We start from the raw sequence: 57,494 nt of genomic DNA, 5'->3' as shown, positions 1-57,494 counted from the left end.
GCCTGTTGGCGGGCCGCGATCTGGGGGCCGGAAACGCCATACCGGGCACCTGGCTCGGATTCGCCCACCCGGCACACCGATTCGCCACGGTGACCAATGTCCGCGGGCCCGGTGAGGATCGCGCCGATGCCCGCTCCCGCGGCGCGCTCATGATGGACTATCTGCGCGGCGAGGCGGAGCCGGAGAAATTCGTCCGCAAGACCGCCGCCGAGCCCGACGACTACAACGGCTTCAATATCGTGGTCTCCGATCTGGAAACCCTGTGGTGGCACAGCAATCGCAGCGCGCTGGCTCCGCGCGAGCTCGCCCCGGGCTTCCACGGCGTCTCCAATGGCGCGGTGGTGGGCTCCGCCGAACCGGGCAGCCGCGAGATCCGCACCGGCACCGAACACCCGGCGTGGCCGAAGGTGCGCGGCGGCGTCCTGGACCTGCGCGCGGTGGTCGAGTCCGCGCCCGGCGATATCGAGCGCTATTTCGCGGTCCTCGCCGACCGCACCCGCGCCGCCGACGCCGAACTGCCCAGCACCGGGCTGGCCACCCGTCACGAGCGCACCGCCTCGGCTCGTTTCATCCCCAGCTATATCCACGGCACCCGGTGCAGCACGGTTTTGTTGGTGCGTGCGGACGGCTCGTTCGAGATGGCCGAGCGCACCTTCGGCCGCCTCGGCCGCCGCAAGGGCACCGAACGCTTCCGCGGTCATGTGGAGCTCCCGGCCTGAGTGTCGCAAAACACAGTCGGCGCAAGCGTTTTCGGGCGTGTCGGCCGAGGCGAACGGGCATACCCACCCCTAAACCACGAGCGGCCCGCCCCCAATGTCAGGGCGGGCCGCTACGAGGCTGCGGAAATCAGTTGCCTTGCTGCTGCTGCGCCTTGATGGCCTCATCGGTCCACTTGGTGGTGCCGGGAGCGGCCTGCAGCGTGTTCACCAGGTCGATACCGGCCGCCAGCAGCACGGGGCTGCCGAAGGCGATGGTGCCCAGGATGCCGCCGATGGCGGCGCCGGTGGGCAGGCCGACGATGCAGCCCGCGAGCACGGCGAGCAGGCCGAGCCCGCAGCCGACGATCGCGCCGATGGCGGTACCGACGAAGGTGCCGATACCGACCGCCAGGCCGAACTGGGTGGAGAAGTCGCTCATGGCCCGCTGGTTCTCCTGGGGAGAAGCGATGGGCTTGACGGCGAGTTCGGCATTGGTCGGCTGGAAGCCCTCGGGCTTCTCCGGGGTGATCTCGAGGACCTTGCCGTCCTCCTTCACCACCGGCTTGACCGGCACGTCGACGTCGGTGACGGTGTACTCCAGCGGGAAGGTGTAGAGCGTGCCGCCGGAGATGTCCTTGACGTTGACCAGGGTCTGCTTCGGCTCCTCGGGAGTCGCGCCCTCCTGCTCGGTCAGCTCGAACGTGCCGTTCTTGAGCGAGGCCACCACGGTCTTGTCGACCAGTTTGATGGAGTAGTTGATGCCCTCGTCGGCGTTGACGGGGGCGGCCGGATCCGGATTGGCGTGCGAGACAGTCGTGCCGACCGTCATCGCGCCGATCGCCAGGGCAGCCACCGCAATGGTGCCGCGAAACTTCATTCGGTTATCCAATCGATCATCAGGTATCCGCTGCCGCATCTTCCACGCGAGCTAGCTCACGCTTCCCTCGTGACACTCCGCGCCGAAGGCGAGTGTCAGCGAGAACCTCCCCGAGCAGTGTGAAGATGCGCACAGCATGCAGGACAGCGTGAGCTTAGTCGAACGCCCGGTGATATGCGAGATCCGTTTCATCCGGCCGCACTTGATGATTCGGAGTTAGCCAACCCTTGGTTGGGCTTCTGATTTGCCGGGATTTACAGTGCGGGAAAGCTCTGGACAGTTAAGTTACCGGCGGGTAACTTACTGTTCGTTAAGATACGTGCATCTCGGGGTTGATAACAGCCCATCCCCGCGCAAGGCCGTAGCCCGAAGAAAGGTCACGACATGAATGCCCTGACAGTGACGCTGGGCGCGATTGGGGCGACGCTCAGTCTTTTATGTTGGGCGTCGTTCGTCGGCGGCGTGGCGTACATCGCCCGCACCGTCATGGTCGGACAGTCCGCGCCGGATCGGTGGCGACCGTTCTTCCCGCGCTTCAATACGATGCTCGTCGAGTTCCTCGCGCACACGCGGATGAACAAATTCCGCACGGTCGGCTGGGCGCACTGGCTGGTCATGATCGGCTTCCTCGGCGGCATGATCTTGTTCTTCGAGGCGTACGGCCAGACCTTCAACCCCGAATTCCATTGGCCCATCTTCGGAGACTGGGCGATCTACCACCTGTGGGACGAGATCCTCGGCATCGGCACCGTGGTCGGCATCGTCACGCTGATCATCATTCGCCAGCTGAACCACCCGCGAATTCCGGAGCGCCTGTCGCGCTTCAGCGGTTCGAAGTTCGGTCCGGCGTACACGATCGAGGCCATCGTCCTCGTCGAGGGCCTGGGCATGATCCTCGTCAAGGCGGGCAAGATCGCCACCTACGGGCACTCCAACCCGGCCACCGACTTCTTCACCATGCGGGTCGCCGAACTGCTGCCCTCCAGCGCGGTGCTGATCTCCATCTTCGCGTTCGTGAAGCTGATGTCCGGCAGCCTGTTCCTGCTGCTGGTCGGCCGCAATCTGACGTGGGGTGTGGCGTGGCACCGGTTCGCCGCGTTCCCCAACATCTACTTCAAGCGTGAGAACGACGGCGGCGTCGCGCTGGGCGCGCTCAAGCCGATGATGTCGCAGGGCAAGCCGATCGATATGGAGACGGCCGACCCGGACAACGACACCTTCGGCGTCGGCAAATTCGAGGACCTGTCCTGGAAGGACATTCTCGACGTCACCACCTGTACCGAATGCGGCCGCTGCCAGTCGCAGTGCCCCGCCTGGAACACCGGTAAGCCGCTGTCGCCGAAGCTGCTGATCATGTCGCTGCGCGACCACGGCTACGCCAAGGCCCCGTACCTGCTGGCCGGTGGCCGCAAGGATATGGGCGGCGACGAGATCGGCCTGGTGGATGCCGAGGGCAAGCCGAACGAGGCCGCGCTGGCGAAGATCCCCGACGCCGCGAAGGCCGAGGCGGAGCGTCCGCTGGTCGGCGGCGAGGACGTCAACGGCATCATCGACCCCGAGGTGCTGTGGTCGTGCACCACCTGTGGCGCGTGCGTCGAGCAGTGCCCGGTGGATATCGAGCACGTCGACCACATCATCGATATGCGCCGCTACCAGGTGCTCATCGAATCGGAGTTCCCCTCCGAGCTGGCCGGTCTGTTCAAGAACCTGGAGAACAAGGGCAACCCCTGGGGCCAGAACGCCAAGGACCGTCTCAACTGGATCAACGAGATGGACTTCGACATTCCGGTCTTCGGCCAGGATGCCGAGAGCTTCGACGGCTACGAGTACCTGTTCTGGGTCGGCTGCGCCGGTGCCTACGAGGACCGAGCCAAGAAGACCACCAAGGCCGTGGCGGAGCTGCTCGCCACCGCGGGCGTGAAGTTCATGGTGCTCGGCCAGGAGGAGACCTGCACCGGCGACTCGGCGCGCCGCGCGGGCAACGAATTCCTGTTCCAGCAGCTGGCCATGCAGAACATCGAGGTGCTGAACTCGGTGTTCGAGGGCGTCGAGCAGTCCAAGAAGAAGATCGTCGTCACCTGCGCGCACTGCTTCAACGCGCTCAACAACGAGTACCCGCAGGTGGGTGGCACCTACGAGGTCGTGCACCACACGCAGCTGCTCAACCGCCTGGTGCGGTCCAAGCAGCTCATCCCGGTGTCGCCGGTCGCGCAGAACGTGACCTACCACGACCCCTGCTACCTGGGCCGCCACAACAAGATCTACAACGCGCCGCGTGAACTCATGGAGGCCTCGGGCTCGACCCTGGTCGAAATGCCGCGCCACGGTGAGCGTTCCATGTGCTGTGGCGCCGGTGGTGCCCGCATGTGGATGGAGGAGCAGCTCGGCAAGCGCATCAATATCGATCGCGTGGACGAGGCGCTCGACACGCTCTCCGGCGGCAACGAGCCGTCCATGATCGCCACCGGCTGCCCGTTCTGCCGCGTCATGCTCACCGACGGCGTGACCGCCCGCAAGGACGGCGGCGAGGTCGGCCAGGGCGTCGAGGTGGTGGATGTCGCGCAGCTGATGCTGCAGGCCATCGACCGCGTCGAGCCCGCCACGCTCAGTGCGAACCTGAAGGTGGTGCAGGAGCCGAAGAAGGCCGCGCCGGAACCGGTTTCGGAGCCCGAGCCCGCCGCCGCCGCGACGGCCGAGCCCGAGGCACCGGCCGCGCCGAAGGCCGCTCCGGCCGCTGGCAAGGGCCTGGGAATGAAGGGTCCGGCGAAGGCTCCGGGTGGCAAGGGCCTCGCCATGAAGGGCGGGCTCAAGGCTCCCGGTGCGAAGGCCGAGACCGCCGCTCCGGCAGCGGCTTCGGCCGCCGAGGAGGCCGCGGCTCCGGCACCCGCCAAGGGCCTCGCCATGAAGGGCCCGGCCAAGGCTCCCGGCGGCAAGGGTCTCGCCATGAAGGGCGCCGCCAAGGCTCCCGGCGCGAAGGCTCCGGCCGAGTCCGCCGCTCCCGCCGAGGCTTCCGCCGCCGCGGAGACCACCGAGGCGTCGTCGGCTCCGGCCAAGCCCGTCAAGGGTCTGGCCATGAAGGGTCCAGCGAAGGCTCCCGGTAAGGGTTTGGCCATGAAGGGCGCCGCCAAGGCCCCGGGTGCCAAGCCCGCCGCACCGGCCGCGGAGTCCGCTCCGGCGACCGACACCGCCTCGACCGAAACCGCCGCCGCACAGCCCGCTTCGGCGGCACCGGCGGAGGCCACCGAGGTCAAGCCGTCCGTCGCGCCCAAGGGTCTGGCCATGAAGTCCGGCCTCAAGCGGCCCGGCCCGAAGGCTCCGGGCGCCAAGCCCGCGGCGGCTCCGGCCGCCGAAGCGCCTGCGGCACCGGCTGATTCGGCCCCGGCCGAAGCTCGGGCCGAGAAGGCTCCGGCCGAATCGGCTCCGGCGTCCGAGCCCACCTCGGCCCCCGCCGAACCGGCGGCGACCGAGGGCAACGGCACCCCGAAGCCCCCGACCGCCAAGCCCGGCGGACTCGGCTTCAAGGGCGGCGCGAAGGCCCCCGGCCGCAAGAGCTGACCGCTCGCTGACAGTGAGCCCGGACCCCCCGAGGGGTCCGGGCTCATTGCTTTTCCTGTCCGAAATTTGCTGGCCAGCAAACATTTTCGGCCCACAGCGGACCCTTGACTGAACTGTTGCTGAGTCATATCTTTTAGAGCACGATTTTGCTTCAAAGTGGTCTAGATCAACATTCCGGATCGGTCACGGACAGCAGGCGGGCCCCCCGCTGCCCATTCGTTCTCTCACAAGGAGTTTCGCGTGTTCGGTAGCAGAGTGCTGTCCACAATCGGTGTCGCGGTGGGGATTTCGCCCATCGTGATGGTGACCGTGCCCGCCGGTACGGCCAACGCACACGGGTATGTCTCGTCCCCCGCGAGCAGACAGGCACAGTGCGCACAGGGCGTGATCGACTGCGGGGACATCGAATACGAGCCGCAGAGCGTGGAGGGACCCAAGGGCCTACGCAGCTGTAGCGCGAATATCTCGCGGTTCGCGGAGCTGGACGATGACGCCAAGCCATGGCAGGTGCATTCGGTCGGGCGCACGGTCTCGTTCTCCTGGAAGCTGACCGCCCAGCATCGAACCGCCAACTGGGAGTACTACATCGGCGGCACCCGGGTCGGCTTGGTGGAGGGCGGCAACGAGATTCCGCCGCAATCCTTCTCGCACTCCGTCGATCTCGGCGACTTCACCGGACGGCAGAAACTGCTGGCCGTCTGGAATATCGGCGATACCGCCATGGCCTTCTATTCCTGTATCGACCTGGACATCGGCGGCGGCTCGCCCACCACGAAACCCCCTGCCCCGACCACCACTAATCCACCCGGCACTACGCGGCCGCCGGTCACCACCGCACCGACAACCACCCCCTCGCACTCCCATCCCCCCACGTCCACCCACCGGCCGGACAACGGCAGCTGGCAACAGGGCGCGACCTACTCCGTCGGAGATGTTGTCTCCCACAACGGAACTCGCTATCGGTGCCTGCAAGCCCACACCGTGCACGACCCGAACTGGACGCCCCCGAATACTCCGGCGCTCTGGCAGCGCCTGTAACCGCCGCGACAGGCGACGCGGAAGCGCCGGGAGAGGTGGTGCCGTCATCCGGCGGCGCCACCGCGGGCGCGTCGTAACGCCGCCGACCAAGCGAGCGCTAACGGTGTAGCCACTCCCCAGACCTCCGGGACATGTGATGACCACTGTGTACTCCGCACCGCGAGTGACCGATGACCACCGCCGCGAACTGCTCTACCACGGCGCGGTCTGCGTCTACCCCGCCACTGACGCCTCGCTCGCGCTGACCGAGTTCGCGCGGGAACTCATCGCCGAGGCATTCGGACCGCTCGACCCGCAGACCGCCCAACACGAACTGCCGGTGCGGCGCATGGTCGAGATCCTCGCCGCGCTGAAACCGCGCTTCATCCATCACGAGCGTTCCAAGCAGCTCGTCGCGGCGGTCATGAAATCCCATGGCTGCGACGAGAATACGTACTTCGACGTGCCGCGCCTGCGCACCTCGACCTCGGACGGCTACTTGACCACCGGTATCGCCTACGCCTTCCACGCCCACCGCGACACCTGGTACTCGGCACCGTTCTGCCAGATCAACTGGTGGCTACCCATCTTCCCGGTGACCGAGCGCAATGCCATGTGCTTCCACCCGCGCTATGTCGATCGGCCGGTGCGCAACTCCTCCGACCGCTACGACTACGACGAGTGGAATCGCACCTCCCGCTTCGAGGCCGCCAGCCATATCGGCACCGATACCCGGGTGCAGCCGCGCATCGTGGACGAGGCGGCCGATCTCGAGCCGACCGTGACCGTCCTGCCCGAGCAGGGCGGCCTGATGATGTTCTCCGGCAATCAATTGCACTCGTCGCTGCCCAACGACTCCGGCGTCACCCGTTTCTCCATCGACTTCCGCACCGTGCACCTGGGTGATGTGACCGCGGTGCGCGGCGCGCGCAATCTGGATTCCGCGTGCACGGGTACCAATCTGCGCGACTTCCTGCACCCGTCCACGCTCGCGCCGATCCCCGACGACGTGGCGTCGAACTACCAGCGCGCCGTCGGCGCAGTGCCTCCGACCAGCGAACACGCGGTCCGCTAACTGGCAGCAAGCGAACCTGTCCGGGCTGGTCAATACTGGTAGACATGGCGCAGGCGCAAGCGGTTCGGGTCGAGATCGGTGTCGAGACGCTCGGGGGCGTCGGGATCGCGGACGCCGCCGGGGCCGATCGCATCGAATTGTGTACCGGACTGCTGCTGGGCGGACTCACCCCGAGCACGGCGCTGGTGGCCCAGTCGCTGGAGCTCGCGTCGCGGACCAAGGTGCAGGTCCTGATCCGCCCGCGCCCGGGCGACTTTCGCTACTCCCCCGCCGAAGTGGCGCTCATGCGCGCCGATATCGGCCAAGTCCGCAGGCTCGGCGCGGCGGGTGTGGTGTTCGGCGTGCTGGACGAGGAGGGTCAGGTCGATACCGCCGCCATGGCCACACTCATGGAGGCCGCGGGCGATATGGAGGTCACCTTCCACCGCGCCTTCGACGTCTGCGCCGAGCCGTACCGCGCCTTCGAACAGATCATGGAATTGGGCTGTGCCCGCCTGCTCACCTCCGGTCGCCAGCCCTCGGTCATCGACGGCGCGGCGCTGATCGGGAAGTTGGTGACGCGCGCCGGGGGCGCCATCGACGTGATGGCGTGCGGCGGCCTGCGCGCCGACAACGCCGCGGAGATTCTGGAGCGCACGGGTGTGCTCGATGTGCACGCGGCGCCCCGGATCGCGGTGCCCGGGTTGATCGTCGAGGGCTCGGAGGTGTCCTTCGCCGAACCCGGCGTGCCCCAGGACTTCGATCACTTCGAAGCCGATGCCGCGGGTATCACGGCTCTGTGCGAGGCGGTGGCCCGCCAGGGCTGACCATGTTGCCGAATGTCCGCTGAGCGGGCTGACGCATACGAGACAGGCTGTCCCGCAACGGCCTAGCGTCCAGGTATCTCCCGGTCAAAGCCCTCTTCGAGGCATCCAGCAACCGTTTACTCGTAGATTCGCACTATTGACCCACCCATATTTCACACTTATGGTCTGGAACACACTTTTATCGAAAAGTGACCTAGTTGGTATTGCGGATCCGAAGCGGGACAGCACGTCGACCTCTGTTCGTCCCCGAACACGCAAGGGAGAACACGTGGTACGCAGAAGTCTGTCCGTCCTCGGCGCCGCGGCGGGTATCAGCCCGTTGCTCATCGCCATCCTGCCCGCGGCCACCGCCAGCGCACACGGCTACGTCGACAGTCCGGCCAGCCGCCAGGCCCAGTGCGCCCAGGGCACCGTGTCCTGCGGCTCCATTTCCTATGAGCCGCAGAGCGTGGAAGGAGCCAAGGGGCAGCGCAACTGCCACGGAGGCAACAGCGATTACGCCGAGCTGAGCGACGACTCCAAGCCGTGGCAGGTCCAGAATGTCGGCAGCACAGCGTCTTTCACCTGGAAGTTCACCGCCAACCACCGTACCGAGAACTGGGAGTACTACATCGGTGACACCCGGGTGGGTCTGGTGGAGGGCAACAACGAGCAGCCCGCCCAATCCGTCACGCACACCATCGATCTGAGCAAGTTCAGTGGGAAGCAGAAACTGCTCGCCATCTGGAATATCGGCGACACCACCAATGCCTTCTACTCGTGCGTGGACCTGAATATCGGTGGCGGTGGCGAAACGCCCACCACCACACCGGCTCCCACGACAACGGCTCCGCCGACGACCACGGCACCGCCCACGACCACTCAGCCGCCGAGCACGTCGCAGCCCCCGGCCACCACCACCGCGCCGACCACGACGCACGAGCATCCCACCACCACCGCGCCGCCGACCTCCGGCGCACCGGCCAGCGACACCTGGCAGGTGAACGCGGAGTACGAGATCGGCGACGTGGTGACCTACGAGGGCGCGCGCTACCGCTGCCTGCAGGCCCACCAGGTGCACGATCCGAACTGGACCCCGGACGCGACTCCGGCACTGTGGCAACGCCTCTGAGCTGACCGGCCGCGGACCGGACGAAACGGCCCCATCGGAACATTTGGACAATCGACCCGATCTCCATTTAGATCAGGCTCGAAACATCGTGTCTTTCAAGGGAGAACCACATGTCCCGGTGGGGCAGGGCCGCCTTCGGCCTGCTGGCATTGATCGCGACGGTTTCGTCGCTCATGGGGGCGGGGGTCGCCAGCGCCCAACCGGACGCCGACGGATCGCTCTACGGCGCACTCGCTATTTCGGTCGACGGTAGCGGCGCGGATATCGGATCCGGTTTCAATTACCCGGATTTCGACAGCGCGGATGCGCGCGCACTCGCGGAATGCGCCACCTCGGGCAAATCGAATTGCGCGATCATCGTGCGATTCGCCAACGGCTGTGGCGCCATCGCCGAAAAGGACGGCCGCTATGTCGGGCGCGCGGGAGCCACCCGACACGAGGCGGAACAGGCCGCCATCGCCGCCTTCGGCGCGGTGTCCCCGCTCGCCTTCGGCAGCTCGCAGCCCGAGCAGGCCACCCTGGTCACCTCGGAGTGCACCGAAAACGCTTCCTGAACAACACCATCCGGGTCCGCCCCGTCGACTGCCAGAAAGGGGCGGACCCGAACAGGTCGCGAGGTCGGCTGCGTTAATCCTCGCTTCCCGTCCCCACCGCCAGAGCTGTCGTGATGATCATCGACAGGGGTGGGAGTTTGGTGTCGCGACTCGGCGGCGCCACCCAGTGACAGCCCTCGCGCGTCCACTGCCCCAACCCCGTGGGCAACATGACGGCGGAACCTATGGGCGGAATGCCTATATCGAGACGATTGAGAACTTCGAGTATTTGATCCCCTGGGCGGGAATCGGGTTCGACCAGAAAACTCCACCGAATCTGCCGTGCCAGCATGGGCCCGGCCTGGCCGTCCTGTTCCAATGCGGCACGGACCTTTTCGGCACGCCGCACCGGCAGATGCACCACACCCACCTTTCCGGTGACGGGAAGCATGACGAACCCGCCGCGTTCGCTGACGGGGAGCCCGAACTCGTGGCGGTAGAACGCCACCCAGTCCCCGACGGTCCTCAGCCTGTCCGCATTCACCCCGAACTCCTTGCCTCCGCCTCCAGGGTGGCTCCCGCGCGGGCGCTGTGAATACGCCCGCACGCCCTCCTTACGCTGCCTTTCCGCCGCCACTGCTCGCGGTGCGGAGAACGGCTGGTACCAGGTCGGTTTCGCTTGTGGCCGATGTCACCTCCGCACTCGTACCCTGGACAATGGAGTTCGTTCGGAAGGGATGGACGTCGTGGTCCGGCAGTGGTCAGGAAAAGAGGCCCGCGCCCTCCGCGATGCCAAGCGGATGAGTATCCGAGAGTTCGCGGCGCATCTCGGTGTCCACGAACGCTTGGTCTCGAAGTGGGAGGCCGGGGGGCATCGGGTACATCCGCGCCCGATCAATCAAGCTGCCCTCGATACCTCCCTGGCCAGGTCCGACGACGTTGTGCGGGCGCGGTTCGCGGCATTGATCGACCAACCTCTGATCGACCGTCCCGCGCCCGGTTTCGATGCGCGCCCGCTCAATTCGGCGCAATCAATCAATTTCAGCGACGCGGAACTACTGACACTCGTGGACACGGGTGCGATGAGGGGCGATGCGTTAGCGGCGATTTCGGAGAGGGATCTGATCATGGCGGCTGCCCATGAAGCAAGTGAGCACGCCGGGCGGGCCGAGAGCACCAATGTGGGTGCCACCACCCTGGAACAGCTCGACGCCGATGTCACGCGCATCGCGAACGATTACGTGCACGTACCGCCCGTCCCCATGATGGTGGAGATGCTACGGGTGCGCCGCCGGGTGTACCGCCTGCTCGAGGGCCATCAGCGACCCTCCGACACCTCACATCTGTATCTGCTCGCGGGCACCCTGTCCGGACTGCTCGCCAATGCCAGCACCGACCTCGGCTACTACGACGCCGCGGGCGAACAGGCCCGGGCCTCGTGGGCCTACGCGGAGCTGTGCGCCCACAACGGCCTGCGCTCCTGGACCCGCGGCATGCAGGCGCTGATCGAGTACAAATCCGAGCGGCCCCGCCGCGCGGTCCAGCTGGCGCAGGCCGGACAGCGCTACGCGGATTCGGTCACCTCCAAGGTGCGACTGTTCAATATCGAGGCGCGCATCTGGTCCAAGCTCGGCAGCACCTCCGATACCGAACGCTGCATCCACGCCGCCGACGGCGCGCGCGGCGGGGACAGCAGCGACACCCTGCACGACGAGGTGGGCGGGGTCTTCGGCTTCAACGAGCCCAAGAGCCAGTACTACGCGGGCGCGACCTACATCCATCTCGGCCAGGCCGAACCGGCGTTGGAGGCGACCCGCCGGGCCATCGAGCTCTATGCCAGCGGTCCGACCGAACAACGCTCCTACGGGGCGGAGGCCCTGGCCAGGGTGGACAGCGCCGCCGCGCATCTGATCAACGGCAGTCTCGACGGCGCGGCCGAAGCCCTGCAACCGGTGCTGCAACTGGACGAGGACAAGCGCATCGCCCAGCTGGAGGACCGGTTGACCGGCCTACGGCAGCGGCTGGCCGGACCCAGGTACCGCGATGCGGTGGCGGCGCGGAACCTGGACGAGCGAATCGAGGAATTCTGCGGGGCGACGGCCGCGAAAGGCATTCCCCCCGGTAATCAGGCGGGGTGAGGCGGGCCACCCTGCGGCATTGCGCACAGCGCGAAAAGTCGATTGCGGGCGAATGGCACCATTGGACGGGTGAGCCACCATCCCTATCGCCCGCCGCGCACGCTGGAGCAGTCCACCAAACTCCAGAACGTCCTCTATGAAATCCGGGGACCGGTGCACGAACACGCGGCACGGTTGGAGGCCGAGGGGCATCGCATCCTCAAACTCAATATCGGCAATCCCGCGCCGTTCGGGTTCGACGCGCCCGATGTGATCATGCGCGACATGATCGCGGCGCTGCCCTACGCGCAGGGGTATTCGGAGTCCAAGGGCATCATGTCCGCGCGCCGGGCCATTGTCACCCGGTACGAGTTGGAGCCGGGCTTCCCGGAGTTCGACGTCGACGACGTGTATCTGGGCAATGGCGTCTCCGAGCTCATCACCATGACCATGCAGGCGCTGCTGAACAATGGCGACGAGGTGCTCATCCCCGCGCCGGACTATCCGCTGTGGACGGCCATGACGTCGCTGTCGGGCGGGACGCCGGTGCACTACCTGTGCGATGAGGCCAATGGGTGGCAGCCCGATATCGCCGATATCGAATCCAAGATCACCGACAAGACCAAGGCGCTGCTGGTCATCAATCCGAACAATCCGACGGGTGCGGTGTACTCGGCGGAGGTGTTGCAGCAGATCGTGGATCTGGCCCGCAAGCATCAGCTGTTGCTGCTGGCCGACGAGATCTACGACCGGATCCTCTACGACGATGTGAAGCACACCTCGCTGGCCACGCTCGCCCCGGATCTGTTGTGTCTGACCTTCAACGGGCTGTCCAAGACCTACCGGGTGGCGGGTTATCGGGCCGGGTGGCTGGTGATCACCGGGCCGAAGGAGCACGCGGCCGGATTCCTGGAGGGCATCGATCTGCTCGCCTCCACCCGCCTGTGTCCGAATGTGCCCGCGCAACATGCCATTCAGGTGGCGCTGGGCGGGCATCAGAGCATCGAGGACCTGATCCTGCCCGGCGGGCGGCTGCTGGAGCAGCGCGATGTGGCGTGGGAGAAGCTGAACTCGATTCCGGGTGTGTCGTGTGTGAAGCCCAAGGGCGCGCTGTACGCGTTCCCGAGGCTGGACCCGGAAGTCCATGAGATCCACGATGATTCGAAGCTGGTGCTGGATCTGCTGTTGCAGGAGAAGATCCTCATGGTGCAGGGCACCGGCTTCAACTGGCCGCACCACGATCACCTGCGGATCGTGACGCTGCCGTGGGCGCGTGACCTGGCCGTGGCCATCGAGCGCTTCGGCAACTTCCTCGCCGGATACCGGCAGTAGTTCCAAACGAAACAGACCATGAGTACAAAAAAGCCGGGTTTTTAGAGACTTAGCTAGCGCAAAGAACTGCGTTTTGTGTACAGTGGTTTTCGGCACTTCGAGTGCCCGGCCGGACCACCTACCCCCCCTGGGTCGTCCGGCCCTGGTTCGGCAGGCCTACCCCCCCTGGGCCGCCGACCCCGGGCGGCGGAGACATCCCCCTGCTCTCCGCCGCCCTCTCCCGCCTCCCCGAAAATTCAGCGCACGGCTTGGAGCCGTCGACCGTCGTGAACGCGTGCCGCCGGTTGAGAGCCGAAACCATTCTGGGCGTACCCGGTGAGTTACCCCGAACGTCGCGAAATCAGTCGTCACCTTTGTGATCGGTGGTCGGCGTTGTGTGGGCGCGGGACGCAAGGCGGAATCGTTTTCGTTAGGCTCGCCCGGGTGAGCGACCACCACCATCATCATCACGACCATTCCGGGCCTATCGCCATTGGCGCTACGGCTGCTCGGGTGGTGATCGGATTGCTGACCGTGATCGGGGTTGCCACGCTCGCGGGGGTGTTGTGGCTGTGGCCGAGTAGTCAGTCGGTCGATATTCCGCTGCCCATGCAGAGTGCGGCGGGTGGGGCGGTGACGACCGAGGCCGGGACCGTCGTGATGCAGGATGTGGGGCCCTGTGGGAGTCCGTCGTTGGGGCGGGTGTTTCCGGACAGTCCCGCGCCGCCGCGCACGAATGCCTATGAGTGCCAACGCAGCATCATCAGCATCGACTCCGGGCCGCACGCGGGCAACAAGACCCTGTTCGAGATCGCGCCCGGACCGGGGCAGCCCGATCTGCGCGCCGGGGACGAGATCCGCATCGTGCGGCAGTCCGATCCCAGTGGCTCGCCGATGTACTCGTTCGAGGACTACGCGCGCGGGCTGCCGCTGGCGCTGATCTTCGCCGTCTTCGTCATCGTGATCGTGGTGGTGGCGCGGTGGCGCGGGCTGCGGGCCATCCTCGGGCTCGGCTTCGCCTTCGGCGTGCTGGTGGTGTTCCTGCTGCCCGCGCTGCTGGACGGCAAACCGGCCATTCCGGTGGCGCTGGTCTCGGGCTCGCTGATTCTCTACGCGGTGCTGTACCTGGCGCACGGGGTGAATCTGCGCACCAGTTCGGCGCTGCTGGGCACGCTCACCTCCATGCTGGTGGCGGCGGCGCTGTCCTGGGTGGTCATCGAACTGACCCATCTGACCGGATTGTCGGAAGAGCAGAACACCAATGTCGCCACCTACATCCAGCACGTCAGCATTACCGGATTGTTGTTGGCGGGCTTCATCATCGGCTCCCTCGGCGTACTCAACGACGTGACCATCACCCAGGCGTCGGCCGCCTTCGAATTGGCGGCGCTGGACGAGAAGTCCTCGCGCCGTGAGATTTTCGCCGCCGCCATGCGCGTCGGCCGCGACCACATCGCCAGTACCGTCTACACCCTGGTGCTCGCCTACGCCGGTGGCGCGCTGCCCCTGCTGCTGCTGTTCAGCGTGGCGGGACGGTCGATCCGCGACGTGCTGACCGGGGACGCGGTGGCCATCGAGATCACGCGCTCGGCGGTGGGCGGTATCTGTCTGGCGCTGTCGGTGCCGTTGACCACGGGTATCGCGGTGCTGCTGGCACGGCCGTTCCGCGCCGCAGCGGCGACGCCGCCCGCCCGCAAGCGGCCGGTGCGCAGCGCGAACAAGGAGGCCGCGCTGCGGCGCACCGGGGCTCTCGGGGAACAGGATTCGGCCGTGCAGCGGTCGGCCGGACAGGCCGGGGAGCAGCAGCGGGCCTCCGGCGAGCAATCCGCGACACGGCGCGGCGACTCCGGGCTGAGCGGTGAGCAACCCGCAGCGCGGCGCGGCGCTGCCGGACAGAGCGGCGAGCAACCCGCCGTTCGGCGGACCTATTCACTGCTCGGCGACGACCAGCCAGCCGTTGCGCCACAGGATGATTCGGTACCGGGCGACGACTACCCCACCGATCCGCAGCTGAAGTTGTGGCCGCAGACCGGGGAGCAGGCGTCGGTCTCCTGGCCGACGCCGCAGCCTCGCCGTGACGACGGGGACGACGAGGATCCGCCGCGCCGGGCTCGGCACGCGCGGGACTGAGACGACAACGCGCCCTTCGGATTTCCGAAGGGCGCGTTTCCTGTCATGGGGCCGGGAACAGCGGCGGGATCGTCGGCACCACGATCGGGGGCAGCCCCGGAATGACCGTGATGGTGTTCGCGCCGGGCGGCGGCGGCGCTTCGGTGGTGGTGGCGGGCGCCCAGCGCGGCGGCGGCGCGGCCACCGACTCGTTGGTCGCCTCGGTGGTGGGCGGCGTGGAGGTCGTGGTGCTCGGGCGGGCCGCGGTGGTCTCGACGGTGGTGCTGGCATCGCGACTCTGCGAATCGTGTTCCAGCGCAGGCGGACGCCAGCCCAGCGTGATGCCGATGGCGGCGACGACCACGAGCGCGCCCACCGCCACCCCGGCGACACTGACCTCGCGGCGACGACGGAACCGGTCGGCCACATCACCGCCGACCTTGCCGACCTTGCCGACCCGGCCGCCGCGCCGCGCCGGTGCGGGCTGCGCCGGTGCGGGCTGCGGCTCGTGCCGCTGGAACTGTCGGGTAGCGCCGTCGTCGAAGCGCGGCGGCTGCGCCACCGGCTGGTGGTAGGGCATGGGCCGCGCCAGCATGGTCGCGCCGCGCACCGTGACGGTATCGGGGTCCTCCGCCACCACCACCGGAACGCCCAGCCAGCGGCGCAAGACCTTCGCCACCAAGGGAATCCGGGCACAGCCGCCGATCACGGCGACGGCCTGCACCGGCTGCTCCGAGCGCTGGATGACATCGCGCGCCATGCGCGCCGACGACTCCACCGCCAGCATGATCAGCGCCTCGAAATTCTCCTGCGACAGCAGCACCAGCCCTTCGGGCGAGGGCAGCGCCACCGCGGTGCTGGTGGACAGCTGCTCCTTGGCCTGGCGGCACAGCTCGTCCATGGCGGCGAGTCCGGCCGCGTCCGGCGGGTGCGCGATCCGGCCCGAGGCGATCTGCTGTTCGCGAATGAGCGAATCCAGATAGTCGCCGCTGATATCGCTGGTGCGTTCGGTGTGGTGGATCTGGCGGCTGGCGGTATCGACCACCGTGATGGACAAACCGGACGCGCCCAGGTCGTAGACGGCGACGGTGCCGAAACCCTGGATATCGCCGGTGTATTCGAGCAATTCCAGCGCGGCGACGACATCGGGAATGAGTTCGTAATTGATGACCTGGCGGCGGGCCAGCTCGGCGCGAATGGCGCGGGCGTGTTGTTCGTCGCGGAAGGCGATGGCGGTGGCCATGGTCTGCGGGTCGGCGGCCAGCACCGCGCTCACCGCATCGGCGACCAGCACCTCGACCCTCTTGTCGCCGACGGGGATGGCCTGCACGTCGAAGGCGTCGGGCGCTTCGGGTCCGGCGGAATGCTCGGCAGCGGGCCGTGCGACGCGAACCGCGCCCGCCCCCACCGACACTCCCAGTACCGAACTCATCTGCAGCCCATCTCGTTTCACACTCCACGACGTGCGAGCGGGTACCGCCGCCTGCGGATGGTCAGCGTCGCTTCACACTTGCGGTGGGGTCACTGTACCTGTCGGTGTCACCCTACGGGCTGCCGAGTCCCACGTACACCGGCTGCGGGCAGCGAATTCGGCGTATTCGCGACAGTCCCGCGGGCGCGGATGCCCGGCCGCGCCACGGGCCGTCGTTAGCATCGGCGAATGCCGTGGAGCCGCCGTACTCGAGCAGCCGTCGTGCTGCTGTGCGCCGCAGCGGTCTTCGTCGCCGCGCTGTGGCCGGTCTATGTCCGCCCTCGGCTCGATTCGCCCCGGCCCGCGGATGCCATTCTGGTCCTCGGCGGGGCGCACGACGGCCGCGAGGAGCTCGGCCTGCGCCTGGCGCGCGAGGGCTTCGCGCCGAGGGTGATCTTCTCCGATCCGTACGAGCACAGCCCGCTGGTGAACCGCATCTGCCACGGCGGCTACAGCTTCGCGGTGGAATGCTTCGACCCCGATCCGCGCACCACCCGGGGTGAGGGCCGGTACCTGGCCGAGCGCGCGCGGTCGCAGGGGTGGCGGCGGGTGATCGTGGTGACCTTCACCCCACACGTCTCCCGTGCCCGCTACATTCTCGGAAAGTGTTGGGACGGCGAGATTCTCGTGGTCGACGCGCGCCCGCACATCGGCCCGCCGCGCTGGATCTACCAGTACGCCTATCAGACCGCGGGCTACGTGCGCGCCTTCGCCGAGGACTGCTGACGGCCCCCGACATCGCGGGCATGCGGGCGCGGTCGCGGCCGACTACCGTCGTAGGCGGTGCCAGTAGGGCGAAACACCTGCGGCACAAGCCGATTCATCCACGCGAAAAGCACCCGTCCTCCGGGGCCGGAAGGTGGAATCGTGTCCGACATCCCGCTGACGGTGCGATTGGCCGCCGCAGGCATCGCCGTCCACGCCGTCAATCACATCGTCGTGCTGCTCATCCCGCCCGTCGGGTGGAATGTCGGCACCGTCTACCACCTGATCGGCGCGCCGCTGTATGCCGTGCTGGCGCTTCAGGTCTGGCGCGGGCGCGAGTGGGCGCGCATCGTCATCACGGTGCTGCTCGGCTGCCAGTTCGCGGGCCGCTTCGTGGTGTGGGCCATCTGGCCGGAGGCGGGGGTGCACGCCATGCTGATCGCGGGCTGGACGCTGTCGCTGTGCGTGCTGGCGCTGCTGTGGATTCCGCGAGCCACCCGCGAATACTTCCGGCGGCCAGGGGTTTCCGCCCGGACCAGCTAGTCGATCGCGCTCTGGAAGTTCAGGTAGGCGCGCGACGGGGTTGGGCCGCGCTGGCCCTGGTACTTCGAGCCCGCGGCCGCCGTGCCGTACGGGTTCTCCGCCGGGCTGGTGAGGCGGAACAGGCACAGCTGGCCGATCTTCATGCCGGGCCAGAGGGTGATGGGCAGGTTGGCCACGTTCGAGAGCTCCAGGGTGATGTGCCCGTTGAAGCCCGGATCGATGAAGCCCGCCGTGGAGTGGGTGAGCAGGCCGAGGCGGCCGAGGCTGGATTTGCCCTCGAGGCGTCCGGCCAGATCGTCGGGGAGGCTGCACACCTCGAGGGTGGAGCCGAGCACGAATTCGCCCGGGTGCAGCACGAAGGGCTCCCCGGCGGTGGGCTCGACCAGGGAGGTCAGCTCGTCCTGGCGCTGGGCGGGATCGATATGGGTGTAGCGGGTGTTGTTGAACACCCGGAACAGACTGTCCAGCCGCACGTCGATACTCGACGGCTGGACGAGTTTGTCGTCGAACGGGTCGAGCCCGAGACGCCCAGCGGCGATCTCCTTGCGGATGTCGCGATCGGAAAGCAGCACGCGCAAGAGCGTAGTTGCCGCTCACCTCCGAGTTTCGCCGGGTTGGGTCGGGGGCGCGAAAGCCGCCTCAGTGCTCGGTGGCGGGTGGGTCCGGATCGTCGGCGCGCTTGGTGAGGCTCGGCGCGGTGGCGGTCGCCTCCTGGTGCACGACGCGGGGCTGTCGGCGACCGAAGGAGACGTGGGCCTCGGCCCGCATGCGCGGCACCATGTGTGGATAGTGCAGTTCGAAGGCCGGGCGTTCGGAGCGGATGCGCGGCAGGTCGAAGAAATTGTGTCGCGGCGGCGGGCAGGTGGTCGCCCACTCGAGCGAATTGCCGTAGCCCCACGGATCGTCCACGGTCACCACTTCGCCGTAGCGGTAGCTCTTGAAGACATTCCACACGAAGGTGATCATCGACGCCCCGAGCAGGAACGAGCCCACCGTCGAGATGGTGTTCAACGTCGTGAACCCGTCACTGGGCAGGTAGTCCACATACCGGCGCGGCATGCCCTCGTTGCCCAGCCAGTGCTGCACCAGGAAGGTGGCGTGGAAGCCCAGGAAGGTGCTCCAGAAGTGGATCTTGCCGATCCGCTCGTCGAGCAGGCGGCCGGTCATCTTGGGGAACCAGAAGTAGATGCCCGCGAAGGTCGCGAACACGATGGTGCCGAACAGCACGTAGTGGAAGTGCGCCACCACGAAATACGAGTCGGTGACGTGGAAGTCGAGCGGCGGGCTGGCCAGGATGATGCCGGACAGGCCGCCGAACAGGAACGTCACCAGGAAGCCGACCGACCACAGCATGGGTGTCTCGAAGGTCAGCTGGCCGCGCCACATGGTGCCGACCCAGTTGAAGAACTTCACGCCGGTGGGTACGGCGATGAGGAAGGTCATGATCGAGAAGAACGGCAGCAGCACGGCTCCGGTGGCGTACATGTGGTGCGCCCACACCGCCACCGACAGCGCGCCGATCGACAACGTGGCGTACACCAGCGTCGAATAGCCGAACAGCGGCTTGCGGCTGAACACCGGGAAGATCTCGGTCACGATGCCGAAGAACGGCAGCGCGACGATGTACACCTCGGGATGGCCGAAGAACCAGAACAGGTGCTGCCAGAGCAGGACGCCGCCATTGGACGGGTCGTAGATGTGCCCGCCCAGGTGTCGGTCCACCGCCAAGGCCATGAGCGCCGCGGTGAGAATCGGGAAGGCAAGCAGCACAAGGACACTCGTCACCAGGATGTTCCAGGTGAACAGGGGCATGCGGAACAGGGTCATACCCGGGCAGCGCAGGCAGATGACCGTGGTGATCATATTGACGCCGCCGAGAATGGTGCCCAGACCGGAGACCGCCAGGCCCATGATCCACAGGTCCGCGCCGACACCGGGCGAGTGCGTGGCGGCGCTGAGCGAGGTGTAGGCCGTCCAGCCGAAGTCGGCCGCGCCGCCCGGGGTGATGAATCCGGCGGTGGCCATGGTGGCACCGAACAGATACAGCCAGTAGCTGAGCGCGTTCAGGCGCGGGAACGCCACATCGGGCGCCCCGATCTGGAGTGGCAGCACAGCATTGGCAAATCCGAAAACAATGGGAGTCGCATAGAACAGCAACATGATGGTGCCGTGCATGGTGAACAGCTGGTTGTACTGTTCCGGCGACAGGAACTGCATCCCCGGCCGCGCCAGCTCGGCCCGCATCAACAGCGCCATGACGCCCGCGATCAGGAAGAACGACATGGCGGTGAACAGATACATGATCCCGAGCACCTTGGGATCGGTGGTCGTGATCATCTTCCAGAGGTAGGAGCCCTTGGGCCCCATGCGGCGCGGATACGGCCGCGCTGGCTCCAGCTGCGGCACTTCGCGTGCGGGCGTCGCGGTCATGCGTCCTCCTCGAGGAAGCGCGCCACGTGCGCTAGCAAACGTTCAGCGCATCCCAAAGTTCCTGTGGTGGACGGGTTTTCGACCCAGCGCACAGTCTACGACCGCCCGTAGACGATCACCCCGGGTTCAGCGAAACCTGCCGCGATCTCCCCCGCGCGCCCCCACGAACACGCTGCGAACTTGCGTCCATCAGGACCGCTTCTGATAGAGTCTCGATCGCTCGTACATACCTGGTATGCACGATCAGCCGGTGTAGTTTAGTGGTAGAACATCAGCTTCCCAAGCTGAGAGTGCGGGTTCGATTCCCGTCACCGGCTCTCTTCTCTCCCGCCCGCTAGTCGGGCTTCTTCCATTCCAGGGTGTATCTCCAGAGCAATCTGCGGCGGATTGTCGCGCCCGGGACGATCGCGGCGGCCGCCGCTCTGATCTGGCTCAGGTCTTCGTCGGGGTCGCGCATCGGTGCGCCCGGGCCGCCCTTGCCGTGCAGCAGGTCCATGGTGCGGATGATGGGCAGCAGGGGGAGGTACACGTATTCGGTGCGGACGCTCATTTTCCACAGGCCGACCACGGCCAGCGTGCCGCCGGGGGCGACGAGCCGTTGGAGGGCCTTCAGTCCGTCGTCGATTGGGACGTGGTGCAGGCTCGCCACGGCGGTCACGAGATCGAAAGTGCCTGTGAGGTCACGGAAGTCGGCCTGGTCGTAGCGCAGGTTCGCGGCCGGGGCGGCCTGCGCCAGGATCGCGGCATCCTTGTCGACCCCGAGGACGTCGGGCACGCGCGTGGCGAGCTTGCGGGCCAGCAGGCCGTCACCGCAACCGATATCGAGCGCGGTGCGCGCTCCGGCCGGGATCTGATCGAGTACCCAGCGGTGGTAGTGGGTGTTGTGATTCCAGTACGGATCGCGACTCACCCGCCCCACCCTACGTCCGGTAACACCCGGCTACCGCCCGCCGATCCATTCGGCATTGGTCCGCTTTTTCGCTTCGCAATTACCAAATCGACTATCCGGTCTCCATTTTGGGTCTTACCGACCCCTACTTCTTGCTGCCATTCGGGCGGCGCGCACGAGGAACAATGAACGCTTCACGACATCCGCACATTTCCAGAAACGCGGCCTTGATCGCCGCCGCCGCTTTCGGCGTCCTGGCCTTGTCCTTCCAAGCCTGCGACGTGGAACCGCCGCAACCACGCGGCCTGGCGACCACCCTCACACCGCCGACCGCGGACCCCGTCACCACCGCGTCCGCCCCGACGGCCACCACCCTCACCCCGCCCACGACCGCACCGATCGCGGCCCCCGCGCAATCCTCGGTCTACTACGCCAACTGCACCGCCGCCCGCGCCGCCGGAGCCGCCCCCCTCCACCGCGGCGACCCCGGCTACCGACCGCCCCTGGACCGCGACAACGACGGAATCGCCTGCGAATAACGCGGTCTCACCCCGTGTCGGACCCACCCGATACGGTCCCCACATGCCAACGCCGCACTACCGCTTCTCCGCCGAACTCTGGGAGTACGAGGGAACCGCATCCTGGCATTTCGTCAGCCTCCCCGAACCCATCGCCGACGAAATAGAGGAGCGCTACGCCGCCACAGCCGGTGGCTTCGGCTCCGTCCGAGTAGAGGTAACGGTAGGCACCACCCGTTGGTCCACTTCCCTGTTCCCCGACAAGAAGCGCGGCACCTACATCCTCCCCGTGAAGAAACCGGTCCGCCTCGCCGAAGACCTCACCCCCGGCGACCCGGTCACCGTCGCCCTGACCATCCTCTGACCGCACCGCCGACAGGCACGAAATGTCACCCGGCCGACGACGAATGTCACCGGTGGCCAACAGTTAGCTCACCTAGAGTTGCTCGGTGTCGGCCCTACAAACGCCCCTGTAACCGACAGCGTCGATGCCCCCGCTCACCCGGGGGCGTCCACGCGCACAGGAACGGCCGCCGTCAGATCGCTACTTCAGGCATTCGGTGACGATGCGGTTGGTGGCGGTGACGGCTTTGTCCTGGTCTTCCTTGGACATGCCGGATTGTTCGGGGTCGAGGGCCTGGTTGGTGGTTACTTCCTTGTCGATCATGACGCGCAGGCCGTCTTGGGAGATGCCTTCGGCTACATAGATTTTGGCGGCGCAGTCGGCTACGGCGGGGTCTTGCAGGGTGGTTTGCAGCGACTTGGCGAGGTCGGCCTCGGTGACGGGGGGTTTGCTGTCTTCGCTGCTGCCGCAGGCGGCCAGCAGCGGCAGCGCGAGCAGGGCGGCGGCGAACAGGGAAATCCTCACGGGTACCTCGAATCTCACGGGTGGGATGCCGGAGGAACTTTCTCACAGATCCATGGCGGCGCGCAGGGCCGTGTCGATTCGCTCGGCGATGTCGGTGTCCACCACGTCGATTCGCTCCGCCAACCAGTGGCGGTAGATGCGGCCGAGGTTTCCGGCGTGGATCCAGCCGTGGCCGGGAATGGAGACGGCGAGAATGTCCTGCGGATCCGATTCGAGGATCTCCGCGGCGATCAGCCAGGGGCGCGGCGACTCGTTGATGCCGTCGCTGCTGATGAGAATGATGTTGCGTCGTCGGAAGGAGCCGTGCGGGTTGTAGACCCAGACTTCACCCTTGCGCACGCATTGCCTCCTCCGCGGCGGCTAGCTCCGCCTCGTCCGCCGTAGCGAGTTCTACCGGTTCCGGGACCGGACCGCATCCCATACGCACCGCTTCCCGACGGGCCGCCCGGGAAATCCAGGCGGAGGGAGACATTCCGGCGCGGGCGGCGGCTTGTTCGGCATATGACCAGGCTGCCGCGTCGAGCGACAGCGTCACCTTACGAGTTGCCATACCTTTTATCCTACCGTGAGTTGCCCAACTCTCGGGGGCTCTCAGCGGCTTCGCCCCTGAAACCCCAACGTGGGTTGGTTTCTCGCGTACCCGGTTCGGGTCGGCCGAAAAGCTCAATTGGGGTTGGGTTCTGGGGGTTAGGGTCGGGGCAGGGTGGATCGGTTTCTTAGGAGTGGCGGCGATGATGTTGAACCACTATCGGGTGGGGCAGGGGGAACCGCTGGTTCTGGTGCACGGCGTGGGGAGCCGGTGGCAGGTGTGGGAGCCGGTCATCGAGCGGCTGTCGCAGTCGTTCGACGTGATCGCCGTCGACCTGCCCGGATTCGGGGGGAGCGCACCGCTGCCGGAGAACACCGTCGCGAATCTCGTGGACGCCCTGGCCGAGTTCCTCACCGAGCAGGGGATCGAGCGTCCGCATCTGGCGGGGAATTCGATGGGCGGGTACATCGTCCTCGAACTGGCGGCGCGGGGGCTCGCGCGCAGCGTTACGGCCTACTCCCCCATCGCTTTCTGGAATACGCCGGGGCGCGTCTGGTGTCAGCAGGCGCTGGCGCGGGCGAAGAATCTCGCGACCCTGCTGCACCCGGTCGTCCGCCCGCTCCTCGGAAATGTGGTGGGCCGCAGCGCATTCATGGGCCTGGTTCTCGGAAAGCCCTGGGCCGTCAGCGCGCAAGTGGCCGTCGACACCACCGAGGGTCTGCTCGGCGCGGCCGGATTCGACCGCGCCCTCGCCTCGTTCACCCAGGTGCGGCTGCCCGACCCCAAGCCGCTGGCCGACCTCCCGGTCACCATCGCCTGGGGCAATCGTGACATTCTGCTGACCTACGCCACGCAGAGCCGCCGCGCCCGCGACTTCCTTCCCGGGGCGCGACACGAGACGCTGCGCGGCAGCGGCCACACGCCCTTCTACGACGATCCGGAAGGCTGCGCACGGCTGCTGCTCGACCAGCTGGAACAGGAAAGACGCCGATGAGCAACAATGTCACGCTGACCGTCGAGGGCAATCGCGCCTACGTCACGCTGGACCGCCCCGACAAGCACAACGGCCTCACCATCGAGATGCTCAACGAGCTGGTGCGGGTGGCCGGAGAGATCAAGGGCCGCGACGATATTCGCGCCGTCATCCTCTCCGGCAACGGCCCGAGCTTCTCCAGCGGCCTGGATATCGCCAAGGCCATGAGCAACCCGCTCGCCATCGCGGGCAATTTCCTGCCGCTGCCGTGGCGCGGCACCAATACCTTCCAGGAGGCCTGCTGGGCCTGGCGGCGTTTGCCGCAGCCGGTGATCGCGGTGGTGCACGGACGTTGCTACGGGGGTGCGCTGCAACTCGCGCTGGCCGCCGACTTCCGTTTCGTCACACCGGATTCCGAATTCGCGGTGATGGAGGCCAAGCACGGCCTCATCCCGGATATGTCGGGCGCGGCCACGCTCTCGCGGCTCGTCGGCATCGATCAGGCGCTGCTGCTCACCATGACCGCCGACCCGGTGGACGCCAGCTACGCGCAGCGCATCGGTCTGGTCACCGAGGTGTGCGCCGATCCGCGCGCCGAGGCCGAGAAGCTGGTGGACCGCATCGCGGCGCGCTCCCCGCATGCCGTGGCCAGCGCCAAGAAGCTGTTCGATCGCTCCTGGGAGGCGGGCCTGCGCCGCACCTTCGGAATCGAGCGCGCGACGCAGTTGCCGCTCATCCTGCGACAGGCCCTGGGCCGTGATAGGAAAGACAACAAGTAAGTCAATTCACAGCAAACAAGTTGGTTTGCGCGCCCACCACCCCTGGTTCCGCTGTTAGCATCGGCACACTTTGCCAGCGAGCCGAATGACAGTGTGGCCGGTCACCGCTACCGTGTGGCACCGCATGTGTTCGGCGAGAACCGGAGGATTCACCGCGTTGACGAAGAAAACCAGAGCCTCTCTGCTGTTGTCGGCGGTCGCGGGCTCCACGGCGGTACTCCTCGCCGTCACCTCACCCGCCGCCGCCAACCCCAACGCCATCAATCCGATTCCGGTGCTCAACGGCACCAATGGCCTACCCAATCTGCCCGGCCGCACCAAGGCCGTCTTCCAGGTGACCGGTATGGCCAGCCCCAACAACACGCAGAGCTACAACGTGCTCGGCACCGACCTGGGCATCATGTGGGACAACGGGCACGGGGAAATGCTCACGGCCTTCGGCGACACCGCCGGGGTGGGCTTCCCGAATCTGCTGGTGGGCAGCACCTGGGCGTGGCGGTCCAATATTCTGGTGCGCTCGCACACCCAGGATCCTTCGCGCGGCATCTACTTCGACAGCGTGGTGCGCGACTGGTTCGGCCAGGCGCGCGATCTCATTCCCAGCCCCAAGATCCCGTTCATCGAGATCAGCCGCATTCCGACGGCGGGCATCTCGGCGGCGGGCGCGCAGTACATGAGTTTGATGTCGGTGCACAGCTGGGACGAGCCCGGCGAGTGGACCACCAACTTCTCCGGGCTCGCCGTCTCCGGCGACAACGGGGAGAACTGGGTGGAGTTGCCCGGCACCCGCAGGCCCGACGAGGGCGGCAACGGGAACTTCCAGATGAACGCCTTCCTCAAGAACGACGGCTTCGTCTACGAGTACGGGACGGCGTCCGGGCGCAACAACCCGGCGTTCCTGGCGCGCGTGCCGGAACCGGCCATCGGTGATCTGGGTGCGTACGAGTACTGGGCCGGGGACAAGTGGGTGCGCGGTGATGTGAACGCGGCGACGCCGATCATCGGCGGCGGCGTGTCCGAGATGTCGGTGATGTGGAACGACTACCTCGGGCAATACATCATGCTCACCACGGATCCGTGGAATTCGGTGGTCATGTACCGGGCTCCCAGTCCGGAGGGGCCGTGGAGCGGGCCCGAGGTGCTGATCGACACGCGCGAGCTGCCGACGGCCTACGCGCCGTCGATCTTCCCGTATCAGACCGGGCGGGATCTCTACTTCCTGACCACGGTGCACAGCCAGTACAACGTGATCCTCATGAAGACCACGCTCTAGAACTCTCGAGGGGGTCAGGGGCGGAGCCCTTGACCCCCTGCACATCAACCCCCGGTGTCGACGGTCATTGCTCCAGCTCGGCCGGTTCCTCTGGTTCGGGTGCGGGTCGGGTGGCGACTACCAAGGCGTCGATGGCGTCGCGGTCCTCGGTGGGTCGCCGAACGTGCTCGGCCGTCCGTACGCGAACGGCGTCCCCGGCGGCTGCCAGGTCCGCCACGATGTCCTCCGGGGTGAACAGGAGGCCCGGATCCTGTTCACCCCCATAGCCTTCGGTGAGATTGCGGGGGTCGTGGCCGAGCACGAGCAGGACCCCTTCCTCGGTCAGCATGTCCGCGGCGCGCAGTAGTAGTTTCCGCCGCTGCCGCGCGGGCAGCTGCACGAAGGCCATGAGCACGAGTTCGTACGGCCCGGTCAATCCGGCGGCGTCGAGATCGGTGACATCCGCGCAGAACCACCGAATCCGATTCCGCACCGACCGTGACAGCCGCGACGCCACCGTCCGCCCCTTGTCGATCGCCACCTGAGCGAAGTCGACCGCGTCTACCTGCCAGCCGTGCGTGGCCAGCCACATGGCGTTGGCCCCCTCCCCGCACCCGAGGTCGAGCACCCTCGGCAACTCCGGCTTCCCCTCCCCGCCCGGAAACCGCCGCTCCAACCCGAAGACCTGCTCCACCACCGTGCTGTTCGGCGGTGCGCCCCACACCAATTCAGTGCGGGCGTACAGCTCGTCCCAGGCGGTCGCATCCATGCCCCGAGTCTAGGAGCGCGAACGAGCCAGCCGCGAACGCCGACCTACTGATCCGCCTTCCTACTGATCCGCCTTCCGCGCGAGCCCGACCAGGAATTCACCCGCGGGCGGGGCCAGCAGGTCGATCTTGGGGTTGTGGCTGAGCTTCGCGACCTCCACATGCTTGGCGGTGGGCAGCACCTCCGCGATGGCCCGCGCGCCATTGCGCAGCAATCGCCCGCTGCTACCACCCGCCAACACCAGCGTCGGCACCGTGACACCCGCCCAATCCGCCGGGCGCAGCGACTCGCCGCGCATGAAATCCTTCATGACGGCCCAGTCGTGCGGCGTCGAGTTCGCGGTGGCCTTCAGTTCCTTCCAGAACGGCGTCAGTCGCATGACGGCGACGAAGGCCCTCGGCACACCCATGGCCTTGGTCATGTAGAAGCTCACCGTCTTGCCGCGATTCCCGGAGGCGACGAGCTGGTGCAGCTTCACCTCCAAATCCTTTGCGGGAACGAACTCTTGGCGATTCACCACGAACGGCGGCTCGAAGGCGACCACCCCGGTGATACCCGGAATCCGGCCGGAGTTGGCGGCGCGCAACGCGAGTCCCGCACCCGACGACCACCCGAACAGCGCGGCCGAGCCACCGGCGGCCGCCACCAGGGCGGCGATATCCTCGATCTCGTTCTCGACGTCGTAGACGCCCGGCGAATCGGTGCTGTCACCGCGCCCGCGACGGTCGTAGTTGATCACGGTGAGCTTGTACTCGTCGGCCAGCTTCTCGGCCAGTTCGACCATTTTCGGGAACTTGCGGTAACCGAAGGCCCCGCCGATGAGGATGACCGTTCCGGCGGCACCGCCCACAAACCGATCGAACGCGAGCGTGACTCCGGAGGGGGTGGTGATGGTCTCCATGCTGTTCCTTTCGTACCGTTCGACGCGCCCCGCCAGCGCGGTGCGCACCTTCGTTGGACGATGGGCGGCACCGGAATTCATCGCTGCCCCCGAAAATACCCGCTCGGCCTGCGGCGTCAGCGTTTGCGGACCGTGCTCCACCGCTTCAGCCAGGGCGCGACGGTATCGGCGATCTCGTCGAAACCGGAGCGGTAGGAGTGCGCCTGCCCGGCGATCACCCGCACCTCGGCGGCGTCGGCGGCATCCGGAATGCCGAAGGGATCGCGCGCACCGTTGATCACGACCACCTTGATGCGTCCGGGCGCGCGCAATTCGTCGCGCCGCGACTTCTCCGGCTTGCCCGGCGGGTGCAGCGGAAACGACAGCGCCACCACACCGCGCGCCCCGACCTCCTTGGCGGTGCGGCAGGCCACCCGGGCACCGTTGCTGCGCCCGCCCTGAACCAACGGGATCTCGCCGAACTGCCGCCGCAGCGCGGCGATCACCTCGACCCAGGCGGCATCCTGGGTGACGGCGTTGCCGGGCGCGCGGCGTCCCGCCACCCGGTACGGCTGCGTCACCAAAGCGACCGCGCCGCCCAGCGCGAGCGCCCGATCACGCACGGCGAGAAGGTCTTTCGCATCCGTGCCGCCACCCGAACCGTGCGTCAGCACCAGCAGGAACTTCGGATCCCCCGACGGCTGGGAGATCTCCAGCTCGGCCGGTCCGGCCGTCGTGTCGATGCGCATGACATGCACGGTATCCAGCACCGCCGCGCCGCCCGCGCACGCCACACCAGGGGCGCGCCCGGCCCTGCCATATCGCGGGTCTGTTCGCCAGTCGGTTACGGGCCGCGCGACGGCGCGACGCCCTCACCGCGCGCCGCCCGCCGCTGTGCGCGATTCCGCCGCCGCAACCACCAAATCCCGCCCTAGCTGGGGTAATGGGATTCCCACGGCGACAAGGGGTCTCCCCGGTCACAGCAACCCGCGTGCTTCTGGTCACATTGCGTCCAGATCATCTTGGCGGCGGCCCTACCCGTGGGTAACATGGCGCTTAAGTTACCCGCTAGTAGCCTGCCTTTACGCTGTCTAGCCGGAGGACCTGACGGGCGGGAACGGCACACACCGAACCGCACCCATCTCAATGGAGAGTGAGTACGACCATGGGTCACTACAAGAGCAATGTGCGCGACCTCGAGTTCAACCTCTTCGAGGTGCTCGGCCTGGGCAGTCTGCTGGACAGCGGCGCTTACGGCGATCTGGACGCCGACACCGTCAAGGAGATGCTGAAGGAGGTCAAGCGCCTCGCCGAGGGCCCGCTGGCCGACTCCTTCGTCGACGGTGACCGCAACCCGCCGACCTTCGACCCGGAGACCCACACCGTCACTCTCCCCGAGTCGTTCAAGAAGTCCTACCGCGCGCTCGAAGAGGGCGGCTGGTCCAAGGTGCCCGTGCGCGAGGAGCTGGGTGGCCTCGGCGCCCCGAGCGTCGTCGGCTGGGCGCTGGGCGAGATGATCCTGGGCTCGAACCCGCCCGCGCAGATGTACGCCGCGGGCGCTGGCTTCGCGCAGGTCTTCTACAACAACGGCACCGATGAGCAGAAGAAGTGGGCTCAGATCATCGCCGACCGCAACTGGGGCGCCACCATGGTGCTGACCGAGCCCGACGCGGGTTCGGATGTCGGCGCGGGCCGCACCAAGGCCGTCAAGCAGGAGGACGGCTCCTGGCACATCGAGGGCGTCAAGCGCTTCATCACCTCGGGTGACTCCGACGACCTGTTCGAGAACATCATGCACCTGGTGCTGGCCCGCCCCGAGGGCGCTGGCCCCGGCACCAAGGGTCTGTCGCTGTTCTACGTGCCGAAGTACCACTTCGACTTCGAGACCCAGACCCTCGGCGAGCGCAACGGCGTCTTCGTGACCAACGTCGAGCACAAGATGGGCATCAAGGTCTCGGCCACCTGTGAGGTCACCTTCGGCGGCCACGGCGTGCCCGCCAAGGGCTGGCTGGTCGGCGAGGTGCACAACGGCATCGCGCAGATGTTCGACGTCATCGAGAACGCTCGAATGATGGTGGGCACCAAGGCCATCGCCACCCTGTCGACCGGTTACCTGAATGCCCTCGAGTACGCCAAGACTCGTGTGCAGGGCGCCGACCTGACCCAGATGACCGACAAGACCGCGCCGCGCGTCACCATCACCCACCACCCCGACGTGCGTCGTTCGCTGGCCATGCAGAAGGCCTACGCCGAGGGCCTGCGCGCCGTGTACCTGTACACCGCCGCGCACCAGAACGAGGATGTCGCCCAGCTGGTTTCGGGTGCGGACAAGGATCTGGCCTTCCGCGTCAACGACCTGCTGCTGCCCATCGTCAAGGGTGTCGGCTCCGAGCGCGCCTACCAGTACCTGACCGATTCGCTGCAGACCTTCGGTGGCTCCGGCTTCCTGCAGGACTACCCGATCGAGCAGTACATCCGCGACGCCAAGATCGACTCGCTGTACGAGGGCACCACCGCCATCCAGGCGCAGGACTTCTTCTTCCGCAAGATCGCCCGCGACCGCGGTGTGGCGCTGGCCCACGTGGCCGGTCAGGTGCAGAAGTTCATCGAGCGTGAGGGCGGCAACGGTCGCCTCAAGGCCGAGCGCAAGCTGCTCGCCACCGCGCTGGAGGACGTTCAGGGCATGGCCGCGACCCTGACCGGGCACCTGATGGGCGCCCAGCAGGATCCGAAGGAGCTCTACAAGGTCGGCCTGGGTTCGGTGCGCTTCCTGATGGCGGTCGGTGACCTGCTCATCGGCTGGCTGCTGCTGCAGCAGGCCGAGGTCGCGATCAAGGCCCTGGACAACGGCTCGGACGAGGCGTTCTACCACGGCAAGATCGCCACCGCGCAGTTCTTCGCCCGCAACGTGCTGCCCGAGCTGACCGCCACCCGCACCATCCTGTCGAACCTCGACAACGACATCATGGAGCTGGACGAAGCGGCGTTCTGAGCCTGACGCTTCCATACCGGAAGACACACACTGCGGCCCGGCGATCCCGGGCCGCAGTGCTATGTGCGGGGGTGCTTTTTCGCGTTGTGGCGGACCGGTGGTCCAACGGCACATGACCATTCGGGGGCTGTCCGGTTACTACTCACACCGGTGATCCACAGCCCCCCAACAAGTTATCCACCGTCTGTGGATAACCAACCGAGAGCGGCTGGGGAAATCCTCACTCGCACTTGACGACCGGGATGGGGTCGTACTTGACGGTGCGGGTGTGGCGGGAGATCTCCTTGCCCGTCTTGTAATCACGGATGACGCGGGTGTCGGAGGTGGTGAAACCGGGAGCGCCCTCGGTGGCGATGCACTCCTTGCCCTTGGGTAGGGTGATGGTCTCGGGCTCGGTTTCCTTGGTGCGCGGGCCCGCGATGGACTCCACGTCAACGGTTTTGGTGCTCCACAGCCGCACCGTGATGGTCGAATCGTCGGCGATGGTCTCGATGTAGACGCCGTGCTGGGTGTTGTTGCGGAACTTCAGGTCGATCGCGCCGTCGAAGACCGTGGCCTCGCGCGCGGCCGGATAGCGCGAGATGTAGTAGCTGTGCTCGGTGTGCCCGGCGTCTTCCATGCCCGCGAAGTACGAGGCGTTGTAGAGCGTGGTGGCGAACTGGCTGATACCGCCGCCGACCGCCGTACTCGGCCGCCCCTTGTCGATGATGCCGGATTCGACGTAGCCCTGCTCCGCGGTGCGCGGGCCGGTGAAATCGTTGAGCGAGAACGTATCTCCGGGCCGCACGATCGCCCCGTCCACCTTCTTGGCGACGGTGCGGATATTCACCCCGGACGGCCCGCTGAATCCGCTGGTGGTGAAGGAGCCGACCACCTCGGTGACGCCGAGCTTTCCGGCATCCTCGGTGGTGAGCTTGGGCGCGACGGGCTCGTAGACCACCGCGACGCTGCGAGCGCCGGTGGCGCGCAACAGGTTCGGCAGCTCCGCGAGCGTCTTCTCCCAGGAGATCTTGTCGCCGACCACGGCGGGCACCAGGGTCATCCGACCGCCGCCCGGCGTGAAGGTGGCGTCCTTGGGCTCCACCTCGGTGGTCGCCAATTGCGGTGCGAGCGCGGCGATCGCGGCCGCGTTGTCGATGCCGAGCGTGAGCCCGCCGCTGCCGTCGGGGCTGAACCTCAGCACGGTCGCGATCTGCGCGGGCTCGAGAGTTCCATTGCCCCCCTTGCCGGTGAAGGTCACCGGCGTCTGCACCGCGGGCTGGGCGATGGTCCGCACCGCGGTGTCCACACCCTGCTGGGTCACGGTGGCGGGCGTCGCCACCACCGGCAGGTCCAGTACCGTGCCGTCGGCCCAGTGTTCGAGCAGAACCGTGCGGGCTCCCGGCGCGTCCAGCACCCGACCGGGTACCGGATACACCGGCACGGGTCTGGCCTCGTCGAAACGCACGGTGCCCTCTACGGGTTGGCGGTCGTAGGCGCGCAGGGCCTGCAACTGCTGATCCAGGGCCGTCTCGTCGACGGCGGCCACCGGGGTCACCGGCCGGTCCGCGAACAGCGACCACAGCCGGGTGAGGGGATTGAGCGGCTGATCGCCGATGCGGTCCCAGGTGGCGTACCAGTCCACCCCCAGTCCGGCGGCGTTCGGCACGAAGCTGGCGTTCTGATCGCCCACCCGCACGGTCACCGGCTGCGCGGCGCGGCGGTTCAGCTCGGCCTCGAGCTTGTCCTGCGCGGCGGTGCGGTCCATACCGCCGATGGCGATGCCCGCCACCTCGACGCCGCGCGGCACGGTGCCCGAGGACATGCTCCAGTCCACCGCGTAGGCGATACCGGCGGCCGCCAACAGCACACCCGCGGCGATTCCCGCGCGGCGCGCCGCCGGTGAGTTCGTGAACCGTGGCCCCGGTGGGGGCTCCGGATTGGCATGCTGCGCCCGTGTATGGCGACCGGTGCTGGATCCGCTGGTCACGAACCACCCTCCCGTTGCTGGGAAAAATAGTCACCCGCGCATGGCGAGTTCACCGCACACCATAATGGGAGACACCGACGTACGACGATTCCCTGGCCGACAGCAAACCCTGTGCAACGGGTCACCCGAAAATGAAAGAGCCCCGTGCGGTTGCCGGGTCGGGGGTCTGGCAACAGCACGGAGCCACCCCGTCTATCGAACCGCGTCGGCGGGCGTTACACACCCGCGCACAGATCCCGGAAAATTTTCCCGGCACCCGAAGGCGGACAATCGAGACGGAACACCGGGCACCGCACGCAGACGACTCGAGGAGACGAGTATGCAGCTGGGAATGATCGGGTTGGGCCGGATGGGCGCGAACATCGTGCGCCGCATAGTCCGCGACGGGCATACGGCGGTGGGATTCGAACGCCACAGCCCGCATATCGACGAACTCACCGCCGAACTCGGCGACAGCTTCGCGGGCACCACCGAACTGCCCAAATTCGTGGCCATGCTCGACACTCCGCGCGTGGTGTGGGTCATGATTCCGGCCGGTGCCACCGGCGCGGTCGTCGACCAGCTCGCCGAACACCTCGAACCCGGCGACATCGTCATCGACGGCGGCAACAGCCGCTACCACGAGGACATCGCGCGCGCGAAGGCGCTGCGGCCCAAAGGCATTCACTACCTCGACATCGGCACCTCGGGCGGGGTGTTCGGACTGGAGCGCGGCTTCTGCCTGATGATCGGCGGCGAGGCCGAGCAGGTGTCCTATATCGAACCGCTGCTGAAATCCATCGCCCCCGGCGTTGACGCCGCCCCCCGCACACCTGGCCGCACGGGTGAACCGTCCACCGCCGAACAGGGCTATCTGCACTGCGGTCCGGCCGGTGCCGGGCACTTCGTGAAGATGGTGCACAACGGCATCGAGTACGGGGCCATGGCCGCCTACGCCGAGGGCATGAACATCCTGCACAAGGCGAATATCGGCAAGCATCAGGACGGCGAGCACTCGGCCGAGGTGACACCGCTCGACAATCCCGAGTACTACCAGTACGACATCGATGTGCCCGAGGTCACCGAGGTCTGGCGGCGCGGCTCGGTGGTCGCCTCCTGGTTGCTCGATCTCACCGCCGCCGCGCTGTACGCCGATCCGGGTCTGGACTCCTTCGGCGGTCGGGTCTCCGATTCCGGTGAGGGCCGGTGGACCCTCGATGCCGCCATCGACGAGGGCGTCCCGGCGCCCGTACTGTCGTCGGCGCTGTTCCAGCGCTTCTCCTCGCGCGGTGAATCGCTCTACGCGGACAAGGTGCTCTCGGCCATGCGCCAGGCCTTCGGCGGCCACCACGAGCTACCCGGGAAGTAGACGCCGGTGGCTCCCGACCGTGAGGTCGGGAGCCACCGAATCGTCACCGGCTCAGTCGAATTGCGCGGCCATCCAGTCGATGGTCTGCATACCGAACAGGTCGGTGCCCCAGCCGTAGAGGTCGGTGAGCATCTTGACCATGCCGCAGTCGGTCGGCTGATAGGTCACCTCGGTGCCCTGGGCGCGGTAGGTGTCGGCCAGTTCGCGCGCGTCACGGGCGGGGACCAGCGACATGAAGGAATCGTCGGCCGCGCAGGAGGCGATGAGGACCTTGGATTTCGGCGTTCCGGAACGGCCCAGGCGGTTGTCCTCGAAGACGTGCTGGAACGCGGGTTCGTCGGCCGGGTTCACCCCGGAGTTGAACAGCGCTCGCAGCGGGAGGAACGGCGTCCCGAAATAAGCGGTCTGGCACTGGGTTCGGAAAGTATCGGCGATCCCACGACCGACCGGATTGAGCTTGGCGTCGAGATTCATCTCCGGATAGGCGGGTTCCAGGCCGAGCAGCGTCGCGAAGGCGAAGCCGGAGCCGACCCCGCCGTCGGCCACCCGCATGAAGTTGCGCTGATCGACGACCATGCCTTCCAGCACGGTCGACTTCACATTCAGTTCGGGTGCGTACTCGTCCTGCAACTCCGCCGAGAAGGCCGCCCCCACACCGCCTCCCGCGATACCGAACAGCGCGATCTGAGCCTGCGGGTCGAGTCCGGAGGGTGCGTGGCGCAGTGCCGCGCGCGCCCCGTCGAGTTGGGTGTGCGCCGCGTACTTGCCCGCGAACACCCCGTGCGGGCGTCGATCGGCGTCGTTACCCACATCGGAGATCATCACCGCGTAGCCCTTGCCGAACATGAGGGCCAGCGGCCCCAGCGCCGACCAGGAGGAACCGTCGGTCGGCGCGCCGCCGGTCCACTGCGTACTGGGGTGGCAGCCCCAGCCGACGCTGTCGTTGGCCTCCTGGTAGGAGATGAGCTTGCGCTCCGAGTTCGGCGTGCCGTCACGCGGAACCATGAGGATGCCGGTGCTGATCACCGGGGTGACGCCGTCGAGTCCGGTGGTCACGTACATGAGCTTCCAGGCATCGAGGTTCGCGGGCTTCATGCCGGTGAACAGCACATCCACCCGCTTCGCCTTCAGAATGTCGCCCGGCTGCTCCGATCCGGTGAGCGGCGGCTCCTGATAGAACGGGTCGTTGGCGAGCAGGCCCTCGAAGATCTCCTGCGGCGAGGCGAGGGCGCCCTCGCGCAATGTGCCCACCACGTAACCGTTGAACACCTCGTCCAAGGCCGGTGTGTGCGGCGGAACCGGTTCCGCCGCAGCGGTTCCCGCGACCGCGGCGGAGAGGGCCAGGGCCAGCGCGGTCACCGCGGCCAGGGTGCGCGTGCGCATCTCAGTTTCCTCCGTCGGCGGGCGTGATGGTGAATTCCTGGGCGGCCGAGGCGACCAGCTGCGGCAGGTTGAGCAGCGGGCGCTTGGACTCGAGCTGGATCTCGTAGGGGGTGCGCATGACGGCTTCCAGTGCGGGCCAGTTGTTCTCGACCTGGAAGCGGTACTTGGGCAGCAGTTCGGTGGTGATGTAGTCCCAGCGCGCGTCGAGCACCGACCAATTCCAGTCCGGCAGCGGCAGTGTCATCACCATGGCGCGGCCGTCGCTGCCGGTGAACGGGATTCGCACCGGATGGAATTCGCGCGGTGGCCGCACCCCGGCCACCGAGGGCGACCCCGCGGCGCCGCTGAGATAGGTGATGGCCTCGCCGACACTGCCCTTGTACGAACGGGTTTCGTCCCACTGCTGACCGATGGCCCACTGCTGTTCGCGGCGCAGCAGGGCGGCATTGCCCGCGGCGATCCGCGCTCCGTCACCGGAGGCGACATCGCGCCAGGCGTTCATGATGTCCGCGCCGAAGAGCCCCGCGGCCTGGAATTCCTCGAGCGCGGGCAGGCCGCCGGTGACGTAGGCGTCGTGCATGGGCATCAGATCCGAGAAGATGTTCTTCTGCATCACCAGGATCATCCCGATGATGTAGCGCAGATCCTCGGGGGTGATGTGCGGCCCCGCCTCGGCGATGGCGCGCAATCCGCTGGGCAGCAGGGCCACCGCCTGCGGCCCCGCCACCTGTTCCACCGTCCCGATCACCGTGTGCGCGGCCTCGGCCAGACCCGGAGCGCCGTAGACGTTTCCGGCCATTTCGAAGTCGATCAGGCCGCCGCCGAAGTCCGCGCCGACCTGGCCGCCCATTCCGGCCCACTGCAATTCGCGGTGGGCGAGCTGGAGGTCCTCGTAATAGCGGTAGGAGCGAATCAGGTTGTCCCGGTTGGCCTGTACCCCGGCGCGCGGATCCCAGGAGCGCAGGTCGATACCCGCCTGCCGGGTGGCGTCGACCAGCCAGTACTGGTACAGCAGCGCCGCGTAGCGGGTCGGTGCCACACCGCGAGCGCGGGCCTGGTCGAGCAGCCGCCCGAGTTCGGCTTGGTCATAAGGCATTTCGGGGTGCACGCCACCCGGGCCCTGTGCCGCGTTCCGATTGACCAGCGGCAGATCGAGGTAGCGGTCCACCTCGTCGGTGGCGAGGGCCGGAGCCGTCGCCACCAGGCCGAGTCCGAACAGGGCCGCGAGCGCCAGGCTCACGCCGCGCGTCAGTCTGCTGAGTCGCATGGGTTTGTGGGGGCCTTCCGCAGGGGTGATCGAGCACATGAGAATGGGCAGAGCAATTAGCTATCAGATAGCTATTTGTCCGCAACTGTCAAATTCGACGGCTCGAAACGTGTTGAAGAGGAACTTTTCAGATTGCCGCTCGATTGCCCGATATCGAATGGATGCGCCCGTCACCGTGTGAAACCGCTCGCGGACGGCACGTCGAGCACCGTGGGGCGAGTGTCGAGTAGGCGCGGCGGAAGGCGGCGGCTACCGTCGATGACCATGCGCATCGTGCCTGGGATCGTGCTCGCCGTGACCGCCGTCGTGCTGACCGCCTGCTCCGGCGGCGGTGGCGAGACCACGGCCGAGAAGACGTCCACCACCACGGGTTCCGGCGACACGTCGACGCCCGCGACCACCACGCCGGGGCAACAGGACTGCGCCGCTGGCTATCTCGCGCAGTTCACCACCCGGCAGAAGCTGGCGCAGTTGCTGACCGTGGGCGTCACCGGCGCGGCCGACGCCGAGAACGTGGTGCGCACCGAACAGGTGGGCGGCATCTTCGTGGGCGGGTGGACCGACAAGGCGCTGTTGGGGCAGCACCAGATCGACAAGGTGACCGCTGCCGCGCGCACACCGCTCATGGTCACCATCGACGAAGAGGGCGGGCGGGTTTCGCGCATCAAGGATCTCGTCGGGGTGGCCCCCTCCGCGCGGGTGATCGCGCAGACCATGAGCGCCGACGAGTACTACCGCTTCAGCCTGGAGCGCGGACAGAAGATGAAGGCCCTCGGCATCACGGTGGATTTCGCGCCCGATGTGGATGTGAGCAGCCAGCCTGATGATTCGGTGATCGGCGACCGCTCCTACTCCGACGATCCGGCCGTGGTGACCGAGTACGCGAGCGCCTTCATTCGGGCGATGCAGGAGGCGGGCGTCGGCACCGTCATGAAGCATTTCCCGGGCCACGGCTCCGGCTCGGGCGATTCGCACACCGGCGCGGTGCACACGCCGCCGCTGGACCAGCTGCGCGAGAGCGATCTGCTGCCCTACCGCGACCTCATCGGGTCGGGGGCCGCGGTCATGGTCGGACACCTCGACGTGCCGGGCCTGACCACCCCGGATGTGCCCGCCAGTATCAGCCCGGAGGTCATGACGCTCTTGCGCCAGGGCACCGGCTACGGTGCGGCACCCTTCGACGGTGTGATCTTCACCGACGATCTGAGCGGCATGGCCGCCATCACCGCGCGCATGAGCATCGCCGAAGCCGTGGAATCCGCCCTGGTCGCCGGGGCCGACAATGCCCTGTGGATCAGCACCGACGCCGTCACCGAGGTGCTCGATCGGCTCGAGCAGGCGGTCACCGCGGGCCGCCTGCCGGGTAGCCAGGTGGATGCCTCGGTACTGCGCATGGCAAAGTTCAAGGGCACCGCACCGCGCTGCTGAGTCCCACTCACCAGGATGTCGAACCCTTCCGTGAGCGAATCACCGGCAATTTGAGTTCGCGGAACTTACCATGGAGTAAGATAAGGGTTTCGACATGTCCTAGGAGAGTGGATGGCAGGCGGAACGAAACGGCTACCCAGGGCGGTTCGTGAGCAGCAGATGCTGGACGCCGCCGTAATCGTGTTCTCGCACAAGGGGTATCACGACACGTCCATGGACGCGATCGCCGCCGAGGCGAGTATCTCCAAGCCCATGCTGTACCTGTACTACGGCTCCAAGGACGAGCTCTTCCGGGCCTGTATTCACCGGGAGAGTTTACGGTTCATCGAGGCCGTGGCGGTGGCGGGCAACCCGAAACTCACGCCGCACGAACAGCTGCGGGCCGGGCTCGAGGCGTTCCTCTCCTACGTCGACAACAATCGGCGGTCCTGGCAGGTGCTCTACCGGCAGGCGCTGAACCAGCAGCCGTTCGCGCCCGATATCGCCAACAGCCGCGACCGGATCATCGAGCTCACCGCCAAACTGTTGGAATCCAGCGCCAAGTACGCCGAGCCGGGCACCAATTTCGAGATCGTGTCGGTGGCCGTGATCGGCGCGGGCGAGGCCATCGCCGACCGGGTCGCCAGCGGTGAGATCGAGGTGGCCCAGGCCGTGGACCTGCTCGACAATCTCGCCTGGCGCGGTCTGGCCGGTCGCAAACCGGAGTAGGCCCTCGGGGTTGCCACCCGCGTCAACGCCTGCCACAGTCGCGTGGATTGTGTTGTAGGACCAGCCTGCTCGGAGCGCGGCTGGGGGACGGGGAACTGGGTTGTTCGGATTGCTGAAGCCGTGTGCGCACGGCGCGGCGAAGTACGGGATCGACGCTTCGGCCTGGCAGACGCAGATGTGCGGGCTGTGCCTGGGCCTGCGCGACGGGCACGGGCAGCTGGCGCGGGCCGCCACGAACACCGACGCGATTCTGCTCGGGGTGCTCACCGAAGCCCAACAGCCGCGGGCGGCGACACGCACCGACGCGGGCCCGTGCCCGCTGCGCGGGATGCGGCGGGCGTCGGTCGCCGCCGCCGACTCCCCCGGCGTTCGGCTCGCCGCGACCGCCTCACTGTTGTTGGGAGCGGCCAAGATTCGCGACCACATCGACGACGGTGACACCGGGCCGGTGTCGCGACGGCCGATGGGGCGCGTCTCGAACCGCTGGCACAGCCGCGCCCGGGCGGCGGCGGATGAGATCGGGCTCGACATCGAACCCCTTGTCGCCGCGATCGAATCGCAGGCGCGCGTCGAGCAGGCGGTGCTCGCCGCCGCGGCGGGCGAAGCGGATGGCCTGGACTCGCTCGCGCGGCTGACCGCACCCACCCAACTGTGCGCCGCGGATCTGTTCGCACACACCGCGGTCCTGGCCGGGCGGCCCGAAAACATCGACGCGCTACGGGAAGTCGGCTGGCATTTCGGGCGGATCGCCCATCTCGCCGATGCCATCGAGGACCTCGAATCCGATGCGGCGCGCGGCAAGTTCAATCCGCTGACCGCCACCGGCACTTCGGTGGGACAGGCCGAGGCGCTGCTGCGTGAATCGCACGGACAGCTGCGCGCCGCGCTGGTGCGGGTCGGTTTGGCCAAGGTCGCGACCGTGCGCTGGATGCTGTTGGATCCGCTGCACGGCGTCGTGCGGCGGATCGGGCGGGCCACGGGCGCGGCGCGGGTGTGCGCGACCGACCACGCGACGCGTCGTCGTCCCGCAGCCGGTTCTGCCGCCGAATCCTCCGGATCGACGCTGGTGAAACCGGTTTCACACTTCGAGGTGCGCGGCGATCTGGGCGTTCGGCCGCCGCGCACCCCGCATCGGCGGCCGAGTATCTGGGAGGGGCTCGGCATCATCGGGGCGGTCTACTGCACCGGCTACGCCTGCTGCGCGGAGCACACCAATCCGTGTACGGGCCAACGACAACAGCCTTGGTACAAGCATTGTGCGGATTGCTGCGACTGCGCCGAATGCTGCTCGTCGTGCGGCGAGTGCTGTAGCTGCGACGGCTGCTGCTGCTGCTGCGACTGCTGAGCGGCCCGGAAAAGCCCCGGAAAAGCACAGAGCCGCACACCTGTTCGCGATTCGGATGTCGATACCCCTGCGAGCCGACATACGGTCGTGAACTGGTGCGCGGCTCCGGTCCCCCTGGTCCGGGGTCGAGCTTCGCATCGGGCGCTCGGCGTGAACCGAGTGCCCGACAACTCAACGCAGCGTAGCGGTCAGGTGTGGATAGCCCTTCTTCGGGTTGCGCAAGGACAGGTCCCAGCCACCGGCCACCTGGTCGGCGTAGACGTTCACCGTGGAGGGCAGGAAGATCGGCTTGCCGAACTTCACGTCGTAGGTGACCTTCTCGGGAACGCGTCCCTCGATATTGCTGAGGATATTCGCAGCCGACCACATTCCGTGGGCGATCGGCTTCGGGAATCCGAAAGCCTTGGCCCCCAGCGCCGAGGTGTGGATGGGATTGTGGTCACCCGACGCCGCGGCGTACCGGTTGATCATCTTCTGGTCCACGCGGGTGGTGCGCAGCGGCGGCGGCGGAACCTCGTCGGGCTTGGGCTCGGGCTTCGGACCACCCGACAGCGAGGTGCGCTGCTGGTGCAGGAAGGTGGTGACCTGTCGCCACACCAGTTCCCGGCCCACATTGACCTCGGTGATGGCGTCCACCAGCAGGCCCTTGGGGTGCTCGCGCAGGTTCTCGATATGGGTTTCGAAATCCAGCGGTTCGGAGACCGAGATCTCGCGGGTGCGCTCGATGAGGTTCTGCGCGTGCACCGCGCCGACCGCGACGAACGGGAAGTCGCGGGCCACCACCAGCTGCATCGCCAGCGGGAAGCTGAGGATGAACGGGTAGGTGAGCGGCAGGGCGTCGTTGAAGCGCAGTCCGGTCGCGCGGCAGTACGCCGACAGGTGATCGGGATCGACCTTCAGGCCCTGGAGCTTGACCACCCGGTCGGGCAGCGTGGAGGGGCGCGACGAAAGTCCCGGCACCGGAAGCGCACCCAGCGCCGCCTTCACGAAAAGGCTGCTGTTCTTGGGCGTTTCGGTGAGCGTGATGGTCTCGGTCATCATGCTCCGATCAGGGCCTGGCCGCAGACGCGAACGATATTGCCGCTGACGGCATTCGAGGCCGGGGAGGCGAAGTAGGCGATGGTCTCGGCGACATCCACGGTCTGACCGCCCTGCAGCAGCGAGGAGAGCAGGCGACCGGCCTCGCGGGTGCCGACCGGAATGGCGGCGGTCATGGCGGTCTCGATGAAGCCGGGGGCCACCGCGTTGATGGTGATGCCCTTCTCGGCCAGCTTCGGGGCCTCGGCGTTCACCATGCCGATGACACCGGCCTTGGACGCGCCGTAGTTGGTCTGGCCGCGGTTACCGGCGATACCGGCGATGGAGGACACGTCGATGACGCGGCCGCCCTCCTTCAGCGCGCCCTTGGCGACCAGTCCCTCGGTAATGCGGTGCGGGGCGGCCAGATTCACGTTGATGACCGAGTTCCAGCGGCCGTCGTCCATATTGGCGAGCAGCTTGTCGCGGGTGATACCGGCGTTGTGCACGATGATGTCGACGCCGCCGAAGCGCTCGGTGGCGAATTCGGCGATCTTCTCGGCGGCATCGGGCGCGGTGACGTCGAGGGCCAGCGCGGTGCCGCCGACCTTGTTGGCGGTCTCGGCGAGCGCCTCACCGGCGGCCGGGATGTCGGCGACGATGACGGTCGCGCCGTCGCGGGCGAAGACCTCGGCGATGGTCGCGCCGATACCGCGGGCGGCGCCGGTGACCACGGCGACCTTGCCCTCGAGGGGCTTGTCCCAGGAGGCCGGGGCGGTGGAGTCGTCCTTGCCGACGCGGAAGACCTGGCCGTCGACGAAGGCCGACTTGGCCGAGAGGATGAAGCGCAGGGTGGACTCCAGGCCGGTGGCGGCGGCAGCGGCCTCCGGGTGCAGGTAGACCAGGTTGGCGGTGGCGCCGCGCAGCAGTTCCTTGCCAACCGAGCGGGAGAAGCCCTCGAGCGCGCGCTGGGCGATCTGCTCGTCGACCGAGGCGGCCAGCTCGGGGGTGGTGCCGATGACCAGCACGCGGCCCGAGGGGGCGATGCTGCGCATGGCGGGCTGGAAGAACTCGAACAGCTGCTCCAGCTCCTCGATGGTCCGGATGCCGGTGGCGTCGAAGACGAGCGCGCCGAACTTCACGCCGGGGGTGACCGATTCCACGAAGGTGTAGTCCGACAGCAGGTTCCGAACGGCGTCGGCCACGCGACCCTTGCCGCCGACCAGCACCGGGCCGGGGAGGGCGGGCTCACCGGCCTTGTAGCGGCGCAGGTTCTCGGGCTGCGGGAGGCCGAGCTTGCTCGCCAGGAACGCGCCGGGAGCGGAGTGGATGAACGATCCGTACAGGTTGGGAGCGCCCTTGCTCTTGCTGGCAGCCACTGGTTCCTACCTTCTCTTCTCGTCTGTGCCCGGAAGCGATGTCGCGCACATGGGCGGGGTACGGTGTCGACAAAGAACTTACTCCAGAGTAAGTTTAATGTAAACCAGGCCCGGTTGGTCCGACCGGGCATGCCGGAACCCGACGAGACACTGGAGACTCGAGTGACCACCAAAGCCCGTTCGGCGAAGGCCGCGGCCAAGAACACCAAGCAGGCTCGTCCTGTCGCCATTCTGGGCGGCAATCGAATCCCGTTCGCCCGTTCCGACGGCAAGTACGCGCACGCCTCGAACCAGGACATGTTCACCGCCGCGCTGAACGGTCTGGTCGCCCGCTACGGCCTGCAGGGTGAGCGGCTGGGCATGGTCGTCGGCGGCGCGGTGCTCAAGCGCGTCGGCGAGCACGGCATGATTCGCGAGAGCGTGCTGGGCAGCACCCTGTCGCCGTACACCCCGGCCCACGACCTGCAGCTCGCCTGCGGCACCGGCCTGCAGTCCATCGTGACCGTCGGTGACGCGATCGCGCTGGGCCGCATCGAATCCGGTATCGGCGGCGGCACCGACACCACCTCCGACGCGCCGATCGGCGTGAGCGAGGGCATGCGCGAGTGGATGCTCGACGCCAACCGCGCCAAGAAGAACTCCGACTACGTGAAGCTCGTCGGCCGCCTGCGTCCGTCCATGGTGGGCATCGAGATCCCGCGCAATGCCGAGCCGCGCACCGGGCTGTCCATGGGTGAGCACGCCGCCATCACCGCCAAGGAATTCGGTATCGCCCGCGAGGCGCAGGACGAGCTGGCCTACCTGTCGCACAAGAACATGGCCGCCGCCTACGACCGCGGTTTCTTCGACGATCTGGTCACCCCGTTCCTGGGCCTGACCCGCGACGACAACCTGCGTCCCGGCTCGACCATCGAGAAGCTGTCGACGCTGAAGCCGGTCTTCGGCACCAAGCTCGGCGACGCCACCATGACCGCGGGCAACTCCACCCCGCTGACCGACGGTGCCTCCACCGTGCTGCTCGGCTCCGAGGAGTGGGCGGCAGCGCGCAACCTCAAGCCGCTGGCCTACCTGGTGGACTCCGAGGTCGCCGCCGTGGACTACATCCACGGTCCGGACGGCCTGCTCATGGCCCCCACCTACGCGGTGCCGCGCATGCTGGCCCGCAACGGCCTGAAGCTGCAGGACTTCGACTACTACGAGATCCACGAGGCCTTCGCCTCCGTGGTGCTCGCGACGCTGCAGGCGTGGGAGTCGGACCAGTACTGCAAGGAGCGGCTGGGACTGGACGGCGCGCTGGGCGCGATCGACCGCTCCAAGCTGAACGTGAACGGCTCCTCGCTGGCGGCGGGTCACCCGTTCGCCGCGACCGGCGGCCGCATCATCGCCCAGACCGCCAAGCTACTGGAGGAGAAGGGCGGCGGTCGTGCGCTGGTCTCCATCTGTGCCGCCGGTGGCCAGGGTGTTGTCGCGATCGTGGAGCGCTAGCAGCTCGGTCGACGTGAGCGCCGATAGGTCGGCGCGATGACAGGGGCGGTGCCCGGTTCCCGGACCAGGCACCGCCCTTGGCTCCCCCGCCTCCCCGAACCTTCAGCGCCCGGCTGAGAGCCGTCGACCGACATGCACGCGTGCCGACGGTCGAGTGCCGAGCAAATTTTGGGCGTACCCGACGAGTTACCCTCTCCTTGCGAGATCAGCCGTCCCGATATCGACCAGGCGGAGCGTACGAATAGCCAGGTTCGAGATGCGGGTGCCGTCGTAACCCGTTACGGCACTGTGCAATCGGTCCCGCAGCGGCTCCGTCCAGTGCGACGGAATGGCCGCGGCTCCGGTGAGGATTCCGGCGACCGACCCCGCGGTGGCCCCATTCGAGTCGGTGTCGCAGCCGCCCTGCACGGTGAGTGTGACGGTGCGGGTGAAATCGGCCTCGCCCCAGAGCAATCCGGCGGTGATGAGGCAGACGTTCGGAATGGCGTGCACCCAGTTGTAGTCGGCGTGACGGGAGTGGATGGCGATCACGGCCTGCTCCCAGGTCAGGGCGGCGCGGTAGTCGTCGAGGACCTGCCCGATCGCGACCGCCAGCCGGGAGCGTTCGGGGACAACGCTGTTCGCCGTGGCGATCAGATCCTCGGGGTGGGACGCCGTGAAGGCGGCCGCGATCAGCGCCGCCGACCACATGGCCGCCCAGAGGCCGTTGCCGACATGGGAGACCGCGGCGTCACGGGCCACCAGCGCGGCGGCGCGGTGTGGATCCCCGGGGCTGACGTAGCCGTGGATATCGGCGCGGATGAGCGCGCCTATCCACTCGCGGTAGGGGTTTCGATGCGTGGCGGTGTCGGGTGGGGTGAAACCGTCGATGAGATTGCGGTAGGCGACGCGTTCGGCGGTGTAGGTCTGCAAGAACGGCAGTCGCTCGAGCCACAGCGCCGCCACATCGTCGGTGGTGAAGTCGGTGCCGTGCTGTTCGAGCAGGTGCAGGCCGAGCACGGTGTAGTCGAGATCGTCGTCGCGGGGACTGCCGTCGATGTGGCCGAGGGCGGATTCGCGCCAGGTCCAATGCAATTCGAAGTCCTCGGGCATGGGGTCGCGCACCGGCACGTAGTCGCCGAGCGGGTAGCGGCCGATCGGCTCCAGATAGTCGCGAATGCGCCGGGGCGTCCACACGAACCCGTTCTCCAGGGGCTTGCCGAGGGTGCAGCCGACGCAGCGGCCCAACCAGCCGCCGTGGATCCGATCCAGCAGGTCACCCTCGGCGGCGTCGACATGCGTTGGGGCTACCGGTTTCTCCGGCTCCGAGGATGTGCCGTCCGCCCACTCCGCGTAGGGCCAGTCGGGTACGCGCTCGGCGGATTCGACCCGGTCCAGCAGCCGCCAGCACGCCGCCGGGACGGGCCGATCGGTGTGCGTCAATTCGCGCACCTCCTCCTCGAAATCCCCTACTTCCCAGCCGGATTCGCGGCGCTGCGTCCATTCGAAATACAGCAGGGCGCGCGGGTCGGCCTCGTGGTGACCGAAGAACACGGTATGGATCGGATTCACCGGAAAACAGCCCTCACCTGCGGTGATATCGACTCACAGCACCGCTTTGGCGGCGGCGACGACCTCGGACAACAGCGGCAACGACTCGTCGCGCTGAGGTGCGCGGGCCCACCAGCGGCCCTCGTGGGTATGTCGACCGAAGCCCGTCGGCAGGATGACATTGCTGCGGTGCGGTCCGATATCCACGCTGTTGCGCTCCAGAAGTTCGATGCATTCGGGGCCGGGGTAGCCGTCGAACACCGCGAGGAAGGTTCGGCGCGGCGGCTTGTCGCGGACCAGCACCGGGCCGGGGATGCCGCGACCGGTGAGTTCGCCGAGTATCAACGCGCCCAAGGGTTCCGGGGTGTTGAGGGCGCAGACGGTATCGATCAGCGGTAGCACCACGAAGCCCGGGGTGGTCACGTGGACATGCGGCAACCCGAACAGGGATCGGTACACATGTGCCCAATCCTGCGGGGTGGTCAGCTCCTCCAACCGCACAATCCACACACCTAGCTCTGGTCCGAAAAACGGCACTGCGACGGCGTTGTCGATCGTCGGCGGCAGCCGACTCATCCAGTGAAGGCGGTCCCACGCCCACCCACCACCGGTTTGGGTGAATCGTTCGCAAACAGTGTTTGATTTGCCGCTGGTTCGTACCGAGCGGTGCGGAAATGGCAACGCGTAGGTGTTGTGCGGCACCGCCCTTACGGGTAGATCGGCGTGTCGCGGGGTAATCTCTGGGTGAGACCGACGCTCCTACCAGGAGGTTCGTCATGCCGTGCGACCTGATGCTCATTGCCTACGACGGCTCCGAGAATGCCCGCCGGGCCGTCGAATACGCGGGGCGGTTCCTCACCGCCAACCGGGCCGTCGTGCTGACCGCCTGGGAGCCCATGGTGCGGCAGGCGGCGCGGCTGTCGGGCATATCGGGGGTCATGCAGCCCGAATGGGTGACCGATGACGAGATCGAGGATGTGGCCTTCGCGGATGCCAAGGCCATCAATGCCGAGGGCGTGAAACTGGCCGGGCTGGCCGGATTGAATCCCGAGGCGCGGACGGTGGAGTGCACCACCACCATCTGGAACGCCATTGTCGATGTGGCCGACGAGTTGAATGTGGACATCGTGGTCGCGGGGACGCGCGGAGCCACGGGGATACGCGCGCTGCTGCACTCCAGCGTCGCGGACGCGGTGCTCAAACACTGCCATCGACCGGTGCTGCTGGTGCCGCCGGGACGAGATCCCAAGGACGAGCGCTGACCGGTAGACCACGCTGACCCGGCGGCTCGAGACCTTCGTCGCTCCGCCGCCGCGACGCGCCGTGCGCGGACTATCGTCGGGAAGACCATGAACGGATTCCTGCTCGCCACTCCCGGTGGAGTCGTACGGACCACCGGCACCCGCGCGTCCTTCGACGAGGCCGACGCCGCCGCGGCGGCCCTGCGGGGCGGTGCCGAGATCGTGGTCGGGGCGCTGGCCTTCGATCCGGCGCGACCGGCCGCGCTGACCGTGCCCGAACAGGCCGCGCACACCGCCGGGCCGTGGCGGCCCGCCGCGCTGCCGGAGCTGCCCGGGGTCCGGGTGATCGGCGAGATGCCCAGTGCGGCAGAGCATGTGGCTCGGGTGACCAAGTTGGTGGAGCTGTTGAACGATCCCGGGCAGCCACTGCGCAAAGTGGTGGCGGCGCGGTCGCTGCTGGCCGCGGCCGATGCTCCCCTCGAGGCGGAAGTCGTTGCCGCGCACTTGATTACCCGTCATCCACAGGCGAATGTCTTCGCCGTGGACCTGACTCCGGCCGGGCGGCCCGGCGACACCCTGCTGGGCGCGACACCCGAAGTGCTGGTCACCCGGCACGGCCGGACGGTCACGCTGCGGCCACTAGCGGGGACGCTGCCCCGGCTGGCCGACCCCGAGGCAGATGCCGCGCAGGCGCGAGAACTGCTGTCCAGCACCAAGAATCGCGATGAGCACGCCTTCGTCATCGACTGGATTCGGGAGCGGCTCGCCCCGGTCTGCGCCGAACTCGCCATCCCCGACGGCCCGGAGATCATCAATACCCACGAGGTCTGGCATCTGGCCACACCCATCACCGGCCGCCTGCGCGATCCCGGCACCACCGCGCTCGACCTCGCGATCCTGCTGCATCCGACCCCGGCGGTGTGCGGCACCCCGACCGCCCTGGCCCTCGAGACGATCAGCGATCTGGAGGGTGACCGCGGGTTCTACAGCGGCGCGGTGGGCTGGTGCGACGACCGCGGCGACGGCGAATGGGTGGTGGCGATTCGCTGCGCGGAGCTCTCCGCCGACGGTCTGGCCCTGCGCGCGTTCGGCGGCGGCGGCATCGTGGCGGCCTCCGACCCCCGGGCGGAGCTGGACGAGACCAGCACCAAGCTGCGCACCTTCCTCGGCGGACTGCATTGCGAACTGCCTGCTCAGGGCTAGTGCGCGAGGCGTTCGTCCGATACCGCGCACCCGCTTTCGGCGGCGTCGGGCCGAGGCTGAGAACCGCATAACCAGGTAACCGGTACGGACGTGTCGGCCTCCGGGCCATCGACCTGCTAGGTTGGCTCGAGTTACGCATGCGTCGATGTATGGGAGTACCGCGATGAAGTTTGCCGTCCCTGGTGTAGCGAGTGCTGCTGGCGGAGCCCTGCTCGGACTGGTCGCCGTGCTGCTCGTGACGATGGCGGTGAGCCAGAACTCGCGTCCGGATATCGACCGCAGCGGCGATGCCTCGTCCTCGCTGCTCAACAACGTCGAGTACGGCGCACGCTGACCTGGCCTCCGCTGATTCCGCCGAGGCCGGTCTATCGGACCGGTCCTCGGCCACCGCACCGCTGGGTCGCCGCTGGCTGATCGGCACCGTCGTCGCGGCGTTCCTGCTGACCTTTCTGCAGGCGCCCGGCCGCACCGTCGCCGACACCAAATACGACCTCGCGCAGAACCCGCTCGGCTTTCTCGCGCGCGCCTCCCATCTGTGGAGTTCGCAAGCGCCCATGGGGCAGGTGCAGAACCAGGCCTACGGGTACTTCTTTCCGCACGGCGCGTTCTTCTCCCTCGGCCATATCCTCGGCCTGCCCGCCTGGGTGACCCAGCGCATCTGGTGGGCGCTGCTGCTGCTCGCCGGATTCTGGGGGATCATCCGACTCTGCGAAATCCTCGGCATCGGCAGCCGGGGGTCGCGGATCATCGCGGCGACCGCCTTCGCGCTGTCGCCGCGCGTGCTGACCACGCTGGGCTCCATTTCGTCGGAGACGCTGCCGATGATGCTCGCGCCGTGGGTGCTGCTGGCACCGGCGGCGCTGGGGGTGGCGGCGCAACGGCGCAGTCGTGCGACCACACCTGCCGCGAGCGCGCTGGCGCTGGCGCTCATGGGGTCGGTGAACGCCGTCGCGACGGCCGCGGCGTTCCTGCCCGCCGCACTCTGGTGGATGTCGTATCGGCCGAATCGGCGGTGGTGGCGGTTCACGCGGGCCTGGATTCCGCTGTTGGTGCTGGCCACGTTCTGGTGGGTGGTGCCGCTGCTGCTGCTCGGCAAGGTGAGCCCACCGTTCCTGGACTTCATCGAATCGTCGGGCGTGACGACGCAGTGGGCCTCGCTCGGGGAGGTGCTGCGCGGAACCGACAGTTGGACGCCGTTCGTCTCGCCGGAGCGCATCGCCGGGGCGGTGCTGGTGACGCAGCCCGCAGCGGTGCTGGCGACCGGCATGCTGGCGGCGGCCGGAATGGCCGGGCTGGCCATGCGCGCCATGCCGGGGCGCGGGCGGTTCGTCCTGATTCTCTGCGTCGGGCTGGTGGGGATCTGCGCCGGATACGTCGGCACGCTGGGTGGGCCGTTCGCGGAACAGGTGCGGATCTTCCTGGACTCGGCGGGTGCGCCGCTACGCAATGTGCACAAGCTGGAGCCGCTCATTCGGCTGCCGCTCGTGGTGGGGCTGGCGCATCTGCTGAGCCGAGTGCCGCTGCCCGCCTCGGTGCCGATGCCGGTGTGGCGCAAGGCCTTCGCCCATCCGGAACGCAATCGCATGGTGGCGGTGACCGCGCTCATCCTCACCGCGCTGGCGCTGTCCACCTCGCTGGCGTGGACCGGAAAGCTCGCGCCGCGTGGGGATTACGACCGCGTACCCCACTACTGGCAGCAGACCGCGGACTGGCTGTCGGACAACGCCTCCGATACCCGAGCGCTGGTGGTGCCGGGTGCGCCCTTCGCCAGCCAGGTGTGGGGGCTGACCCGCGACGAACCCTTGCAGGCGCTGGCGAGTACGCCCTGGGCGGTGCGAGACGCGGTGCCGCTCAACCCACCCGGTGCGATTCGAGCCATGGATTCGGTGCAGCGGCTCATTGCCGACGGGCGGCCGTCGGCGGGGCTGGCGGCGACGCTGGCCGAGCAGGGCATCGGCGTCCTGGTGCTGCGCAATGATCTCGACCCGGAGACCTCGCGGTCGACGCGGCCGATGTTGGCCCACCAGGCGATCGAGGGTTCGCCGGGGCTGACCAAGGTGGCCGAATTCGGGGAGCCGGTGGAGACCGGGAAGGCCGAGGGGCTGGTCGCGGATGCGGATCTGCGGCCGGAGTATCCGGCGGTGGAGATCTACCGGGTGGGGTCGTACCCGATCGGCGAGCCCGCGGAACTCCGCGGCGGGGTCGGCGCGCCGACGTCTTTCCCCGGCGCGTACACGGTGCCGCTGGACGGGGTGCCCGTGGTGCAGGGTGGGCCCGAAGTGCTGGAGCGATTGCAGCGCGATCCCGAAACACCCTATGGCCCAACGCTGCTCGCCGCCGACGCGGCGACCACCGGGCTGCCCGTCGAGTCCGCCACGGTCACCGATACGCCTATGGACCGGGAGACCGATTTCGGGCGGGTGGACAATCACAACTCCGCGGTACGCGCGCCGGACGATCCGCGCCGCACGCACAATCTGGTGCCCGACTACCCGGTGCCGGGTGCGGAGCTGGTCCGGGGTGAGTGGTCCGGTGCCACTGTCACCGTCTCCAGCGCGGCGGGTGATGCCACGCAGCTCGGCGGCGCGGCACCGGGGAGTTCGACCGCAGCGGTCGTGGACGGCGATCCGGCCACCTCGTGGCTCAGCAACGGCACGCAGCACGCCATCGGGCAGTGGCTGCGCCTGGATCTGGATCGGCCTATCACCACCGGGGCGCTGCGCTTGACGACCAGCGCCGCCGCCATCGGGGTGCCGGTGAAGTGGCTGGCGGTGGCGACGGCCAAGGGCACGGTCTCGGTGCGCATTCCCGAACCCGGTGTGCCGGTGAATATTTCGCTGCCACCGGGTAAGACACAGTGGATCAAGATCACCGCCGCGCAGACCGAGGACGGTAGCAAGGGCGGCCAGTTCGGTATCAGCGAGCTGACGCTCACCGATTTCGCCGATCGCGACAATCCCGCACCCGTCGATATCCGGCATCGCACGGTGCTACCGCCCACTCCGGCTGGCGCGCAGGTGCGGGGCTGGCGGCTCGGGCAGGAATTCCCCGGGCGCAGTGCGTGTTTCGATGCGCCCGACCGTATTCGGTGCAGTAAGGCCCTCGCGCTGTCGGCAGAGGAGCCGGGGCTGTTCGAACGCACCCTCTCGGTGCCCGAATCCCTGTCCGTGACACCGGATCTCATTGTCCGTACACGGCCCGGACCGGCGCTGGAGAACCTGCTCACCGACCCGGAACGCCCCATTGCCCGCGGCCGCGCCGATGTCGCCGATCCGCGCGGCTCCGCGCTCGCCGCCACCGACGGCGATCCGCGCACGGCCTGGATCGCGCCCGAGACCTCGGTCCGCAATCAGACCGGGGCCAAGCCCACGCTGACCATCGAACTGCCCGAGCCCACCCTGGTGACAGGTCTCGACCTCACCCACGCGCTCGGGGACCTACCCGCCCATCCCACCTCGGTGTCGGTGAATCTCGGCGACGGCCCCCAGGTGCGTGAGGTGGACCCCGATTCCGACGCTCCCACCCGCATCGAGCTACACCCGCGCGTCACCGACCGCATCGAACTCAGCATCCAGAGCTGGGAGACCGTACTCGACCGCACCGCACTGGGTTTCGCGCAGGAACAGCCCGCCGGTCTGGCCGAGATCGACGTTCTCGGGCCGGAGTACCCGGCGCCCGCGCCGACCGACCGGACCATCACCATCGGCTGCCTCGACGGGCCGACCATCGCCTTCGCCGGGCGCACACTGCACACCACGGTCACCGGCACCGCCGCCGAATTGCGTTCCGGTGCACCGGTTCCCGCGCGGATCTGCACCGCCGACGAGGTGGCTGCGGCGCAGGCCGAGACCGGAACACCCGCAACCGAGCCGGATACCGGTGGCGACGCCGTACCGCTGCCGACCGGCCGAGTGGATGTAACCGTCGCTCCGACAGATCTTTTCACCGTCGACGAACTGCGTTTGAACGCTACCGAGTCCAGCGACGGCCCGGCGGTTCGGGCGGCGCCGGGGACCCGCCTGCTGGTGCTGCCGCTGAGCACCAATGTCGGCTGGGAAGCGCACACCGCCGACGGCACCGCACTGAAACCGGTGGTCATCGACGGCTGGCAACAAGCCTGGCTGGTACCGGCGAATACCAAGGGCCCCATAACGATCGAGTTCCCCGCCGACCGCTGGTACCGCGCGGCCATCTTCGGCGGATTGCTCCTGCTGATCCCCCTCGTGGCACTCGCCCTGTGGGGTCCGCGCCGACGGCGCGGTGGTGACGACCCGGCGGCCGATCTCGCGACCGCACAGCAGGATGCCGAGGTCCGCGCGGACAACGACGCGCCCCCACGCGCACGACACAGCCGCGTCTTCGGCGCGCTCGGATTGGCGGTGGCGGCGGGGCTGATCTCCGGCCCCACCGGAATCGCGCTCACCGCGGCGGTTCTCGTCGCTGATCACTTCCGCCCCCGCCACTGGGACCGCATCCTGGTCGCTCTCGCCACCGGCGGCACCGCCATCTCGGCGGCCGCCCTCTCCACCGGCCCGTGGCGCTTCCCCGAGGGCTATATGGGCGGTTCTCTCTGGGTACAGCTTCCCGCCCTGATCGCTGTCGTGGCCGTGGGCGTCGCCGCGCTGCCGGTTCGGGTCAGCCGAAGCGGCGGCGAGTCCAGTGGCGGACCGGCTCCTCGATGAGGGCGTAGCTCGCCGCGGCCAGCGGGAGGGTGAAGACGACGGTCAGGATCAGAACCACGGGGAAGTTGCCGCGGAACGGGACGATGCCGAATACCGGGAAGACGATGGACAGTACGGCCAGGTGCCAGAGGAAGGCCCCGTAGGACCAGCGGCCCAGCGTCGCGGCGGTGCGGCTCTCCAACCAGCGGTGGCGAATATCGGGGCGCAGCACCAGCGGGGCCAGCAGGGCGAAGCCGAGGATCATGCCGAAGGTCATCTTCAGGGCGTACTGCCAGGGCTGGCCGTGGGTGAGGCCGGGCAGTCCGGCAAGCCGCGTGGTGGAGAGTCCGAAGGCGATGAGCGCCACCGTCCACAGCGGCCACGGGTTGCGGGCCAGGCGGCGCAGGCGCGGCACCTCGAGGTCGATGAGTTCGGCCAGCAGCATGCCCGCGGCGAACCAGGGCAGATACGCGGGCAGCCAATTGTCGGAGTGAATGGCCTCCGGGGTCGGCACCGGCAGGAAGTTCCAGCCCAGGCAGACGAGCCCCAACGCCGTGATGGCCGGTACCCGCCAGCGCGCGCGATCGCCGCGCAGCCAGGCGAAGGCGAAGGCCAACAGCGGCAACAAAAGATAGAAGGCCACCTCCACCGAGAGGCTCCACATCTGCGTGAGGCCATCGGTCAGGGTGAGCGGTACGAAAACCTGCAACAGCGCGAGATTCGACAGCCAGACGCGGAATCCGGCCGAATGCGCGGCACTCGGCAACAGGATCAACACCGCGATGACGACCGCCCAGTAGGCGGGCAGAATGCGCGCCGCGCGATGCAGCAGGTACCGCCCGGCCTTCGGCGCGGTCTCGAGCCCACGCGCGGCAGCGGCATGCGGTCGCCACAACAGGAATCCCGACAGCGCGAAGAACACCGCGACCGCCATGTCGAAGCGCTCCCACACCCGCCCGAGGACCGGCATACCGGTCGCCCCGGTCTGGAATGCCACGTGCGTGACGACGACTCCCAGCGCGGCCATACCGCGCATGCCCTCGAGCGCGGGGACGAATCCGGCGCGAGCCTTCTTAGAGGCTGCGGCTATTACCGACTCGGGTGGACGGCTGGACTCGGACTCCCCGGCGAGCGCCACCACGCCGCTGCTCGCATCGGCCGGGCCCGTGGAGGCGTCGGCGGCGTCCGCCGCGCGGCCATCGCCCGCACCGGATTCACGCGTCTGGACGGCTGCCGAACGCCCGTCGACCCGGACCGGTCGGGCCGGTTCGGAGGGCGGGTCGAGAGTCGCGGTCATCGGGTTCCAGTCTGCCTTCCCGCCCCGCATGTGAGCACTACATGTTTGACTTAGGGCCGTTTCGGGGTTTTTTGCGGACTCGGCGCAGCCTAGAGGCCCCATGGGCTGTTAGTGTCGGGGCTCACGCGTGCTGCGCGGCGACCGCAGTACCGCCGGAACGACCTGTTCTACGACGAGGAGAACCTGCATGGCACTGAGTGCCGGTACCAGAAGGACAGTAGCCTGCCTACTCGTGGGGTTGGGCGCGATGCTGCTCGTCGCCGCGGTGATGATCCCCACCTACACGGTCAAACAGCTCGCCAAGACGCCGCTCGACCTGGAGATCACCACTGTCGCGACCAGTGCCCCGGGTAGCAAATCCGAAGTGCTCGACGCCAAGTCGTTGACCGCTCCGGAGGGCGCGGCCAAGGTTGACACCAATGTCCCGCTGTTCTCGCAGCGCTTCCTGACCATCGAGGATCCCGTCAGCGCCTCGGAGCTGACCATCCAGGCCGGTCAGACCCTGCGCCGCACCGACAAGCAGGGTGACACCGGCCTGCTGACCGCCTCCATCGACCGCGTCACCGTGGACCGCAAGACCGGTATGCCCGTGGACGAAGTGGATGGCGGCCCCAACGGCGCGATCGGCGCGACCGTCGACAAGAACGGTCAGACGGTCATGGATCCGGTGCAGCACACCGGTCTCCAGTACCGCTTCCCGATCGGCACCGAGAAGCAGACCTACCCCTACTTCGACATCAACGCGCGGCAGACCTACGACATCAATTTCGTGGAAGAGACCGAAATCAACAGCATGAAGGTCTACCACTTCCAGCAGACGGTCCCGCCCGTCGATCTGTCGACCGTGGTGAACTCGCCGACCAACAAGCTGAGCCTGCCCGCCGCCAAGTGGGGCGTGGAGGGCGACGGCCCGGTGACCATGTCGCGCTGGTACACCAACGTCCGCGACGTGTGGGTGGAGCCGCAGACCGGCACCGTCATCAAGGGCAGCGAGAATGTGCACCAGTACTACTCGCGCACCGCGGACAAGGTCGAGGTGAACGTTCTCGAGGGCACCCTCGTCTTCGACGAGAACACCATCGAGTCGCAGATCGCGGTGGCCAAGGAGAACATCGACAAGCTGGCGCTCTACGGCCGCGTCATGCCGATCGCGCTGGGCATCATCGGCGCTATCGCGCTGATCGCGGGCCTGGTGCTGGGCCTGCTCGGCAACAAGGCGGCTCCGGTGCGCACCACCCGGTCGCGCCCGACCCCGCCTCCGGCTCCGGCCCCCAGCCAGGGTCAGTCGTTCACGGACGCACCGACCCAGCAGATCGACACCACTCAGATCGACATCAACAAGAAACCTTGATCTGAGCTGAACCGACCAGCGGCTCCCCACCTGTGAAAGGTGGGGAGCCGCTTCGTTTTCGGTCTGGGAACGCTTCCGGCCTAGGTACGCACGGCGCGAGCGCCGCCGAGCGCGATGGCCGCGATGACGGCCGTGGTGAGGGCCGCCGTGACGGTGGCGACGGTGATCAGGCCGAGGACCGAATCGGCGAGGGTCAACATGGCCGTGATGCCCGCCGCCAGCCCGAGCCAGGTGAGGGCCGCCGGGGCGGTGCGATCCGCGGCGATGGCGGACAGCAGAGCGCCTTGCAGTACGGCGAGCAGCGCGCCGTCGAGGGCGAACAGCCACAGCAGCCCTTGGATCGGCGCGTAGTCCTGTCCCGCGAACAAGGGCGCGAGCGGGGCCGCGACCGCCGCGCCGAGCACCGCGAGCACCCCGATCCCGGAGAGAACGGCCAATGCGGACCGCACGGCCTGCGCCGAATGCTGCGGCTGGGCCATCCGTGGATAGAGGACCACCCCCACCGCCTGCGGCAGCCAGAACGCGATCTTGGTGGCGACCGCACCGAGCGCGTATCGACCGGCGTCGTCGGAGTCGAGCACGATCCGCGACACGATCAGATCCGCCGACGACAACGCCATGAGCGCGGCCTGCAACTGCGCCGCGCGCAGCACGGGGACAACGCCCCAGGCGGCATCACCCGTCCGCTGCCGGACACCCTCGGCGGGTGAGCGCGAATCAGTCTCGGGCCGGGTCGTTTTCACGCGATCGTGGTGAGGTTCCGGCGAATCGGGCGGCGCGCCAATGTCGGAGTCCGGGGCCGGGCTCTGCCCCGCCGCGAACCGGGCACCCGTGGCGGCGACAGCGATACCCGCCGCGGCCGCCCATAGCGCGGCGGCCGTGCCCCCGCCCGCGGCCAGGACGACGATCGCCGGAGTCACCCGCGCGACGCCCGCCCCACCCAGAACGGTGGCCAATTCCCGAAACCGCCGCTGCCCCTGCAGAACCCCCTGTTCGCCGGATAGCAGCACCAACACCGGCGCGGCGCCCAAGGCCGCCGCCGAGGCCCCCACGCTCACGTTCAACACCGTGGCGACGACCGGAACCAACACCGCCGCGGCCGCCGCCACCAGCCCGGCGCACCGCCAAGCCAACCCCCGCGCGGCCCCTACCGTGGCCCCCCGCACCACTTCCCGCGCGACGACATTTTGCAGAGCCAACGCGGGAACAGCACACAACAACTGCACCGCGAGCAGACTCGCGAACGGGCTGTACCCGCCCACCCCCAACCACCGACTGGCCAACAATTGCAGCAGGTACCCGGCCACATTCGCGGTCATGGCCCCCACCGTCACCAACGTCAGATCCGCCACAACGGGTAGACGGCGTACAGCGGACATCCGGCAATGCTCCCACCCGACTTCTCCCGCCCGATCCTTGGGTAGCCCGAGCACGCACCGCACCGACTGCCGCACAACATCGCCCAGGAATGCGGGTCGAAGACGGCGGCACACCCCGGTCGTGGCGCGGTGGAGCGCCCGATTGTGCGTGTGCTCTCGCGATACCCCTGCGCTATTGCCGACGGGCGCAATCCGAATCCAGGGTCGGGTCCCTTGCGTCACCCAGCAGCAGGGCCTTCGATGAGGGCAGCGCCCCGTGGCGCAGTTCGCACGCCGTGCGCGAGCTGTTGCCACATGATTTCCGTACCGGCGGGTTGCTGGGATGGCGGAGCGGTCGGTTCGGGTGGGGTGAACGTAGGGTGCTGGGCGTGACTGTGGACGGTGGCAGGCGGGCGCGGGCTTGGGTGCCCGCGGGGTACAGCCTGGTGCTCGCGCTGATTGTGGTGGGGCCGCTGTTGGGGTCGGGCTATTTGTTGTTGCGGGATGCGGTCAGTACGCCTCGGTCGTATCTGACGGATGCGGCGCTGGGCGTCGGGGACGCCGCGCCGCGGGCGGTACCGCAGGACGCGCTCGTGGCGACGCTGTCGACGGTGATCGACGGCGGAATCGTCGTGAAGGCGATTCTGGTGGCAGCGCTGTGGCTGGCTGGCTGGGGCGCGGCGGCGCTGGCACGGGAGTTCGTTCGCGCTGGCGTCGC

Annotated in this window: 49 protein-coding genes, 1 tRNA gene and 1 pseudogene (2 of these 51 running past the window's edge); 30 read left to right on the top strand and 21 right to left on the bottom strand. The window is 67.8% G+C overall.

The genetic code is table 11. The annotated features are described in order from the left end of the window. On the top strand, positions 1-719 hold the 3' portion of the coding sequence (locus ACIBH2_RS31080) for an NRDE family protein (protein ID WP_397123943.1). 121 nt of this gene lie to the left of the window's left edge; the window shows 719 of its 840 coding nt (coding positions 122-840); its start codon lies beyond the left edge, outside the window; it ends in the stop codon at positions 717-719. A 127-nt stretch (positions 720-846) separates the two neighbouring features. Here ACIBH2_RS31080 and ACIBH2_RS31075 read toward each other — a convergent pair whose 3' ends face one another. Then, positions 847-1,575 (bottom strand): hypothetical protein, encoded by a 729-nt coding sequence (locus ACIBH2_RS31075; RefSeq protein ID WP_397123941.1) that lies wholly within the window; start codon positions 1,573-1,575, stop codon positions 847-849. A gap of 384 nt (positions 1,576-1,959) precedes the next feature. Between ACIBH2_RS31075 and ACIBH2_RS31070 the strand changes: the two genes are divergently transcribed. From ACIBH2_RS31070 to ACIBH2_RS31045, 6 genes are all read left to right on the top strand, one after another. Then, the gene (locus ACIBH2_RS31070; RefSeq protein ID WP_397123939.1) at positions 1,960-5,130 is read left to right on the top strand and encodes a (Fe-S)-binding protein; all 3,171 of its coding nucleotides are present in this window, start codon (positions 1,960-1,962) and stop codon (positions 5,128-5,130) included. Positions 5,131-5,370: 240 nt separating this feature from the next. Next, positions 5,371-6,168, top strand: a complete 798-nt coding sequence (locus tag ACIBH2_RS31065; protein WP_397123937.1) for a lytic polysaccharide monooxygenase — start codon at positions 5,371-5,373, stop codon at positions 6,166-6,168. Positions 6,169-6,304: 136 nt separating this feature from the next. Next, positions 6,305-7,222, top strand: coding sequence for a hypothetical protein (locus tag ACIBH2_RS31060; RefSeq protein WP_397123935.1), 918 nt, complete (start codon positions 6,305-6,307; stop codon positions 7,220-7,222). Between the two features lie 44 nt (positions 7,223-7,266). Next, positions 7,267-8,028: a copper homeostasis protein CutC gene (locus ACIBH2_RS31055; RefSeq protein ID WP_397123933.1), complete on the top strand. Its 762-nt coding sequence runs from the start codon at positions 7,267-7,269 to the stop codon at positions 8,026-8,028. Between the two features lie 268 nt (positions 8,029-8,296). After that, on the top strand, positions 8,297-9,139 hold the full coding sequence (locus tag ACIBH2_RS31050) for a lytic polysaccharide monooxygenase (protein ID WP_397123931.1): 843 nt from the start codon (positions 8,297-8,299) through the stop codon (positions 9,137-9,139). Positions 9,140-9,249: 110 nt separating this feature from the next. Then, positions 9,250-9,693 carry a DUF4189 domain-containing protein gene (locus ACIBH2_RS31045; protein WP_397123929.1) on the top strand — a complete coding sequence of 148 codons (444 nt, stop codon included), beginning with the start codon at positions 9,250-9,252 and terminating at the stop codon, positions 9,691-9,693. A 73-nt stretch (positions 9,694-9,766) separates the two neighbouring features. Here ACIBH2_RS31045 and ACIBH2_RS31040 read toward each other — a convergent pair whose 3' ends face one another. Beyond that, a complete protein-coding gene (locus ACIBH2_RS31040; protein ID WP_397123927.1) occupies positions 9,767-10,216 on the bottom strand; it encodes a hypothetical protein in 450 nt (149 codons plus the stop codon). A 583-nt stretch (positions 10,217-10,799) separates the two neighbouring features. On the opposite strand from ACIBH2_RS31040, the gene ACIBH2_RS31035 reads away from it, so the two are divergent. The 3 genes and pseudogenes from ACIBH2_RS31035 to ACIBH2_RS31025 all read left to right on the top strand — a co-directional run. Then, positions 10,800-11,810, top strand: a complete 1,011-nt coding sequence (locus ACIBH2_RS31035; RefSeq protein ID WP_397123925.1) for an XRE family transcriptional regulator — start codon at positions 10,800-10,802, stop codon at positions 11,808-11,810. A 60-nt stretch (positions 11,811-11,870) separates the two neighbouring features. Further along, positions 11,871-13,121 (top strand): pyridoxal phosphate-dependent aminotransferase, encoded by a 1,251-nt coding sequence (locus ACIBH2_RS31030; RefSeq protein WP_397124303.1) that lies wholly within the window; start codon positions 11,871-11,873, stop codon positions 13,119-13,121. 423 nt (positions 13,122-13,544) lie between these two features. Further along, a pseudogene (locus tag ACIBH2_RS31025) lies at positions 13,545-14,813 on the top strand (YibE/F family protein); the annotation flags it as partial. A gap of 460 nt (positions 14,814-15,273) precedes the next feature. On the opposite strand, the gene ACIBH2_RS31020 reads toward ACIBH2_RS31025, so the two are convergent. Continuing rightward, positions 15,274-16,641 carry an Hsp70 family protein gene (locus tag ACIBH2_RS31020; RefSeq protein ID WP_397123923.1) on the bottom strand — a complete coding sequence of 456 codons (1,368 nt, stop codon included), beginning with the start codon at positions 16,639-16,641 and terminating at the stop codon, positions 15,274-15,276. A 228-nt stretch (positions 16,642-16,869) separates the two neighbouring features. Between ACIBH2_RS31020 and ACIBH2_RS31015 the strand changes: the two genes are divergently transcribed. Beyond that, the gene (locus ACIBH2_RS31015) at positions 16,870-17,406 is read left to right on the top strand and encodes a YdcF family protein (protein ID WP_397123921.1); all 537 of its coding nucleotides are present in this window, start codon (positions 16,870-16,872) and stop codon (positions 17,404-17,406) included. Between the two features lie 141 nt (positions 17,407-17,547). Next, a complete protein-coding gene (locus ACIBH2_RS31010; protein WP_397123919.1) occupies positions 17,548-17,928 on the top strand; it encodes a hypothetical protein in 381 nt (126 codons plus the stop codon). On the opposite strand, the gene dcd is transcribed toward ACIBH2_RS31010, so the two are convergent. Continuing rightward, positions 17,925-18,500, bottom strand: coding sequence for a dCTP deaminase (gene dcd / locus ACIBH2_RS31005; RefSeq protein WP_397123917.1), 576 nt, complete (start codon positions 18,498-18,500; stop codon positions 17,925-17,927). The two genes, ACIBH2_RS31010 and dcd, sit on opposite strands and share 4 nt — an antisense overlap. 67 nt (positions 18,501-18,567) lie before the next feature. Then, positions 18,568-20,358 carry a cytochrome c oxidase subunit I gene (ctaD, locus tag ACIBH2_RS31000; RefSeq protein WP_397123915.1) on the bottom strand — a complete coding sequence of 597 codons (1,791 nt, stop codon included), beginning with the start codon at positions 20,356-20,358 and terminating at the stop codon, positions 18,568-18,570. A 246-nt stretch (positions 20,359-20,604) separates the two neighbouring features. On the opposite strand from ctaD, the gene ACIBH2_RS30995 reads away from it, so the two are divergent. Beyond that, a tRNA-Gly gene (locus tag ACIBH2_RS30995) sits at positions 20,605-20,675 on the top strand. A gap of 17 nt (positions 20,676-20,692) precedes the next feature. Here the strand turns inward: ACIBH2_RS30995 and ACIBH2_RS30990 are convergent. Continuing rightward, positions 20,693-21,268, bottom strand: a complete 576-nt coding sequence (locus ACIBH2_RS30990) for a class I SAM-dependent methyltransferase (protein WP_397123913.1) — start codon at positions 21,266-21,268, stop codon at positions 20,693-20,695. 164 nt (positions 21,269-21,432) lie between these two features. On the opposite strand from ACIBH2_RS30990, the gene ACIBH2_RS30985 reads away from it, so the two are divergent. Then, a complete protein-coding gene (locus ACIBH2_RS30985; protein ID WP_397123911.1) occupies positions 21,433-21,786 on the top strand; it encodes an excalibur calcium-binding domain-containing protein in 354 nt (117 codons plus the stop codon). Between the two features lie 43 nt (positions 21,787-21,829). Then, positions 21,830-22,129, top strand: a complete 300-nt coding sequence (locus ACIBH2_RS30980; protein WP_397123909.1) for a DUF1905 domain-containing protein — start codon at positions 21,830-21,832, stop codon at positions 22,127-22,129. Between the two features lie 180 nt (positions 22,130-22,309). Here the strand turns inward: ACIBH2_RS30980 and ACIBH2_RS30975 are convergent, their stop codons facing one another. The 3 genes from ACIBH2_RS30975 to ACIBH2_RS30965 are packed head-to-tail and all read right to left on the bottom strand — an operon-like array spanning position 22,310 to position 23,183. Continuing rightward, entirely contained in the window at positions 22,310-22,633 is a 324-nt protein-coding gene (locus tag ACIBH2_RS30975; protein ID WP_397123907.1) for a hypothetical protein, read from the bottom strand. A 42-nt stretch (positions 22,634-22,675) separates the two neighbouring features. Further along, the gene (locus tag ACIBH2_RS30970) at positions 22,676-22,972 is read right to left on the bottom strand and encodes a hypothetical protein (RefSeq protein WP_397123905.1); all 297 of its coding nucleotides are present in this window, start codon (positions 22,970-22,972) and stop codon (positions 22,676-22,678) included. Beyond that, positions 22,959-23,183 carry a hypothetical protein gene (locus ACIBH2_RS30965; protein WP_397123903.1) on the bottom strand — a complete coding sequence of 75 codons (225 nt, stop codon included), beginning with the start codon at positions 23,181-23,183 and terminating at the stop codon, positions 22,959-22,961. Before ACIBH2_RS30965 ends, ACIBH2_RS30970 begins: the two co-directional genes overlap by 14 nt. 181 nt (positions 23,184-23,364) lie before the next feature. Here ACIBH2_RS30965 and ACIBH2_RS30960 point away from each other — a divergent pair, with 181 nt between their 5' ends. From ACIBH2_RS30960 to ACIBH2_RS30950, 3 genes are all read left to right on the top strand, one after another. After that, positions 23,365-24,156: an alpha/beta fold hydrolase gene (locus ACIBH2_RS30960; protein ID WP_397123901.1), complete on the top strand. Its 792-nt coding sequence runs from the start codon at positions 23,365-23,367 to the stop codon at positions 24,154-24,156. Continuing rightward, positions 24,153-24,914, top strand: coding sequence for a crotonase/enoyl-CoA hydratase family protein (locus ACIBH2_RS30955; protein ID WP_397123899.1), 762 nt, complete (start codon positions 24,153-24,155; stop codon positions 24,912-24,914). The genes ACIBH2_RS30960 and ACIBH2_RS30955 overlap by 4 nt, the downstream gene beginning before the upstream one ends. Before the next feature lie 124 nt (positions 24,915-25,038). Beyond that, positions 25,039-26,187 (top strand): DUF4185 domain-containing protein, encoded by a 1,149-nt coding sequence (locus tag ACIBH2_RS30950; protein ID WP_397123897.1) that lies wholly within the window; start codon positions 25,039-25,041, stop codon positions 26,185-26,187. A 64-nt stretch (positions 26,188-26,251) separates the two neighbouring features. Here the strand turns inward: ACIBH2_RS30950 and ACIBH2_RS30945 are convergent, their stop codons facing one another. The 3 genes from ACIBH2_RS30945 to ACIBH2_RS30935 all read right to left on the bottom strand — a co-directional run bounded on the left by ACIBH2_RS30945 (position 26,252) and on the right by ACIBH2_RS30935 (position 28,563). Beyond that, complete coding sequence (locus ACIBH2_RS30945; protein WP_397123895.1) at positions 26,252-26,935, bottom strand: class I SAM-dependent methyltransferase; 684 nt, start codon at positions 26,933-26,935, stop codon at positions 26,252-26,254. A 60-nt stretch (positions 26,936-26,995) separates the two neighbouring features. Beyond that, positions 26,996-27,835 (bottom strand): alpha/beta fold hydrolase, encoded by an 840-nt coding sequence (locus ACIBH2_RS30940; RefSeq protein WP_397123893.1) that lies wholly within the window; start codon positions 27,833-27,835, stop codon positions 26,996-26,998. 116 nt (positions 27,836-27,951) lie between these two features. Further along, on the bottom strand, positions 27,952-28,563 hold the full coding sequence (locus tag ACIBH2_RS30935; RefSeq protein WP_397123891.1) for an alpha/beta family hydrolase: 612 nt from the start codon (positions 28,561-28,563) through the stop codon (positions 27,952-27,954). A 416-nt stretch (positions 28,564-28,979) separates the two neighbouring features. Here ACIBH2_RS30935 and ACIBH2_RS30930 point away from each other — a divergent pair, with 416 nt between their 5' ends. Beyond that, entirely contained in the window at positions 28,980-30,806 is a 1,827-nt protein-coding gene (locus ACIBH2_RS30930) for an acyl-CoA dehydrogenase (RefSeq protein WP_397124301.1), read from the top strand. A gap of 220 nt (positions 30,807-31,026) precedes the next feature. Here ACIBH2_RS30930 and ACIBH2_RS30925 read toward each other — a convergent pair whose 3' ends face one another. After that, positions 31,027-32,775: a VanW family protein gene (locus tag ACIBH2_RS30925; protein ID WP_397123889.1), complete on the bottom strand. Its 1,749-nt coding sequence runs from the start codon at positions 32,773-32,775 to the stop codon at positions 31,027-31,029. A gap of 319 nt (positions 32,776-33,094) precedes the next feature. Between ACIBH2_RS30925 and gnd the strand changes: the two genes are divergently transcribed. Continuing rightward, entirely contained in the window at positions 33,095-34,123 is a 1,029-nt protein-coding gene (gene gnd, locus ACIBH2_RS30920) for a phosphogluconate dehydrogenase (NAD(+)-dependent, decarboxylating) (protein ID WP_397123887.1), read from the top strand. A 51-nt stretch (positions 34,124-34,174) separates the two neighbouring features. Here the strand turns inward: gnd and ACIBH2_RS30915 are convergent, their stop codons facing one another. Continuing rightward, positions 34,175-35,506 (bottom strand): lipase family protein, encoded by a 1,332-nt coding sequence (locus tag ACIBH2_RS30915; RefSeq protein WP_397123885.1) that lies wholly within the window; start codon positions 35,504-35,506, stop codon positions 34,175-34,177. A gap of 1 nt (position 35,507) precedes the next feature. Then, positions 35,508-36,773, bottom strand: a complete 1,266-nt coding sequence (locus ACIBH2_RS30910) for a hypothetical protein (protein WP_397123883.1) — start codon at positions 36,771-36,773, stop codon at positions 35,508-35,510. A gap of 264 nt (positions 36,774-37,037) precedes the next feature. On the opposite strand from ACIBH2_RS30910, the gene ACIBH2_RS30905 reads away from it, so the two are divergent. The 3 genes from ACIBH2_RS30905 to ACIBH2_RS30895 all read left to right on the top strand — a co-directional run bounded on the left by ACIBH2_RS30905 (position 37,038) and on the right by ACIBH2_RS30895 (position 40,254). After that, positions 37,038-38,201 (top strand): glycoside hydrolase family 3 N-terminal domain-containing protein, encoded by a 1,164-nt coding sequence (locus ACIBH2_RS30905; protein WP_397123881.1) that lies wholly within the window; start codon positions 37,038-37,040, stop codon positions 38,199-38,201. Positions 38,202-38,312: 111 nt separating this feature from the next. Next, a complete protein-coding gene (locus tag ACIBH2_RS30900) occupies positions 38,313-38,909 on the top strand; it encodes a TetR/AcrR family transcriptional regulator (RefSeq protein ID WP_397123879.1) in 597 nt (198 codons plus the stop codon). 100 nt (positions 38,910-39,009) lie between these two features. Next, positions 39,010-40,254 carry a DUF5685 family protein gene (locus ACIBH2_RS30895; RefSeq protein ID WP_397123877.1) on the top strand — a complete coding sequence of 415 codons (1,245 nt, stop codon included), beginning with the start codon at positions 39,010-39,012 and terminating at the stop codon, positions 40,252-40,254. Between the two features lie 171 nt (positions 40,255-40,425). Here ACIBH2_RS30895 and ACIBH2_RS30890 read toward each other — a convergent pair whose 3' ends face one another. Next, the gene (locus ACIBH2_RS30890) at positions 40,426-41,292 is read right to left on the bottom strand and encodes a MaoC family dehydratase (protein WP_397123875.1); all 867 of its coding nucleotides are present in this window, start codon (positions 41,290-41,292) and stop codon (positions 40,426-40,428) included. After that, on the bottom strand, positions 41,292-42,650 hold the full coding sequence (locus ACIBH2_RS30885; protein ID WP_397123873.1) for a 3-oxoacyl-ACP reductase: 1,359 nt from the start codon (positions 42,648-42,650) through the stop codon (positions 41,292-41,294). Before ACIBH2_RS30885 ends, ACIBH2_RS30890 begins: the two co-directional genes overlap by 1 nt. A 162-nt stretch (positions 42,651-42,812) precedes the next feature. Here ACIBH2_RS30885 and ACIBH2_RS30880 point away from each other — a divergent pair, with 162 nt between their 5' ends. Further along, on the top strand, positions 42,813-44,135 hold the full coding sequence (locus ACIBH2_RS30880; protein WP_397123871.1) for an acetyl-CoA C-acetyltransferase: 1,323 nt from the start codon (positions 42,813-42,815) through the stop codon (positions 44,133-44,135). A gap of 186 nt (positions 44,136-44,321) precedes the next feature. Here the strand turns inward: ACIBH2_RS30880 and ACIBH2_RS30875 are convergent, their stop codons facing one another. Together ACIBH2_RS30875 and ACIBH2_RS30870 are read right to left on the bottom strand one after the other, a co-directional pair. Next, positions 44,322-45,686, bottom strand: coding sequence for an ADP-ribosylglycohydrolase family protein (locus tag ACIBH2_RS30875; RefSeq protein ID WP_397123869.1), 1,365 nt, complete (start codon positions 45,684-45,686; stop codon positions 44,322-44,324). 33 nt (positions 45,687-45,719) lie between these two features. Beyond that, complete coding sequence (locus tag ACIBH2_RS30870) at positions 45,720-46,166, bottom strand: hypothetical protein (protein WP_397123867.1); 447 nt, start codon at positions 46,164-46,166, stop codon at positions 45,720-45,722. A gap of 275 nt (positions 46,167-46,441) precedes the next feature. Between ACIBH2_RS30870 and ACIBH2_RS30865 the strand changes: the two genes are divergently transcribed. The 4 genes from ACIBH2_RS30865 (at position 46,442) to ACIBH2_RS30850 (ending at position 52,791) form a co-directional block, all read left to right on the top strand. Further along, positions 46,442-46,927, top strand: a complete 486-nt coding sequence (locus ACIBH2_RS30865) for a universal stress protein (protein ID WP_397123865.1) — start codon at positions 46,442-46,444, stop codon at positions 46,925-46,927. An 87-nt stretch (positions 46,928-47,014) separates the two neighbouring features. After that, positions 47,015-48,109: an isochorismate synthase MenF gene (locus tag ACIBH2_RS30860; protein WP_397123863.1), complete on the top strand. Its 1,095-nt coding sequence runs from the start codon at positions 47,015-47,017 to the stop codon at positions 48,107-48,109. Between the two features lie 163 nt (positions 48,110-48,272). After that, positions 48,273-48,443: a DUF2613 domain-containing protein gene (locus ACIBH2_RS30855; RefSeq protein ID WP_397123861.1), complete on the top strand. Its 171-nt coding sequence runs from the start codon at positions 48,273-48,275 to the stop codon at positions 48,441-48,443. Beyond that, positions 48,397-52,791, top strand: coding sequence for an alpha-(1->3)-arabinofuranosyltransferase (locus tag ACIBH2_RS30850; protein ID WP_397123859.1), 4,395 nt, complete (start codon positions 48,397-48,399; stop codon positions 52,789-52,791). Before ACIBH2_RS30855 ends, ACIBH2_RS30850 begins: the two co-directional genes overlap by 47 nt. Here ACIBH2_RS30850 and ACIBH2_RS30845 read toward each other — a convergent pair. Further along, the gene (locus ACIBH2_RS30845; protein WP_397124299.1) at positions 52,745-53,806 is read right to left on the bottom strand and encodes an acyltransferase family protein; all 1,062 of its coding nucleotides are present in this window, start codon (positions 53,804-53,806) and stop codon (positions 52,745-52,747) included. The two genes, ACIBH2_RS30850 and ACIBH2_RS30845, sit on opposite strands and share 47 nt — an antisense overlap. A gap of 448 nt (positions 53,807-54,254) precedes the next feature. Between ACIBH2_RS30845 and ACIBH2_RS30840 the strand changes: the two genes are divergently transcribed. After that, positions 54,255-55,418 (top strand): DUF3068 domain-containing protein, encoded by a 1,164-nt coding sequence (locus ACIBH2_RS30840; RefSeq protein ID WP_397123857.1) that lies wholly within the window; start codon positions 54,255-54,257, stop codon positions 55,416-55,418. Positions 55,419-55,498: 80 nt separating this feature from the next. Here ACIBH2_RS30840 and ACIBH2_RS30835 read toward each other — a convergent pair whose 3' ends face one another. Beyond that, a complete protein-coding gene (locus ACIBH2_RS30835; protein ID WP_397123855.1) occupies positions 55,499-56,797 on the bottom strand; it encodes a polysaccharide biosynthesis protein in 1,299 nt (432 codons plus the stop codon). Positions 56,798-57,165: 368 nt separating this feature from the next. Here ACIBH2_RS30835 and ACIBH2_RS30830 point away from each other — a divergent pair, with 368 nt between their 5' ends. Further along, positions 57,166-57,494: the beginning of a hypothetical protein gene (locus ACIBH2_RS30830; protein WP_397123853.1), read on the top strand. It continues 1,828 nt past the right edge of the window; the window shows 329 of its 2,157 coding nt (coding positions 1-329); it begins with the start codon at positions 57,166-57,168; the stop codon falls past the right edge of the window.

The sequence above is a fragment of the Nocardia sp. NPDC050406 genome (assembly GCF_044459025.1).
Lineage (GTDB): Bacteria > Actinomycetota > Actinomycetes > Mycobacteriales > Mycobacteriaceae > Nocardia.
This window is presented reverse-complemented; position numbering and strand designations above follow the sequence as displayed.

Excerpts from the sequence above, each read along its gene's own strand:
- ACIBH2_RS31075 (WP_397123941.1), bottom strand. The coding sequence starts at position 1,575 with ATGAAGTTTCGCGGCACCATTGCGGTGGCTGCCCTGGCGATCGGCGCG.
- ACIBH2_RS31070 (WP_397123939.1), top strand. The coding sequence starts at position 1,960 with ATGAATGCCCTGACAGTGACGCTGGGCGCGATTGGGGCGACGCTCAGT.
- ACIBH2_RS31060 (WP_397123935.1), top strand. The coding sequence starts at position 6,305 with ATGACCACTGTGTACTCCGCACCGCGAGTGACCGATGACCACCGCCGC.
- ACIBH2_RS31055 (WP_397123933.1), top strand. The coding sequence starts at position 7,267 with ATGGCGCAGGCGCAAGCGGTTCGGGTCGAGATCGGTGTCGAGACGCTC.
- ACIBH2_RS31045 (WP_397123929.1), top strand. The coding sequence starts at position 9,250 with ATGTCCCGGTGGGGCAGGGCCGCCTTCGGCCTGCTGGCATTGATCGCG.
- ACIBH2_RS31035 (WP_397123925.1), top strand. The coding sequence starts at position 10,800 with ATGGCGGCTGCCCATGAAGCAAGTGAGCACGCCGGGCGGGCCGAGAGC.
- ACIBH2_RS31020 (WP_397123923.1), bottom strand. The coding sequence starts at position 16,641 with ATGAGTTCGGTACTGGGAGTGTCGGTGGGGGCGGGCGCGGTTCGCGTC.
- ACIBH2_RS31015 (WP_397123921.1), top strand. The coding sequence starts at position 16,870 with ATGCCGTGGAGCCGCCGTACTCGAGCAGCCGTCGTGCTGCTGTGCGCC.
- ctaD (WP_397123915.1), bottom strand. The coding sequence starts at position 20,358 with ATGACCGCGACGCCCGCACGCGAAGTGCCGCAGCTGGAGCCAGCGCGG.
- ACIBH2_RS30985 (WP_397123911.1), top strand. The coding sequence starts at position 21,433 with ATGAACGCTTCACGACATCCGCACATTTCCAGAAACGCGGCCTTGATC.
- ACIBH2_RS30980 (WP_397123909.1), top strand. The coding sequence starts at position 21,830 with ATGCCAACGCCGCACTACCGCTTCTCCGCCGAACTCTGGGAGTACGAG.
- ACIBH2_RS30965 (WP_397123903.1), bottom strand. The coding sequence starts at position 23,183 with ATGGCAACTCGTAAGGTGACGCTGTCGCTCGACGCGGCAGCCTGGTCA.
- ACIBH2_RS30960 (WP_397123901.1), top strand. The coding sequence starts at position 23,365 with ATGATGTTGAACCACTATCGGGTGGGGCAGGGGGAACCGCTGGTTCTG.
- ACIBH2_RS30955 (WP_397123899.1), top strand. The coding sequence starts at position 24,153 with ATGAGCAACAATGTCACGCTGACCGTCGAGGGCAATCGCGCCTACGTC.
- ACIBH2_RS30950 (WP_397123897.1), top strand. The coding sequence starts at position 25,039 with ATGTGTTCGGCGAGAACCGGAGGATTCACCGCGTTGACGAAGAAAACC.
- ACIBH2_RS30945 (WP_397123895.1), bottom strand. The coding sequence starts at position 26,935 with ATGGATGCGACCGCCTGGGACGAGCTGTACGCCCGCACTGAATTGGTG.
- ACIBH2_RS30940 (WP_397123893.1), bottom strand. The coding sequence starts at position 27,835 with ATGGAGACCATCACCACCCCCTCCGGAGTCACGCTCGCGTTCGATCGG.
- ACIBH2_RS30935 (WP_397123891.1), bottom strand. The coding sequence starts at position 28,563 with ATGCGCATCGACACGACGGCCGGACCGGCCGAGCTGGAGATCTCCCAG.
- ACIBH2_RS30930 (WP_397124301.1), top strand. The coding sequence starts at position 28,980 with ATGGGTCACTACAAGAGCAATGTGCGCGACCTCGAGTTCAACCTCTTC.
- gnd (WP_397123887.1), top strand. The coding sequence starts at position 33,095 with ATGCAGCTGGGAATGATCGGGTTGGGCCGGATGGGCGCGAACATCGTG.
- ACIBH2_RS30915 (WP_397123885.1), bottom strand. The coding sequence starts at position 35,506 with ATGCGCACGCGCACCCTGGCCGCGGTGACCGCGCTGGCCCTGGCCCTC.
- ACIBH2_RS30910 (WP_397123883.1), bottom strand. The coding sequence starts at position 36,773 with ATGCGACTCAGCAGACTGACGCGCGGCGTGAGCCTGGCGCTCGCGGCC.
- ACIBH2_RS30905 (WP_397123881.1), top strand. The coding sequence starts at position 37,038 with ATGCGCATCGTGCCTGGGATCGTGCTCGCCGTGACCGCCGTCGTGCTG.
- ACIBH2_RS30900 (WP_397123879.1), top strand. The coding sequence starts at position 38,313 with ATGGCAGGCGGAACGAAACGGCTACCCAGGGCGGTTCGTGAGCAGCAG.
- ACIBH2_RS30890 (WP_397123875.1), bottom strand. The coding sequence starts at position 41,292 with ATGACCGAGACCATCACGCTCACCGAAACGCCCAAGAACAGCAGCCTT.
- ACIBH2_RS30865 (WP_397123865.1), top strand. The coding sequence starts at position 46,442 with ATGCCGTGCGACCTGATGCTCATTGCCTACGACGGCTCCGAGAATGCC.
- ACIBH2_RS30860 (WP_397123863.1), top strand. The coding sequence starts at position 47,015 with ATGAACGGATTCCTGCTCGCCACTCCCGGTGGAGTCGTACGGACCACC.
- ACIBH2_RS30855 (WP_397123861.1), top strand. The coding sequence starts at position 48,273 with ATGAAGTTTGCCGTCCCTGGTGTAGCGAGTGCTGCTGGCGGAGCCCTG.
- ACIBH2_RS30850 (WP_397123859.1), top strand. The coding sequence starts at position 48,397 with ATGCCTCGTCCTCGCTGCTCAACAACGTCGAGTACGGCGCACGCTGAC.
- ACIBH2_RS30845 (WP_397124299.1), bottom strand. The coding sequence starts at position 53,806 with ATGCGCGGTATGGCCGCGCTGGGAGTCGTCGTCACGCACGTGGCATTC.
- ACIBH2_RS30840 (WP_397123857.1), top strand. The coding sequence starts at position 54,255 with ATGGCACTGAGTGCCGGTACCAGAAGGACAGTAGCCTGCCTACTCGTG.
- ACIBH2_RS30835 (WP_397123855.1), bottom strand. The coding sequence starts at position 56,797 with ATGTCCGCTGTACGCCGTCTACCCGTTGTGGCGGATCTGACGTTGGTG.